This window comes from Noviherbaspirillum denitrificans (assembly GCF_002211445.1).
GTDB classification, from domain to species: Bacteria; Pseudomonadota; Gammaproteobacteria; order Burkholderiales; family Burkholderiaceae_D; genus Noviherbaspirillum; species Noviherbaspirillum denitrificans.
Map to the genome: position 1 here is coordinate 4,319,157 of NZ_LSTO01000001.1, position 45,473 is coordinate 4,364,629.

Consider the following 45,473-nt stretch of genomic DNA (forward strand, 5'->3'; position numbering starts at 1 on the left):
GATCCGGTCCTACGTGCTCGACCAGTCGCGCATCAAGGACCTGCGCACCAACCACGAAGTCGGCAACACCAAGGCCGTGCTTGACGGCGACCTCGACGATTTCATCGCTGCCTCGCTCAAGCAAGGCGTGTAACCGCATTCCAACATCGACCGCAGAATGTCCATGACCAACCAACACGAACAAAACGCGCCGGCGCAAGACGAAAATTCCATCATTGCCGAGCGCCGCGGCAAGCTGGCCGCGCTGCGCGAGCAAGGCTCCGCCTTCCCTAACGATTTCCGCCCGGAGCACAAGGCTGCCGACCTGCATGCGCAATACGGCGAGCTGGAGAACGACACGCTGGAAGCCGAACCCATCAAGGTCTCGGTCGCCGGCCGCATGATGCTCAAGCGCGTGATGGGCAAGGCTTCCTTCGCCACGCTGCAGGATTCCTCCGGCCAGAAGGCGAACGGCCGCATCCAGCTCTACATCACCAACGACAACGCCGGTGAAGAAACGCACGCGCGCTTCAAGCATTACGACCTGGGCGACATCCTCGGCGCCGAAGGCCTGCTGTTCAAGACCAAGACCGGCGAGCTGTCGATCAAGGTGACCGGCCTGCGCCTGCTGACCAAGTCGCTGCGCCCGCTGCCCGACAAGTTCCACGGCCTGCACGACCAGGAAACCAAGTACCGCCAGCGCTACGTCGACCTCATCATGAGCGAAGACACGCGCCGCGTGTTCAAGGAACGCACCGCCGCGATGTCGTCGATGCGCCGCTTCATGGCCGAGCACGGTTTCATGGAAGTCGAGACGCCGATGCTGCATCCGATTCCCGGCGGCGCCGCAGCCAAGCCTTTCATTACCCACCACAATGCGCTGGACATGGAAATGTTCCTGCGCATCGCGCCTGAGCTGTACCTGAAGCGCCTCGTGGTCGGCGGTTTTGATCGCGTGTTCGAAATCAACCGCAACTTCCGCAATGAAGGCGTATCGCCGCGCCACAATCCTGAATTCACGATGATGGAGTTCTACGCGGCCTACGTCGACTACAAGTGGCTGATGGATTTCACCGAGGCAGTCATCCGCCAAGCCGCCGTCGACGCGCATGGCACCGCCTGCCTGACCTACCAGGGCCGCGAGCTGGACCTGTCCAAGCCGTTCGAACGCCTGACCATCGTCGGCGCAATCAACAAGTACGCGCCGGGCTACACCGACGAGCAGCTGCATGACGCTGCCTTCCTGCGCACCGAACTGAAGAAGTTCGGCGTCGAACCGCTGGCGAATGCCGGCATCGGCGCGCTGCAGCTCGCACTGTTCGAGGAAACGGCCGAATCGCAGCTGTGGAATCCGACCTACATCATCGATTACCCGATCGAAGTGTCGCCGCTGGCGCGCGCATCCGACTCGGTGCCCGGCATTACCGAGCGATTCGAGCTGTTCATCACCGGGCGTGAAATCGCCAACGGCTTCTCGGAACTCAACGATCCCGAAGACCAGGCCGCCCGCTTCCACGCACAGGTAGCAGCCAAGGATGCCGGCGACGAGGAAGCCATGTTCTTCGACGCCGACTACATCCGTGCGCTGGAATACGGTCTCCCGCCCACCGGCGGTTGCGGCATCGGCATCGACCGCCTGATGATGCTGATCACCGATTCGCCCAACATCCGCGATGTCATCCTGTTCCCGCACCTGCGCCGGGAAGACTGAAACAGAGCTGTATGCGGGAAAAAACGGGACCTTCCAAGGTCCCGTTCTTCTTTTCTGAAGCGCTCTTCCCTGCCCTGGAAATCCGCTCCCTTGGCATTCCACAAACGCCGTTACAAAGCCTTACAGCTGACACATTAATCGCCTTTTCTTGCGGCACCTTCCCTCCGATAATCGACTCAAACGTCGTACGGACATCGTCCGCCCAAGGAGGTAAAAATGGAAAACACTTCGTCCAACCGAATTCACCCGCTGGTCGCTGGCGCAGCGATCTCTGTCATGCTGGTCAGCCTTACCGGCGTCGCCGCGATCACCGGTCTCATCCCGACCTCGCACAGCTCGTCCACGCCGTCCGCCGCCGCGCCTGTCGCCGCAACTGTCGGCGCCGCCACTGCTGCCACCTCACCTGCGGCATTGGTGGAAAGCAAGCCGGAGCCCAAGGCCGTCGTCGCTGAAGAACAGGAACCGGCCCCCGTGAAGCGTGCCCCGCGCGCTGCGCATGCCAGCCAGCCGCGTTCGCACCGGGTAGTCAGCGAGCCTGCTCCCCAAGTCGCCCAGGCGCCGGCAGTCTGCCATAGCTGCGGCCGCGTCGAATCCGTCCAGGCCATCCAGCAAGCAGCCCAGCCGAGTGGCGTAGGCATGGTGGCGGGTGCGGTGCTCGGCGGCGTGCTGGGCAACCAGGTTGGCGGCGGGAGCGGCCGCAAGATTGCTACCGTAGCTGGCGCCGTGGGCGGCGGTTATGCGGGCAATGAAATCGAAAAGCATACCCGCGCAACGACCTCCTACCAGGTGCGAGTGCGCATGGAAGACGGCGAAGTCCGCAGCTTCCCCTACAACCACCAGCCGTCCTGGAGCGTCGGCGACCGCGTACGTGTGGTGGACGGCCAGCTCACTTCCCGCGGCTAACCTATTCCCCCTCCCTCCCTGGCGGCCTTCGGCCGCCTTTTTTTCTTTACAGACGCATTCCGGCAGAGCCATATGACAGCCACGCGACAATCCTCTTGCGCTCACCGCTAGGTCAACGCATACTTGCCATTTTTGCATCATTGGAGGCAAGTGCTTGTGGCTCACGATGACGACGAATTGATGCTGAGAAAAATAGATTTTGACCCGCTGGTTCAAGTGCCTGTACACCCTCTGGCCGCGGAGCAAGCCATTGCCCATTACGCCGATCTGTACGACAGTGCACCTGTCGGATACTTCCGGCTGGATCGCAACGGCACCATCATCGAGGCCAACCTGACCGGCGCCGGCCTGCTCGGCGTCACGCGCGCCTCGCTTCACCGCAAGCGCCTCGAGGAGTTCATCTCGATCGACATGCACGCGTCGTTCAACGCCTTCCTGAAAGAAGTGTTCCACAGCGACTCAAAGGAAACCTGCGAACTACGCTTCCTCGACTCCGACAGGAAAGCATTCTTTGCCCACCTCGAAGCCAATGCAGACAAGGAAAGGGAGACTTGCCGCCTTGTCCTGTGTGACATCAGCGACCGCAAGCAGGCAGAACTGAGCCTGATCGAAAGCGAAGAGCGATTCCGGTTGATGGCGGACTCGGCGCCGGTCCTGATCTGGATTACCGGTCCGCAGCGCGACTACCTCTGGTTCAACAGGATGTGGCTCGATTTCACCGGACGTCCGCTCGAGGATGAACTAGGAGACGGCTGGACCGACGGCATCCATCCGGACGACATACCGGCCTGCATCAATGCGCATGCAGCCGCCTTCCGTTCTCGTCATCCATTCACGCTGGAATACCGCCTGCGCAATCGGAACGGGCAATATCACACCATGCTGGCGCACGGTGTTCCCCGCCTCTCCCCGCTCGGGCGCTTCCTCGGCTATATCGGCACCTGCACCGACATCACCGAACGCAAGAAAATGGAAGACGCACTCCAGCATTCGCGGGAGATGCTGCGCCATCTTGTGTCACATCAGGAAAGGGTGCGCGAGGATGAACGCAAGCGGATCGCGCGCGAACTGCACGACGACCTCGGCCAGAACCTGCTCGCATTGCGCATCGATGTGGCGATGCTCCATGACCGCACGCGGACGCACTCTCGACTGAACGACCGCGTGCGCCTCGCGTTAAGTCACATCGACGCGACGATGAAGGCGGTCCGTGCAGCGATCAACAACCTGCGCCCGACCGTGCTCGACCTCGGGCTGAACGCGGCGATTGAATGGCAGGTACAGGATTTCCAGCGGAGGAGCGGGATCCAATGCGAACTGCACATGGAAGACGACATCATCCTCGACGACAATCGGGCCACGGCACTGTTTCGCATCCTGCAGGAGTCACTGAACAACGTCATCCGGCATGCTAAAGCAAGCCATGTGGAAATTTCGCTCGCTACGGTCAACGGCAAGCTCTACCTGCAAGTCGCTGATAACGGAATCGGCATTTATCCGGATTGCAGGCGCAAGGCAAATTCCTTCGGTCTGATCGGCATCGAGGAAAGGATCATTGCGCTGGGCGGTGACCTCGATATCGAAAGCGATCCGCGCGACGGCACCACGCTGACCGTATCGATCCCGCTTGACGCGGCTTGAAGGCTTACTTCGCCTCTTCGATCCAGGCCGCCTGGATTGCTTCAAGGACCTTTTCGCCGCCGCGCTTGTGGTCGTCGTCGAAATCTTCCAGCTCGACCACCCAGTTGTGCAGATCCGTGAAGCGGATCGCCGCGGGATCAACATCAGGGTACTTGTCGTGCAGCTCTTCCGCAATCCGGGTAACGTCAGTCCATTTCATGATGCCCCCCCATCAGTGGTTTTCGCTGACCTGGTTGATCGTGTACTTCGGGATTTCGATCACGAGGTCTTCGCTTTCGACAATCGCCTGGCAGGAAAGGCGGGACGTTGCTTCCAGGCCCCAGGCACGATCGAGCAGGTCTTCTTCCTTCTCCTCCGGGTCGCCAAGCGAGTTGTAGCCTTCGCGGACCACCACGTGGCAGGTCGTGCAAGCGCACGATTTTTCGCAAGCGTGTTCGATCTCGATGTCGTTCTCGAGCAGCACATCACAGATTGACTTGCCGGCCGGCGCTTCGATTACGGCGCCTTCCGGACAGAGGGTGGCATGGGGCAGAACGACGATTTGGGGCACTTGAATTACCTCGAAAATGTATTTTTGATGTTGTCCGCGGTGTCAGGCCACCTGGTCGAGCTTCTTGCCGGCGAGTGCCGAACGCACGCTACGATCCATGCGCCGCGCCGCGAATTCCTCGGTCCCTTTTGCCAGCGCCTCGACCGCAGCCTTGATGGCATCATGGTCCGCTCCGCCTGCCGTTTGGCGCAGCCCGTCCATTTGGCCGGCGACAACGGCGCGCTCCTCGTCCGACAGCAGGTCGCCGTCAGCATCGAGCGCAGACTGCGTGGCGAGGAGGATGCGTTCGGCTTCCACCTGTTCTTCGCGCAGTGCGCGCAGCTTCATGTCGATTTCTGCGGACTGGTAGGAGTCCTGCAGCATCTTCGCGATTTCATCGTCGCCGAGGCCATACGAGGGCTTGACCGAAATCGATGCCTCGATGCCGGAACGCTGTTCGCGGGCAGATACGGACAGCAGGCCGTCGGCGTCCACCTGGTACGTCACGCGGATGCGCGCCGCGCCCGCCGCCATCGGCGGAATGCCGCGCAGTTCGAAGCGCGCTAGAGAGCGGCAATCGCTGACAAGCTCGCGCTCGCCCTGCACCACGTGGATGGCCATCGCAGTCTGGCCGTCCTTGAATGTCGTGAACTCCTGCGCACGCGCACAGGGAATGGTCGAGTTGCGGGGAATGACTTTTTCGACGAGTCCACCCATCGTCTCGATGCCGAGCGACAGCGGAATGACGTCCAGCAGCAGCCAGTCGTCGCCTGCTGCACGGTTGCCCGCGAGCAGGTTCGCCTGGATTGCGGCGCCGAGCGCAACGACCTTGTCCGGGTCGATGTTGGCCAGCGGCGTGGTTTCAAAGAAGTCGCCGACTGCCTTGCGGATGTGCGGCATGCGCGTAGCGCCGCCGACGAGCACGACGCCGTCGACGTCGTCCACCGTCAAGCCTGCATCGCGCAACGCCTTCCTGGTCGGCGTGATGGTCTTGTTGACGAGGTGCTGCGTGATCTGCGCAAAGGTTTCCGCCGTGATGCTGAGGTGCACCTCTTCGCCGGAATTGAGGACGGCGTCGATATGCGTTTCCGCCTGCGTCGACAGCAGCTCCTTGGTTTCTCGCGACTTCACCATGAGGATGCGCATGTCCTTTTCGGACAAGGGCGCAAGGTTGGACTGTTCGATCATCCAGCACATCAGGCGATGGTCGAAGTCGTCGCCGCCCAGTGCGGAATCGCCGCCCGTGGCCAGCACTTCGAACACGCCCTTGGTCAGCCTGAGGATGGAAATGTCGAACGTGCCGCCGCCGAGGTCATAGACGGCATAGACGCCTTCCGATCCATGGTCAAGGCCATAGGCGATCGCCGCCGCAGTCGGTTCGTTCAGGAGGCGCAGCACGTTCAGGCCGGCCAGCTTGGCTGCATCCTTGGTTGCCTGGCGCTGCGCGTCGTCGAAATATGCCGGAACGGTGATTACCGCGCCGACCAATTCATCGCCCAGCGCATCCTCCGCGCGCTGGCGCAGCGTCGCCAGGACTTCCGCGGAAACCTCTACCGGGCTCTTGACGCCGGCAACCGTCTTCAGCTGCACCATGCCGGGCGCATCGACGAAGTCGTACGGCAGGTTCTCGGCATAGGCGATGTCCTTGAGGCCGCGCCCCATGAAGCGCTTGACCGAAACAATCGTGTTCTTCGGATCGGTGGTCTGCGCAGCCTGTGCCTTGTAGCCGATATTCGCCGTGCCATTCGGCAGGTAGCGCACGATCGAAGGAAGCAGCGACCGACCCTCCTCGTCTGTCAGGACTTCGGGAATGCTGCTGCGGACCGTCGCAACGAGCGAGTTGGTCGTCCCCAGGTCGATGCCCACGGCCAGCCGGTGCTGGTGCGGCGCGGTAGACATGCCGGGTTCGGAAATTTGGAGTAGCGCCATATGTTGTCTTCAGTCAGTCAGCGCACCAGACGGCAACGGCTGGGCGCGGTACCCTTTTCGGTATTCTTCTGTTCAGCCTTCCAGCTTCTCGAAAACAGCGTGGACTTCTGCGCCGAATTTTTCGAGGAACATCAGCTGCCGCACGCCCTTGGCCGCGGCTTCGTAATCCCCTGCATCCAGCAGCGTTCCGATCTGTTCGAGTTCCGCCTTGCGCACCTTGCGCAGGTCGGCTTCGAGATTTTCCAGTGCAACGATATCCCGTGCGGCCTTCGCGTCTTCCAGCGCCTCGCGCCACTCCATCTGCTGCATCAGAAACTCGCGCGCCATCGTCGTGTTGGACTCGATCTGCAGATCGATGCCGTTCAGCTCGCACAAGTAGGCAGCGCGCTTGAAGGGGTTCTTGAGCGTCTGGTAGGCCTCGTTCGCGCGCGTCGCCCACTGCATCGCGACACGCTTTTCAGTATCGGTCGCGTTGATGAACTTGTCCGGGTGCACGCGGTTCTGCACTTCGCGATACGCACTGTCCAGCGCCTCCGTTTCAACAGCGAAGCGTTGCGGCAAGTGGAACAGGTCGAAGTGGTTTTGCATGGTCATCTAAAACAAAAGCCTGTCCGTACTTCAACAGGCTTGGTTTGTGCTCGTTTTCCTGCGCTGCCAATGATGCGCAAGGCCCGGTCAGATACGGAAACTTTCGCCGCAACCGCAGGCATCCTTCACATTGGGGTTGTTGAACCTGAAGCCTTCGTTCAAGCCTTCCCGTGCGAAATCCAGCTCGGTCCCGTCGATATACGGCAGGCTCTTCGGGTCGACGAATACCTTGACGCCGTGCGACTCGAACACTGCATCGTCAGGCGCACTTTCATCCACATACTCCAGCTTGTAGGCCATGCCCGAGCATCCGGTGGTGCGCACGCCAAAACGCAGGCCGATCCCCTTGCCCCGCCGTTCGATGTACCGGTTGACATGCTTTGCTGCTTTTTCAGTCAGTGTGATTGCCATGACGCTTACGCTTTTTGTTCAATACCGCCCGGCACCGCCGGGCACACAAATCAGGCTGCTTCTTTCGAATCGGCCGAGTGCTTGGCCTTGTAGTCCTGCACGGCAGCCTTGATCGCATCTTCAGCGAGGATCGAGCAGTGGATCTTCACCGGCGGCAGCGCGAGCTCTTCCGCGATCTGCGTGTTCTTGATCGACATCGCCTGGTCGAGCGTCTTGCCCTTGACCCATTCGGTCACCAGCGAGGACGAGGCGATCGCCGAGCCACAGCCGTAGGTCTTGAACTTTGCGTCTTCGATCACGCCGTCGGCGCCGACCTTGATCTGCAGCTTCATCACGTCGCCGCATGCCGGTGCGCCGACCATGCCGGTGCCCACTGATTCGTCACCCTTTTCGAACGAGCCGACGTTGCGCGGGTTTTCGTAGTGGTCGAGAACTTTTTCGGAATAAGACATGTTGATGCTCCTTAAACTTGTGCGGCGCTCAGTGCGCAGCCCACTGGATGGAATTGAGGTCGACGCCGTCCTTGTACATTTCCCACAGCGGCGAAAGTTCGCGCAGCTTGGAAACCTTGGACTTGATCAGATTGATCGTGAAGTCGATGTCTTCCTCGGTGGTGAAACGGCCAATGGTGAAGCGGATCGAACTGTGTGCCAGTTCGTCGCTGCGGCCGAGTGCACGCAATACATAAGATGGTTCCAGGCTGGCCGAAGTACAAGCCGAACCGGACGACACGGCGATGTCCTTGATCGCCATGATCAGCGATTCGCCCTCGACATAGTTGAAACTCACGTTCAGGTTGTGCGGCACGCGGTGTTCCATGTCGCCGTTGACGTAGACTTCCTCGATTTCGGTCAGGCCTTTAGCCAGGCGGTCGCGCAGCGCCTTGATACGTGCGATCTCGCTATCCATTTCTTCCTTGGCGATGCGGAAGGCCTCGCCCATGCCCACGATCTGGTGCGTCGGCAACGTACCCGAACGCAGTCCGCGCTCGTGACCGCCGCCATGCATCTGAGGTTCAATGCGGACGCGCGGCTTGCGGCGGACGTAGAGCGCGCCGATGCCCTTCGGGCCGTAAGTCTTGTGTGCAGTAAAGGTCATCAGGTCGACCTTCCATTTTTCGAGGTCGATATGCACTTTACCCGTCGCCTGCGCGGCATCGCAATGGAAAATGATGCCCTTGGAGCGGCACAGCTCGCCGATTTCCGGAATCGGCTGGATCACGCCGATTTCATTGTTGACCAGCATGACGGACACGAGGATTGTATCCGGGCGGATCGCTTCTTCGATCTGCTGCACAGTGATCAGACCGTTGTCCTGCGGCTGCAGGTAGGTCGCCTCGAAGCCCTGGCGTTCCAGTTCGCGCACGGTGTCGAGCACGGCCTTGTGCTCGGTCTTGACCGTGATGATGTGCTTGCCCTTGGTCTTGTAGAAGTGCGCGGCGCCCTTCAGCGCGAGGTTGTTGCCTTCGGTCGCGCCGGATGTCCACACGATTTCGCGCGGATCGGCATTGACGAGCGCGGCGACGTGCGCGCGCGCTTCCTCGACGGCCTTCTCTGCCGTCCATCCGTACATGTGGCTGCGAGACGCCGGATTGCCGAACTGCTCGCGCAGGTAGGGAATCATTTTGTCGGCGACGCGCGGATCGATCGGCGTGGTTGCCGAGTAATCCATGTAGATCGGGAAATGCGGTGCCTTGATCGTATCTACGAGGCTTTTTTCCAGGGGGGCGTTCATGCTCTCACTTGCTCCAATCATGCTGCTACGTGGGGACGGGGAACCACCACCACATTGTGTTCTGCGTTCTTCTGGCGCTGCTGGTCCACGAGGTCCTTCAGCGACACGGAATCGAGGTACTCGACCATCTTGGCGTTGAGCGTCGACCACAGGTCATGCGTCATGCAACGGGAACCGTGCTCGTGGCCCTGGCTGTGGCAGTTTTCCTTGCCGCCGCACTGGGTGGCGTCGAGCGGCTCATCAACCGCGATGATGATGTCGGCAACCGTCACGTCTTCGGCACGGCGGGCGAGCGTATACCCCCCCCCAGGTCCGCGCACCGATTCCACGATCTCGTGGCGACGCAGCTTGCCAAAAAGCTGCTCAAGGTAGGACAGGGAAATTTCCTGCCGCTGGCTGATCGCGGACAATGTGACGGGCCCCTTGTCCTGGCGCATAGCGAGGTCGATCATCGCTGTCACTGCAAAACGGCCCTTGGTGGTCAGACGCATAGACTTCAACTCCAATAGGAAACTTTATTCAAGTTCACTCGAATATCCCCGATTCCCGAAGATTTTGCTCAAGTATATCAAAGTTGAGTGATTTTGTCAGGTATTGGGAACTGCGGTCATGCCGCAGAAAATCAGAAGGGATCGGCAATGGCGGAAACGGCCGCGTTACTTCTTCAGTAGGCGCAAAGGAACTGCTTGTTGCGGTGCAACTCGTTATTATTTCATATTTCGCACCGCGACGCCTGAGAGGCGCGGAGGCAGGCGGCTACTGCATTTTCAGCCGTATGAACATCATGTAGGCAGTGGGTCCCGATCCATACGATGGTGCCATGCCGCTAGGAACGAAATAGCGCGTGGCGAAGACACCGGCATCCATACCCAGGGCAGGAGCAAGGCGAACGTCGCGGGAGTAACCGACCGTCAGCTTGTTCATCATGAAGAGTTGACGTTGCAGGGATTCGTTTTCCCTTCCGATATCATCGCTGCCGACCTGCTCCACCCTGCCGAAAACAGAATGGACTCCGTCAAACCGGAATGCTGATTCCACGAGATAACCCATGGTGGACTCCCTGAACTTCCTGGAATTGCGTCCCCACGCGACGGTTGCCTCCCAGTCGCCTTCCGCGAAGGCTCGGCGATAAGTCGCCGATATTGCCGTACGGCGGACTTCTTCACCCGCGACGAGATGGTCCAGGCCGCTTACGCTGCCGCGGCTGACGCGGACAATCCAGTTCTCCACCGGCGAAAACGACAGACGTGCGGAACGCGAATCGATCTTCCTTGTTTCCCGCTGCAGGTAGTCGCGTCCGTCATCCTGGCTCGAAAAAATGGTCCCTTCCAAAGTCAGGTCGCGCCAGGCGTGGCCCACCGCGAATGTTCGGGCCAGCCCCGGCTCCCGTGCAAGCCAGCGGTCCGCCGAGAGCATTGCATGCGTGTCGATGCCGGTTTGCCCCTGGATGAAGGAAGCGGACGCCGCCGATGTCTGCAACGGCACAAGTCCGGCGGCTGCGTGGATCTTGCCGGCCGATGGCAACCGGTAAGCGGGCAAGCTGTAGGTTTCGATGCGCCGGCTGGAATCTGGCTGGTCCGCAGTGGCATCGATATTCAACGCGAGGACAGGATCGGCACCCGCTGCCGCCTCTTCCCCTGATGACGTTTGGGCAACCGCCGTGCCTGCCACCAGCCACACGACCGCCGCTATTGTCGACTTCATCGCGTCCATGACACCGTCCGATTTGCGCTATATCCCTCGCCATGCAGATGCAATCGTCATACCATGCGGCGCTCATGCAGCAGGGAAGCAATCCGCCCTTCCCGCCAGCGCACTTTTTCCCAATATGCGCTGGTAATTTTTACATCGCGGCCAAAAGCTCAGGAACGCGAACCTGCCGCCCGGGCCGGGAACGCCCATGTGTTCGAATGAACGTTCAGCTTCGTCCCCACCTGGCGACCAGGTTCGCCGTCCACACTGCCATCGCCCAGGAGCACGCCAAGAAGCCCCTGGCAGGCATCCTCGATCGCATCGAGCACATGATCGAAATCCCGAGCACTCCTGTAATAGGGATCATGGACGATGGTCGCCCGGCGATTTAACGCATACGGCATCAGCAGCCCGGTCTTGTGTTTCAAGTCTTCCGGACACCAGGAATGGAGGACGGCGAGATTGTTGAAATCCATCGCCAGGATGAGGTCGAACCGTTCGAAGTCGCCAGGAACGACCTGCCTGGCGCGCAATCCGGACAGGTCGTAACCACGCCGGAGCGCGGCAGCCTGCGCACGCGGATCCGGGGGCTCCCCGGTGTGATAGTCGTGCGTACCCGCCGAATCAACGATGATCTGTTCGGACAAACCCAACTCTTCCACGTACTTGCGCATCACGCCCTCCGCCGTGGGCGAACGGCAGATATTGCCCATGCAGACGAATAGGATTTGCGTGGATTTCATGGAAGACCCTTTGGAACAACAACCGGCGCGCCCGGCAGACAATATCCGGATGGTTACAGCAACCATCTTGGCAAGCCATGAGCTTGCACAATATTTTGTTAAAAATATGATAACAAAAAGCACTGCCGGATTGCGCGCGCGTTCAAACAAACTTACGCCTGTTACACAATAGAATCAGAAGTAAGCCGCTATAAACGCCTCATGAGCAAATTCATCGGCCCAAAAAGCGACTGCATGGTCGTATTTGCGATGAAAGTCAGGTTGTAGGGATGTTCGGAAACCGCGCGCGGGAAACGGGTCACAACTTCCAATGCCTTCAACTGCTCGGCAATTTTCCCCCACAGGACGAGCGTCGGCATCTCGCCGTCGCGCGCAGCCAGTGCTTCGAGCACCACCTTGAGGAATGGCATCCAGGCTCGTGCATCCTTGACCGGTGCGACGTGCGGGCGATACACGAGGGAGGCGTTGAGCAGCAGGAAACCCTCCTTCGTCAGGTTGGCCTGCAGCTCGGTCAAGGTTTGGATGAACGGCGATCCGATAGCGCGCGCTTTAAGCGATACGTGCGCAAGCGCATCGCCGGACGTGTCTTCCTGCGACAATTTGCCGGACGCGACCAGCAGCATTTTCATGAAATTGCGCAGGGACGTTGCCCGGTTGACCTGCTTGGACAAGCCCTTTTCGGACCACAAGGATTCCACCGCACCGTCCATAAAACATACGCCCGTAGCACTTTGCTCGCGCGGGTACGGCCCCTCGCCCACCAGCACATAGCGCACCTTGTCGAGCGGTTGCATGAAGGCGGCGAACAGGCGGCCCTGCGTCGGGAGAAAGGCGTCCTGCGCCAGCGAGGAAAGGTAAGCGGGATCGGCCGCATGCACGGCCTCGACTCCGAGCATCAAGACTGGCTGCCAGGAGGAATGGGCGAGCGAGAGTGCGTCAAGGATAACTGGCGGAAAGGCGTGGGACATGGCGACTCGGAAGCGGGAAAAGACGGATTGTACCGCCGCATGCCCGCCCCGGACACGGAGATCGCCGGCCTACTTGCCGGTCAGGGACACGACGTTATCCATGCCTGGTGCGCCGAACAGCTGCTGCTTAAGCACGTGCAGCTGATCGCGCACCTGCGCGGCCTTTTCGAATTCCAGGTTCTTGGCGTGCTCCACCATGAGCTTTTCGAGGCGCTTGATTTCCTTGCTGACCTGTTTTTCGCTCATGGATTCGTACTTTGCCTGCTCCTGCGCGACAAGCAATTCTGCCCTCGCCTCCTGCGGACTGTAGACACCGTCGATCAGGTCGCGAATTTCCTTCTTCACCCCCGCCGGCGTGATGTTGTTTGCCTTGTTGAACGCGATCTGCTTTGCACGGCGGCGCTCGGTTTCGTCGATTGCCCGCTTCATGGAATCGGTGACGCGGTCCGCATAGAGGATTGCCGTACCATTCAGGTTGCGCGCGGCGCGGCCTATCGTCTGGATGAGGCTGCGCTCGGACCGGAGGAAACCCTCCTTGTCCGCATCGAGGATCGCCACCAGCGACACTTCGGGGATATCCAGCCCCTCGCGCAACAGGTTGATCCCGACCAGCACATCGAACGTCCCGAGACGCAAGTCGCGGATGATTTCGACACGCTCCACGGTATCGATATCGCTGTGCAGGTAACGCACCTTGACGCCGTTATCGCCGAGGAATTCCGTCAACTGTTCTGCCATGCGCTTGGTAAGAGTCGTCACAAGCACACGCTCATTCTTCTTTACCCGCTCTGTGATCTCCGACATCAGGTCGTCGACCTGGGAGCTGGCCGGCTTGACCTGGATGATCGGATCGACGAGGCCGGTCGGACGCACCACCTGCTCCACCACCTGGCCCGCATGCTTGCCTTCGTACTCCGCAGGCGTGGCCGACACAAACACCGTCTGCCGCATCTTGCTTTCGAATTCCTCGAACTTCAGCGGCCGGTTGTCCAGCGCCGACGGAAGGCGGAAGCCGTAATCGACCAGGTTGACCTTGCGCGCGCGGTCGCCGTTGTACATGCCATTGAGCTGGCCCAGCAGCACATGCGACTCGTCGAGGAACATCACCGCATCCTGCGGCAGGTAATCGACCAGCGTTGGCGGCGGCTCTCCCGGCTTCGCGCCGGAGAGATGGCGCGAATAGTTTTCGATGCCCTTGGTGAAGCCGAGCTCCTGCATCATTTCGAGGTCGAATCGGGTACGCTGCTCGAGGCGCTGTTCTTCGATCAGCTTGTTCTCCTTGCGGAAGAACTCGAGGCGCTCGCGCAACTCCTCCTTGATGGTCTCGATCGCCCTGAGCACCGTCGCGCGCGGCGTGACGTAATGCGAGCCCGGATAGATCGTGAAGCGCGGAATCTTCTGCCGCACGCGTCCAGTCAGCGGATCGAACAGCTGCAGGCTCTCGATTTCGTCATCGAAGGTCTCGATGCGCAGCGCCAGTTCCGCATGTTCCGCCGGGAAGACGTCGATGGTGTCGCCGCGCACGCGGAAGGTACCGCGGCCGAAATCGACCTCGTTGCGCGTGTACTGCATCTGGATGAGACGCGCGATGACGTCGCGCTGACTCACCTTGTCCTTCGCGCGCAGCGTCAGGATCATCTGGTGGTATTCGTTCGGATTACCGATACCGTAAATTGCAGAAACGGTGGCAACGATGACGACGTCGCGACGCTCCATCAGCGACTTGGTGCATGACAGGCGCATCTGCTCGATGTGCTCGTTGATGGACGAGTCCTTTTCGATGAACAGGTCGCGCTGCGGGACGTAGGCTTCCGGCTGGTAGTAGTCGTAGTAGCTGACGAAGTACTCGACAGCGTTTTGCGGGAAGAACTCGCGGAACTCGCTGTACAGCTGTGCGGCCAGGGTCTTGTTCGGCGCGAACACGATCGCCGGACGGCCAAGGCGCGCGATGACGTTCGCCATCGTGTAAGTCTTGCCGGAACCGGTCACCCCGAGCAGGGTCTGAAACGACAACCCGTCATCGATGCCCTCCACCAGTTTGGCGATGGCATCGGGCTGGTCGCCGGCCGGCGGGAACGGCTGGTAAAGCCGGTACGGTGAGTCGGGAAAAGTGACGATTCTCGATTCGTCGATGGTGCTGGATACCTGGGATAAATCTGCCATCTGCATTCGACCTTTGGTAGAATAGAAAGTTGCACATCCGTTCCAGCGTCCTGCCCGGAACTGACTACAACCCGTCTGCAAAAGCCTGCTTTTACAGTCAACTTTTCATGTTATCACGATGAGCCAATCCCATCCCGCCTCCCTGCTGACCGCCATCGAAATGGCGCCGCGCGACCCAATCCTCGGAATTACCGAAGCCTTCAACGCCGACAAGAACCCGAACAAGGTCAACCTCGGCGTGGGCGTTTATTACGATGACAACGGCAAGGTGCCGCTGCTCGAATGCGTGCGCAAGGCTGAATCGCAGCTGATGGAAAAGGCAACCCCGCGCACCTACCTGCCGATCGAAGGTCTGGCAGCGTACGACAAGGCGGTGCAGGAGCTGGTATTCGGCGCAGACAGCGCCGTCGTGCAGGAAAAGCGTGCGATTACCGTTCAGGCACTCGGCGGCACCGGCGCGCTCAAGCTGGGCGCGGACTTCCTGAAGCGCTTCTCCCCGAACGCGCAGGTCTGGATCAGCGATCCGAGCTGGGAAAACCACCGCGCGCTGTTCGAATCAGCAGGTTTCACCGTCAATAACTACCCGTACTACGATGCGTCCACCCGCGACGTGAATTTCGACGGCATGCTGAAGGCGCTGGGCGAGATGCCGGCCGGTTCCGTCGTCGTGCTGCATGCTTGCTGCCACAACCCGACCGGCGCCGACCTGACCGAAGCGCAATGGACCGACGTCATCAAGGTTGTCACCGAGCGCGGCCTGGTGCCCTTCCTTGACATGGCCTACCAAGGCTTTGGCGACGGCATTGCGGAAGATGGCAAGGTCGTCCGCCGCTTCGCCGACGCCGGCGGTGCGCTGTTTGTTTCCAACTCTTTCTCGAAGTCGTTCTCCCTGTACGGTGAACGTGTTGGCGCCCTGAGCATCGTGGCTGCCAGCGCGGAGGAAGCATCCCGCGTGCTGTCGCAACTGAAGCGCGTCGTCCGCACCAACTACTCCAACCCGCCGATCCATGGCGGCCAGGTTGTCGCCACCGTCCTGTCTACGCCTGAACTGCGCAATATGTGGGAAGAAGAGCTGGCTGGCATGCGCGTGCGCATCCGTGAAATGCGCCAGGCATTGGTCCAGAAGCTGAAGGACAAGGCTCCCGGCCAGGACTTCGACTTCGTGATCAAGCAGCGCGGCATGTTCTCTTACTCCGGCCTGACCAAGGCCCAGGTCGAGCGTCTGCGCTCTGAGTTTTCCATCTATGCTGTGGATACCGGCCGCATCTGCGTTGCTGCTCTCAACTCGCGCAATATCGATGCCGTGGTGGAAGCCATCGGCAAGGTGCTGTAAGAAAGTCCGCGGGCGGACCAAATTCGGTCCGCCATATTTCCGTCCGAAAAGTTTTGACACGGACAGAAAAATCTGACTATAATAGCGGCTCTTCTGTTCCCTGATAGCTCAGTCGGTAGAGCGACGGACTGTTAATCCGCAGGTCCCTGGTTCGAGTCCAGGTCGGGGAGCCAAAAAATTCCAAGGGGCTTACGTGAAAACGTAAGCCCCTTTTGTTTTGCCCGCGATAATCCCTTCGGCGAAATATCGACATGCACTTCCGGCAACACGCTTGCGAAAAATCAAGCTTCCTATTTGAAACGCTGCTAGATTGAAATCGGTTGCATGTCAGAAATAAGAGGATTTTGTCCTTAGATGGAGGCTGATGATGTCATCTGCGTTGCTCCATTCCACCATCGCTCCTGCCGCGCCGCAGTCGGCACGGTTGCAACTTGGATGCCTTGCTGCCAGTCCGGCGACAGTACGCGCAGCAGTCGACGCTGGCGCCGATTGGGTAAGAATTGCTTTCAGGTCCCAGCCTCCACTCATGCATGCAGCACGGAACAACCGCCTTTCCGGCGCCGTACGTTATGCGCACAAGCGTGGTCGAAAGCTTGTTCTCGATATGGCCGTACAAACCGACCTCTCCTGGCAGGAACGCAGCCATGCCATCAGCTGGGCCGTCGAACAGGGATTCGACGCCCTTGCCATAGCAGACCTTTCGCTCGCGCTCTACTGCGCAACACACTATCCATCCATCCCTCTGCATATCATCGCGCCTGCCGATATTTGCCCCAGGACTGCTCACCTGCTGAAACTGCAGGTGAACGCTGCACGAATACTTGTTCCACACTACATTTCACTCGCACAGCTGGCCGCGATTTGCGCCAATGTAAATGCCGAAATCGAAGTATCCGCGGCCGGCCCTGTGCCTGGACAGATGAGTCTTACTTGCAATGACCCCTGCTACCTTGCCGAGCAAGGGACGCGTGATGCCCTGCTCCGGCTACCACTGCTGGCCTCGATCGGCGTTCACGCCATCCAGGTCGAACCTCGCAGCGATATGCCTGATGACGTAGCGAATATGGCATACACCTGGAAAACGGCAATCGACCGCTGCCATGCGGCCGGCCCCAATTGGCAAGGCGGATTCAACATGATGTGAATCTTATTTCACGCCCGGCGGCAGGTTGCGTTTTGACAGCGATTGGGTTGCAACGAAGATTTCGCGCAGGAGAAAGACGAAGCTTCCGATAAGGGAAAACATGGCGAGCACGAAGCAAAACGCGATGAATTTTGCCAGCTCGAGGTCGAGGGCATCGCCAATGAAGAGTGCAGCAATGACGATACACACGAGCAAGCCGCAGGATGTGCTCAGCGTAATAGCCCAGTTGATCAGGTGGGAGCGCCGATACAAGGCAAGAAGCTCGCCCTGGGCCTCCGGGAACCCTGCTCCACCGGCAGCGCTCAATCTGTCCTCCAGCACGCGCGACCGGTCGATGATGCGCGCGAGCCGGTTAGTCAGCACTGCAAGCTTTGTCCCCACGCCGGTAAGGAGGAACACCGGGGCGATGGAAAGCTGGATGATATGGCTGATGTCTCCGAGTTGGATATTCATGACTTGTTGTGCTTGTATGGGATGAGGTCCGGCAGGACGCCGTAGTGTAGCAGCAAGAGAAGTGAAACTTGCAACGTGCCTCTCGCTCGCCAGGCGGGTGTGGATACGTGCCTTCCCATAGGGGCGATTGAGCGAGCGCAAACAACCCATTCCGCTCCGGAACCGGTGATCAATCCGCTTACCTTATCGCAATCGACTGGTTGTTATTTCTCAATCCAGCTTCACTTTGGTCTGTTAATTTGAGCTGACTACGGTCTTAGGCTGATATACGAGAGGCGAGCATGGACGCTGCGCCTCCCCGGGATCAGCGTACCGGCACATCATTGTCAATGCCGGCCCGCCAACAGCAGGCGGTACAGCTCGATGCGCAGACGATCGCTCAACAGGCATTGGCAACAGAGAATTGCGATGACCACACAATTGGAATACAGCACGGGCAAACTGCCGAACTTCATTACCTCCCTGTCGCGCTTCCCGGCCGCCAAGGTAGGACCGTCGCTCATGTCGATCATCCATTCGGCCATGGACGGGGTGGTCATTGTCGATTCGATGCGGCACATTGTCCTCGTGAATGAGAAGGTCGAACAAATATTCGGCTACACGGCTGACCGACTCCTAGAAAAGCCGCTCGACGTACTCATTCCCCCACGCGCCGGCACTGAACAGCGCAGGCATCTCGATCGTTTGTCCGCGGCACGTTTCTCGGGGCGGCGCAGCAAGCTCGAACTCAAGGGAGTGCACGCGAACGGGGAGTGCCTTACGTTCAATGCCAGCATCTTGCAGGTTACGGTGCATGGCGAACTCTTCCTGGCCCTGATCCTGCATGAAGCGGGAGGGCTTCGTCGTGAGCACGACACGAAGCAGCGGATCGCGCGGCCATACGACTTGCGCCGCTGGGCGGTCACTTCGCAGCAGGCAACCGAAATCGAGAAGCGCCGGTTCTCGCGGAAGCTCTACGATGACATCGGCCAGCGCCTCAGCGTCCTCAAGCTGGACCTTGACTGGCTCGAGAACAGCCTGCCAGAGACCGACGACGGCCTGCCGGCACGCCTCGCGCAAATGCAGGGCCTGCTGGATAACGTCATCACGATGACAAAGAGCATGGCGTCCGCGTTGCGGCCTCCCCTCCTCGACGATTTCGGATTGCTTCCAGCCGTCGAGTGGATGGCCGAGAATTTCCGCAAGAAGACTGGCATCGCTTGCAGCGTGGACAGCGCGGGCATGTCGGGCAAGCTGGACGATCCGATCGAGTCGGCGGTGTTCAGGGTCGTGCAGGAAGGCCTGTCGAACATCGAGAAGCACGCCCATGCGCGCAATGCGTGGATCATACTGGAACAAACTGAAAACCAACTCGATGTTATGATTCGGGATGACGGTATCGGTATGCCAGCCGGCAGCGAATTCAAACCGGGATGCTATGGATTGATCGCAATGCAGGAACGCATTTTCGTACTGGGAGGTACAATCAGTATCGAAAATGCAGCGCCGCATGGCTTGGCGATCCACGCATCGATACCGATCGATCCGATTTTCAACACAGAACAGAGCTCTCAGCCGCCGACATCACGTCCATGATCCGCATAGTTATTGCCGACGACCACACTATCATGCGCGAAGGCTTGAAGCGCATTCTCGATGGAGCCGATGACATCGAGGTCGTGGGCGAAGCGGTTGACGGCTTCGAAGCCCTCGCCCATGTCCGCAAGGGCGGTTTTGACCTGCTGATGCTGGATCTTTCCATGCCCGGCCGCAGCGGCGTCGAACTGATCCGCCAGATCAAGGATGAAGTTCCCAAGCTGCCCATCCTCATCCTCACCATGCATGAGGAAGAGCAGTATGCAGTGCGCGCCATCCGTGCCGGTGCCCGCGGGTATCTCACCAAGGAAAGCGCCGGAACGCAGCTTGTGAGCGCAATTCGCAAGGTCGCTTCCGGCCGCCCTTACATCAGCCTGGAAGTTGCTGAGCAACTGGCGATGGACGTGATGCCGTCCAATGAAGATTTGCCCCACAAACAGCTTTCCAACCGCGAGTTTGAAGTCTTCACCTTGCTCGTCAGCGGCAAGTCGATCACGGAGATCGCCGACCTGCTGCATCTCAGCGCAAAGACAGTCAGCACGCACAAGACGCGCATCCTGACCAAGATGAACATGAACTCGCTGGCGGAGATGGTGCAGTATGCCGTTCAGCACCGCCTGCTCGGCCCCCTGAAGAACTGAGGCAGTTGCCTCCTCTTCATCTTTTTCCTCCGAACTCTCCCCGCTCGTTCAATCCGTTAGGAAAACTTCCCACACACATGTAGGGAAATTCTTACACGGCGCAATGCACACCTACATTTCAATTCAGCCCACCCCGATAGTAATTGGCTGTTGCGGTTGCGATACTGATCACTCACAGCAAAGCATGACAAGCGGACAACACGCAAGCGTCCGTAATGTTGACTTCCGGACGGATGCGCCCGTGCGGTATGCAGCAGCGAATGCAAGACACATGCATCGCGCCATGCCGCCGGAATGACAAGACCGAATTACCCTGAATGAAGGAGAAGCCCATGTTATCCACGCCAATGACTGAAAACCGCACCGAGAGCCCCATCCCGGCGTTGCACTCATCTTCCGTGGAAGCAGGCTGGCAACGTCAAGGCAAACTCTGGTCGAATCTGAAAGAGCTCTGCGATGTCCTGCGCATTCCCTCGGCGGCGGTGCACACCGATGAAGAACTCCTGTTCCAGCATGTCCAGTTCAAGACCGGCCAGCGCATCCATACCATCGGCCAGCCCTTCGATACACTGTACATCGTCCACTCCGGCTTCCTGAAGACCGTGCTGATCGATGAATTCGGCAACGAGCAGGTGCTCAGCTTTCCGATGAAGGGTGACCTGTTCGGTGTAGACGGCATCCACACCAAGCGCTACGCGTCGGAAGCCGTGGCCCTCTCCAATTGCGACCTGATCCTGCTGCCCTTCAAGAAGCTGACGGCACTCGGACGTGCTCATCCGGAATTCGAACATGCGATGTACAGCGTCATGAGCCGGGAACTGGTGCGCGAACAGGCGATGGTCAGCATGCTGGGTGCACTGAGCGCGGAAGCGCGTGTCGCACGCTTCCTCGTCAACCTGTCGGAACGTTATGCGGACATGGGATACTCGAGCAAGTTGTTCAACCTGCGCATGACCCGCCACGAGATTGGAAGCTATCTCGGACTGACGCTGGAAACGGTGAGCCGCACACTGTCGGCCTTCAATGAAATCGGCCTTATTACCGTGGACCAGCGTTCCATTGGCATCAAGGACCTCGATGCACTGAAGACATTGCGCCGACTGCCACCATCGAGCACGCGCGCCAAGCAATCTGGCGCGAAGAAGGCCAAGGCTGCCGCGTCAAAAGAGCCGGATCAGCCGGACGGTGAATGGGATTCACTGGCCACGGCATAAGCACCATTCCTCTGCACAGCCAGCGTGAAGCCCTGTCCAGTGGACAGGGCTTTTTCATGCGCGGCTACTTCCTCCGGCCGGAACCGGAAGGATGTCCGCCGCGCCGGCTCTCAGCCGCAGTGGCGGCTTCCGCATCCGTGGCTGCACTCGCAGCGCGCGTAGCCTGCGGTGTCATGATGCCTGCCGAATCCGCTGCCGTACTCATCGCATCCTGCGCTGCTCCGGTGGCAGCACTTGCATAGGTTGACGACCGGGCCGCCGCCTGTTCGACTGCCCCGCGTGCGGCAATCATGTTCTTCTTTGCCAGGTCCGCGACTTCCTTGAAAGCGGATTCCCACACGGAGAACATGCTGGTCATGGGATTGAAGGCCGAATCGTTGGCCTGCGTCGGCGCTGCCTGCATGGGACGGGTCGTGCCGGTCGTTGCATTGGCACGCATTTCGTCCATGTACTCCTGCATCGAACGGCTGATCTCGTTCTGCATTTCGGCCATGATCCGGACGATTTCCTGCTGGTAGTTCACAGCCTCGTCCGGATTGCGGGCAAACAGGCTCGATTGCAGCGTCGACCCGACGAGACGCGGATCGCGTGCAGTGGTGATGGCCTGCACGAAATTGAGCTGCTCATTGAACGCACGCTGGGTGGCGCCCCGCATCACGCGATCAATCTTTTCCGAACCTGAAAATACGGCCTCGGCAAAGCGCCGGGACGCTTCGAGTTGGGTGTTGTACATCGTGACCAAGGGGTTATTTGCATTCTGCATGGTGGCTCTCCTGGGATTGGCAACAAGAGGATGGGACTCAGCCGGATGCGGCAGCACAGCGTCGACAACGCAAACAAAGCAACGTTGCGACGACCGCTATTCCTGCCGCTCCAGCGTGGCGGTGACAGGGGTTGGTATATTCTGTTCGCATTCAACCCGGCCTTCCACTCGCCACGGCGTGCGCTTGAGGCATATCAATCGCGCCGCTAGTGCATGTGCTGTCCGCCATTAATGGCGATGTTGGCGCCGGTCACGTATCCCGCCTCGTCGGAACAGAGATAAGCAACGAGCGCGGCGACCTCATCCGGTTCGCCCAGACGCCCGACCGGGATTTCAGGGATGATTTTCGACTCGAGTATCTCCTTCGGCACTTTCATGACCATCTTCGTGCGCAAATAGCCGGGCGAGACCGTATTGACGGTGATGCCCTTGTTCGCCACCTCCAGCGCCAGGGCCATGGTGAAGCCATGCACGCCGGCCTTGGCCGCCGAATAATTCACTTGCCCGAAGGCGCCCTTCTGCCCGTTGACCGACGAAATGTTGACGATCCGCCCCCAGCGCGATTCAAGCATGCCGTGCAGCACCGGCCTGGTCATGTTAAATACGCTGTCGAGGTTTGTGCGCAGCACCGCCTGCCAGTCTTCCGGTTTCATTTTCTTGAGCGTGGCATCTTGCGTAATACCTGCATTGTTGACGAGTATGTCGATGCGTCCGGTGTCGCCGACTATTTTCCTCACGCCGGCGTCACATGACGTGTAATCGGCGACGTCGATCTTGTAGGCCGAGACTTCGAGACCTTCCTTCCTGTGCGCATCGATCCATTCCGTAGCCGAATCGTTACGCGGCGAATACGTTGCCGCCACGCGATATCCCGCTCGGCACAGCCGTGCGCAGATCGCTTCCCCGAGCCCTCCCATGCCGCCTGTCACCACCGCCACCTTCCTGTCGTCCATGATGCACCCTTTGCCGTTATGTTGAAGATGCCTGCCGGTACTGCGCGTCCGCAACAGACGAATGGACGCCTGGCGCATGCACCAGACCTATTCGATGTCGCCGTCAAGGATTAGTTCGTCTTCGCCACTTCGAACCCGCACAGACAGAGGCTGTCTATACGGTTCACACGCGTTCGTGCTCAGCTTGCACGAGCACGCATGCGCGTATTCAGACCAGGCGATGAGCGAATGCAGTCACGGATTTACATCTCGTACTCGCCCGACAAGGCGGGATCGGTGTTTGCCCTGTTCTACTTCGAATCGGGCGAGGATGTGATTGGATGGCACATCGAGACGCGGGAGGGTTATTTCTCTGCAGCGTTCTTCATGATCGAGGATTTCTACGCGGACCATGACATGCGCCTGTACCGCAGCGTCGAAGACGATGTGTACGGCGCATGGACGATCGACCATCCGCCGACACGCAATCTCATCCGCTGCCCGCTCTCCGAGACGCAGTTGCATGAGCTCGAACGAATGCAATCGATGTTCGTCGAGGACTGGCTGTTCTTCGGTGACGATGCGCACATCGAATCGGAACTTGCTGCGTACCGTGTGCAAGGACTGCCGGTGCACTGGGCAAACATTCGCTGGCGGCGGCTGCACCGTCTGCACAAGGACGGCGCGCTGTGGGTGCATGCGTCCCCCGGCACCGATCAGAATGTGGCGCAGTTCCTGCGCAAGTATTGGCGGCTCAACGAGAAGGTGACGGCGAGCTGATGGCAGCCAGGGCTGCTCCCCAGGTTCGGACATGCCATCCGCAACCAATACGTCCGGTGACATTCCCCTCGTCGTCCAGTCCCTCGATGGGGCCGTGGAATACCGCAAACATAACAGCGCCTTCCGGACTGACCGGACGGTGTACGGCTCCATCCCGTTCGAGAACATACATGCCGGCCGTATAGCGGACATCGGGCGCGTCGTCGTAATGGAATCCGCCTTCGAGCACCAGGCCTTCGACCGCGCCGATATGTCGGTGGCTCGGCGCATTGCAGTTTTTCTCGAGGCGGATCATGAGCGAGAAACGGCCGCTTTCCGGGTCGGCGCTCAGCAGCTTGAACTGGGTGCCGGGCATGGCCCAGGGCACCCAGGGAAGGGATGCGGGATCCAGCGAGAGAAGCGTGTCGCGCGACGAGGCAGTTGCGGTTTGGGAGGTCATGTCTGGTAAAGCCGGATAAGTTGGCGGCCATCCTAACCGAGTCCGGCCCTGTGCGCCAGAAGATCAGGCGGTTACGTGCCGCACGGGCAAGCAGACGCGGAAGGTCGATCCCTTGCCAACTTCACTGCGCACTTCGATGCGGCCGTGGTGCTTCTGCACGATGCCGTACGAAAGCGACAATCCCAGCCCCGTCCCCTTGCCCACCGGCTTGGTGGTGAAGAAGGGATCGAAGATGCGCGACATGATGTCCTTCGTCATGCCGCAACCGTTGTCTTCCACCTCGATCCACACATTCTGCGCTTCGGTACCGGTACGAACCACGATCCGTCCCCGCTCCGTGCCGATGGACTGGGCGGCGTTGACCACCATGTTCATGACCACCTGGTTGATCTGCGACGGCAGGCATTCGATCTCGGGGAGCGTGCCGTACTCCTTGACGACATCGGCCTTGTACTTGATTTCGTTGTTGACGATGTTCAGGGTTGAGTCGATGCCCTGGTGCAGATCGGCCCACTGCCACTGAAGGTGCGAATCGACACGCGAAAAATCCTTCAGGTCCTGCACGATCTTGCGCACGCGGACCAGGCCCTCGCGCGATTCTTCCATGAGATAGGGAAGATCGCCCTTCAGGTAGTCGAAATCCACGCGTTCGCGCAGTGATTTCAAGCGCTCGACGGCCGTCCGGTCGGCAATGTGCGTCTCCACCTCTTCGTAGGCGGCAAGCATCTCCAGCAGGCCGGAAATGTACTGCTCGAGTGCGGCGAAGTTCGAAAAGATGTAGCCGATCGGGTTGTTGATTTCGTGCGCGACGCCGGCTGCCAGCTGGCCGATGGAGGCCAGCTTTTCCGACTGGATCAGCTGCTCCTGCGCCATCGACAGTTTCTCGTTCAGCTCGGTCAGTTCGGCGTTGCGACGCAGGAGTTCGGCCTCCGCGGCTTCCCGCTTGCGCACGTCCTCTTCGAGCCGGCTGTTAGCCTGCGCGAGCTGGGCCGTGCGCTTGGCCACCAAGTGTTCAAGGTCGACCTGCACCTTGTGCAGGTTTCGCTCCGCGAGCTTGCGCTTGGTGATGTCCTGTAGCGTTTCGATGGCGCCGACGACCCGGCCAGCCGTATCGCGCAGCGGAGCGGCGGAGAAGGACAGCCAGCGTCCGCTCTCCCCCATGTGGGGAAAAAAATCCTCTGCCTCGAACGCGCCTGGAATGATCGGTGAACGCCTGAACTTGCCGTGGTAGAACGACTCCACCATTTCTTCGGCAGCTCCGGAGAGAACAAGGTCGGCGAGCACTGGACGTTCCTTGGGATAAAACGGCGCCCACTGGTTGCGCGTCCCGATCATGCGTGAAGCGGCAACGCCGATGGTCCGTTCGCAGGCATGGTTCCAGTGGGTCACGACATGGTTGGCGTCGATGGCAAAGGCCGGCACGGGGCTGCCGTCGAAGAAGGCGGACAGCGCAGGCACCATCGGGCCGCTGCCCGGCTCGCGCCGACGAACAGGCAAGGCCGGCAGGTCGTTCACCGAACGGATGAACTTTTCCGCAATGCTTTTCCCTGTGCTGCCGCTATCCATTGCATCGTCGGAGCGGTCGGCGGGCGCTCGGCTTGCCTGTGCGAGAAGCTCCGTCCGTTTCGCGGCGAGCCGCTCGACCATCACCTGCGCGTCGTGCAGGGACTCCTCGGCCAGGCGCGCTTCGGTGATGTCCTGCATGGTCTGCACAGCCCCGACGACGCGACCTTGCGCATTGCGTAGCGGCGCGGCGGAAAACGCGATCCAGCGCCCGCTCTCGCCCAGGTGCGGAAAAAAGTCTTCGACTTCATAAGCGCCTGCAACCAGGGGCACCGCGCGGAACCGGTTTCCGGCGAACGCCTCGGCGGTGTCCGCGAGCCGGTCGGCGATGATGTAGTCAGCCAGGACCTTTTGCGGCTGCACGTAATATGGCTGCCAGTGGTTGCCGGTACCGGTCATCTTTTCGGAAGCCATGCCGGTCATGCTCTCGCACGCCTTGTTCCAAGCGATGATCGCGTGCGACAGGTCGATGGCAAAGGCAGCGACAGGACTGCTGTCGAAAGCCGGAGGCAGGATGCCCGCCTCGCCGGAAGGCACTTGCTCGAAATCGTGCTTCATGGCGCTCCCTGGCCGCCCCGGACTACCGCCCGGCATGGGTTCATTATCGTACGTAAACCCGCCGGGTCAACCGGGCCGGTCCGACATCAGCTCGGCCGCGATGGCATGGGTGTCCTTGATGGTCTGCAGGACGATGTTCGAGCGGATGTCGAGCACGCCGTCGGTCTTGTACAGCTTTTCGAGAATGAAGGCGGAGAAATGCTTGAGGCTGCGCGCGCGTATGCGCAACAGGTAGTTTGCTTCGCCGGTAATGATGTAGGAACCGACCACTTCCGGCCACGAGCGCAGGGCGGTCGAGAAGTTTTCGTGCCAGCGCTCCACATCGCGCCGCATGGTCACCTGCACGAAGGCATCCACTTCGAGCCCGAGCGCGGTCGTGTCGAGCACCGCGCTGTAGCGCGCGATGATGCCATTTTCCTCCAGCAGGCGCACCCGCCGCAGGCAGGACGATGGCGACAGGAAAACGCGCTCGGCGAGCTCCTGGTTGCTCATCCTGCCGTCTTCCTGGAGCAGGGTCAGTATCTTGAGATCGGTATGGTCGAGATGCATTCGAATTTTCCGTCAAAAATAAGAAGCCGGTTCGCAATTTGTTCTAATTATCAAGAATTTTACGTTTCATTTTGCAACAAATCGCCATCAAGTTCGCCTTAAACTGATTGCAACAGTAACTATCTGAAACAACGACGCGATGACAAAAGACCTGCAGATCTGGGACATCACCCCTCCTGTCTCGGCAGCAACGCCGGTGTGGCCCGGAGACACGTCCTACAGTGCGGCCGCGACCTGGGAAATCGGCGACGGCTGCCCGGTAAGGGTTAGCCGCCTCACCATGTCCACGCATACCGGCGCGCACTGCGACGCGCCTTCGCACTACGACCCGGCGGGCATGGCAATCGACGCGGTTCCACTGGACGCCTACCTTGGCCGCTGCCGCATCATTGACTGCGTCGGTGTGCGACGCGTGGAGCCCGAGCAAGTGGAGAAGGCGCTGGACGGCGTTCCGCAACGGGTCCTGCTGCGGACCTATGCCACTGCCCCGGTGGACCGCTGGGACAGTGCCTTCGCGAGCGTAGCCGCGAGCACGGTCGCGCTGCTCGCCGAACGTGGCGTACGGCTGATCGGCATCGACACGCCGTCGCTCGACCCGCAGGAATCGAAGACCATGGACGCGCACCACGCGGTCCGCAAACACGGCATGGCGATCCTAGAAGGCATTGTGCTTGACGGCGTTCCCGACGGCGACTACGAGCTGATCGCCCTGCCCCTGAAACTGGCCGGCATGGATGCCAGCCCTGTGCGGGCCATCCTCCGCGCACTGCCCGATGGAGAAGCATGATGTTGACGAAAAACGACTGCACCGCACTCGACGCACAGGATCAACTGGCCGCCCTGCGCGAACAGTTCGCATTGCCCGACGGGGTGATCTACCTCGACGGAAATTCGCTCGGCGCGCGGCCGAAGAAATCACTCGAACGCGTACGCGAGGTGCTCGCCCAGGAATGGGGTGACGATCTGATCCGCAGCTGGAACAAGGCCGGCTGGTTCGACCTGCCGCTGCGCCTGGGCGACAAGCTGGCGCCCCTGGTTGGCGCCGGACCGGGCGAGATCGCGGTGACGGATACCACCTCGCTCAACCTGTTCAAGGTCCTCGCCGGCGCGCTGCACATCCAGGCCGGAAAGCCTGAAACGGCAGGACGCCGAACCATCGTTACCGAGCGCTCGAACTTCCCGACCGACGTCTACATGGCACAAGGCCTGACCGAATGGCTCGACCGCGGCTACCGCCTGAAGCTGATCGATTCGCCGGAAGAACTGCAGGCTGCCGTGGATAGCGAAACAGCCGTCGTCATGCTCACCCACGTCAACTACCGCACAGGCTACATGCATGACATGCGGGCGGTAACCGCGCACACGCATGCGCAGGGCGCGCTGGCACTGTGGGATCTGGCGCACTCTGCCGGCGCGGTGCCAGTAGACCTCAACCGTGACGGCGCGGATTTTGCAGTCGGCTGCACCTACAAGTATTTGAACGGCGGCCCTGGATCCCCAGCCTTCGCCTGGATCGCACCACGCCACCAGCAAGCATTCAGGCAGCCCCTGTCGGGCTGGTGGAGCCATGCCGCGCCGTTCAAGATGCAGCCGGAGTTCGCGCCGGCGAACGGCATCCGCCGCGCGTTGTGCGGGACGCAGCCCGTCCTCTCGCTGGCGCTGGTCGAATGCGGGCTCGACGTGTTTGCGCAAACGAACATGGCGGCAATCCGGAAGAAATCGCTGGCATTGACCGACCTGTTCATCCGACTCGTCGAGCAGCGCTGCGCCGACCATCCTCTCTCGCTCGCCACCCCGCGCGAACACACGGTGCGCGGCAGCCAGGTCAGCTTCGCGCACCCGGAGGGTTATGCGGTGATGCAGGCACTGATCGCGCGCGGCGTCATCGGTGACTACCGCGAGCCGGAAATCATGCGCTTCGGCTTCACGCCGCTCTATACGCGCTTCGTCGACGTATGGGACGCGGTCGACATCCTGGCCGATATCCTGGATGGAAAAAAATACGACGTTAGCGCCGCGCGCGACGCAGTGACCTGAGCGAGGAAGACATGGATTCGACAAAGACCACCGAATGGCATGGCGCGCAGATGGACTTCAGCAAGGCCATGAGCTACGGCGATTACCTGGCGCTGGACCAGGTGCTGTCAGCCCAGCATCCGCGCTCGCCGGCGCATGATGAAATGCTGTTCATCGTCCAGCACCAGACCAGCGAACTCTGGATGAAGCTGATGCTGCACGAACTGCACGCCGCGCTGCGGCAGATGCAAAAGGACGAGCTGCAGCCCGCCTTCAAGATGCTTGCCCGCGTGGCGCGCATCATGGAGCAGCTGGTGCTCGCCTGGGATGTGCTGGCAACGATGACGCCGCCGGAATACACCGCGATCCGCCCTTGGCTGGGGCAATCGTCAGGCTTCCAATCCTACCAGTACCGTGAACTGGAATTCATCCTCGGGAACAAGAACGCGGCGCTGTTGCAAGTCCATGCTTCGTCGCCCGAGGCCCATGCGCATCTCGACCAGGCCTTGCACGCGCCATCGATCTATGACGAAGCCATCATGGTGATGGCGCGCCGGGGTTTCAGCATCGACAAGGAACGGCTGGAGGCGGACCGCACGCTGCCGACCGTGGCGAACGAGTCGGTGAAGGCCGCATGGCTCGAGGTGTACAAATCCCCGGAAAAGCACTGGGAGCTCTATGAACTGGCGGAAAAGCTGGTCGATCTGGAAACGGCATTCCGCTTCTGGCGCTTCCGCCATGTGACGACCGTGGAGCGCATAATCGGCTTCAAGACAGGGACCGGCGGCACGGCCGGGGCCAGCTACCTCAAGAAAATGCTGGAGGTGGTCCTGTTCCCCGAGCTGTTTGCGTTGCGGACCGCGCTCTGACGCCATTTTTTCGGCTACATGGCTTGATTTGGGCGAAGAATCAGGAGGATAGCGCCACGGCAACGGGTATAATACGCGTGAAGCACAGAGCGAGCGGTGAGCAATTGTTCAATACGCTGTAACGATGTCAATGGTTCCCCCTCATGTTCGGGCCGCTTTCGATGCGGCCCGTTTCATTTGGCAAGCGGAACATGGCCTTTTGCTCACAGAGCGGTCGCATTCACCCATAGCGTTTTATGTCCAAACCGATAGAAATCAAGATTTCGACAGTCGTCGCGGTTTCCGCCATCCTCCACACGTCCGACCTGTCCGTGCTCGACGCCGCGATGAAGCAGATGACCGGCGGCATGCCCGACTACTTCGACCATGAATTCGCGATCCTCGACGTTTCGTCTTGCGAAGGTCTGCCGACGGCAATCGAGTGGCCGGCGCTGATTTCGCTGTTCAAGTCCTACAGCCTTAACCCGGTCGCCGTGCGCGGAGCGCCGGCCGAAATGGAAGAAGCGATCCTCGCCAGCGGCCTGTCCATCGACACGCTCGTGCAGCCCCGCCGCCCGGCCGAGGAAGAAGCACCGGTAGCCGTGGTGCGCGAGCCCGCGCCGGCACCGGCTCCCGCGCCTGCCGCTCCCGCGGCGCCAGTTACCGCCCCTGCTGCGATGATCATCGACACCCCGGTCCGTGCCGGCCAGCGCGTCTACGCGCGCGGCGCCGACCTCGTGGTGAACGCGATCGTCAACCCGGGCGCCGAGCTGATCGCCGACGGCAGCATCCACGTCTACGCACCGCTGCGCGGCCGCGCCCTTGCCGGCGCGAGCGGCAACAGCGAAGCACGCATTTTCACGCTGAGCATGGAAGCCGAGCTGGTCTCCATCGCTGGCACCTACCGCACTTTCGAGGGCGGCCTACCCCAGGATCTGGCGAAAAAACCGGCGCAGGTCCGTCTTGCAGGCGACCGGATAGATGTCCTGTCCATTCGCGTCTAGTTTTTAAAATCTGATAAGGAGTTTGTTTGTGGCCAAAATCATTGTTGTAACGTCCGGCAAAGGGGGCGTCGGCAAAACCACCTCCAGTGCCAGCTTCGCCTCCGGCCTGGCGCTGCGGGGGCACAAGACCGTGGTGATCGACTTCGACGTCGGCCTGCGCAACCTCGACCTGATCATGGGCTGCGAGCGCCGCGTGGTGTACGACCTCATCAACGTCATCAACAATGAAGCGACCCTGAACCAGGCGCTCATCAAGGACAAGCACTGCGACAACCTGTTCGTGCTGCCTGCCTCCCAGACCCGCGACAAGGATGCACTGACCGAAGCCGGCGTCGAGCGCGTGCTCAACGACCTGGCCAAGATGGATTTCGAGTACATCGTGTGCGACTCGCCGGCAGGTATCGAGCACGGCGCCGTGATGGCCCTGACCTTCGCCGACGAAGCCATCGTCGTCACCAACCCGGAAGTGTCCTCGGTGCGCGACTCCGACCGCATCCTCGGCATCATCCAGGCCAAGTCGCGCCGCGCGCTGAACGGCCAGGAACCGGTCAAGGAGCACTTGCTGATCACCCGCTACGTGCCCAAGCGCGTCGAAGCGGGCGAGATGCTGTCCTATACCGACGTGCAGGAAATCCTGCGCATTCCGCTGATCGGCATCATTCCGGAATCGGAATCCGTGCTGCACGCCTCCAATCAGGGCAACCCGGCGATCCACCTGACCGGTTCCGATGTGTCGGAAGCCTACCAGGACGTCGTCGCACGCTTCCTCGGCCACGAAGTCCCCCTGCGCTTTACCGCCTACGAAAAGCCGGGCCTGTTCCAGCGTCTTTTTAAAGGAAAGTAAAACATGGCGTTGCTCTCCTTCCTGTTCAATACAAAACCGAAAAGCGCAAGCGCAGCCAAGGAGCGTCTCCAGGTCATCATCGCGCGCGAGCGCAATGGCCGGGACGGCCCGGACTTCCTGCCGGCACTGCACAAGGAACTGATCGCGGTGATTTCGAAGTATGCCAAGGTGAATGCCGACGACATCAAGATTTCCCTCGACCGCCAGGGCAACCTGGAAGTGCTGGATGTGAACGTGGTACTGCCGGACGTCATGCCCGGCAAGTGAGGTTTGCAGTAGTCCGGACATTGTAGGGTGCGCCCCGCGCACCCTACGTTCCGCAAGTTGCTTAGTGAAGCTGGTGTTTCAAGTCTGACAGTTCGCGGTGTGCCTGCATGATGGCGTTCTTCAGTTCGTCATCGATATTGCCCTGCGAATGTTCGCACGCATCCTTCGCGCGATCGCCCAGCTGTTCCAGGTCATCGACGCATTGGCGCATCTGCTGCTCGTCCTGCGCCGACTGCATCATGTTGCGCGCCTGCCCGATCCGCTGGTCCAGCTCCTGCATGCAGTTCTTGATGTCCATCGGGACGGCCTGCGCCGATTGGCAGCGCTGTGCTGCCTCATGGACGGTGCTCTCCACGTGGTCCAGGCGTTGCTGCAGTTCGTTTGCTTGCATCATGTCATGCCTCCATTGGATTTCCCTTCAATCAAAGGGAAACGTTTGATAACCATCAGACAACCTAGTTCCGGACGTTCCGGCGCAACTTCAGGCGCAGCGCAGAGTCCAATTTTGTTGCGCTTTCATTGCTGTTTCGGCAAGCCTTGCATGTAAGACAGATCCTGTACAATCCGCCCACCATGAGCACCCCGAAGAACCTCTTTTCCTACCCGCGCTACCGGCCCGATTACACGACGCCGGCGCCCTACCTCCCGATGTCGCGCGCGGAGATGGATGCGCTTGGCTGGGACACCTGCGACGTCATCCTGGTGACCGGGGATGCCTATATCGACCATCCGAGTTTCGGCATGGCGCTGGTGGGCCGGCTACTGGAGAAGCAGGGATTCCGCGTCGGCATCATCAGCCAGCCGGACTGGCAGTCGGCGGAGCCGTTCCGCGCACTCGGCAAGCCGAACCTGTATTACGGCATCACCGCCGGCAACATGGATTCGATGATCAACCGGTACACATCGGAACGGAAGATCCGCTCGGAAGACGCGTACACACCCAACGGCGAACCGGACAAACGCCCCGACCGTGCAGTCACCGTCTACGCGCAGCGCGCACGCGAAGCCTACCCGGATGCCAACATCATCATCGGCAGTATCGAAGCCAGTCTGCGCCGTATAGCGCACTACGACTACTGGTCCGACAAGGTGCGCCGTTCCGTGCTGCCGGATTCCAAGGCAGACATTCTCCTGTTCGGCAATGCGGAACGCGCGCTGGTCGCGCTGACGCATCGCCTCGCTGCCGGCGAACCGATTGAATCGATCCGCGACCTGCGCGGCACCGCGTTCATGGTCAAGCGCGGCTGGAAGCCGGCCGAGGACTGGAGCGAGGCAGACTCCACGCGCTACGACACGCCCGGCCGTATCGAACCGCATGCCGATCCCTACGCGATGAAGGACAAGGAGGCCGCCAGCTGCGCCACCGACGAAAAGCCGAAGGAACAGCCGGTCCTCATCCTGTCGCGTGAAGAACGCCTCGCGGCAATGAAGGAACAGCGCAACAAGACCGTCGTCCGCATTCCCGCCTATGAAGACGTGAAGGACGACCCGGTGCTGTATGCGCATACCTCACGCATCCTGCACCTCGAATCCAATCCCGGCAACGCGCGCGCGCTTGTGCAGGCGCACGGTGAACGCGACGTCTGGCTGAACCCGCCGCCGCTGCCGTTGGCAATGGACGAGATGGACGGCGTGTACGACCTGCCCTATGCGCGCGGCCCGCATCCTCGCTACGGCAGGGCGCGCATCCCCGCATGGGAGATGATCCGCTTCTCGGTCAACATCATGCGCGGCTGCTTCGGCGGCTGCACCTTCTGCTCGATCACAGAGCACGAAGGCCGCATCATCCAGAGCCGCTCAGAACCGTCCATCCTGCGCGAGATCGAACACATCCGCGACAAAACCAAGGGCTTCACCGGCACCATCTCCGACCTCGGTGGACCGACGGCGAACATGTACCGCCTGGCTTGCAAGGACAAGAAGATCGAGGAAACCTGCCGTCGCCTGTCCTGCGTGTATCCGAGCATCTGCGTCAACCTGAACACTGACCACAGCAAGCTGGTCCAGCTCTATCGCAAGGCGCGCGCCATCCCTGGCGTGAAAAAGATCATGATCGGCTCCGGCCTGCGCTACGACCTCGCCGTACGCTCGCCTGAGTATGTAAAAGAACTGGTCACGCACCACGTCGGCGGCTTGCTGAAGATCGCGCCCGAACATTCCGAGGAAGGCCCGCTGTCGAAGATGATGAAGCCGGGCATGGGCGCGTACTACAAGTTCAAGGAAATGTTCGAGCGCTTCTCGCGCGAGGCGGGCAAGGAACAGTACCTCATCCCCTACTTCATCGCCGCGCATCCGGGCACGACAGATGAGGACATGCTCAACCTCGCGATGTGGCTCAAGCAGAACAACTTCCAGCTTGACCAGGTACAAAACTTCATGCCCACGCCAATGGCGATGGCCACCGCTATGTATCACGGGCGCCGCAATCCGTTGCACAAGGTATCCGCCGATTCCGAAGTCGTCGAAACACCGCGCACCGGCAAGGTCCGCCGCCTTCACAAGGCGTTCCTGCGCTACCACGACCCCGAGAACTGGCCCATCCTGCGTGAAGCGTTGCAGCGCATGGGCCGCTCCGACCTGATCGGCAACAGCGACCGCCACCTAGTGCCGCGCTTCCAGCCTGCCGGCGCCGCTCCCGCCGCACCCGCCAAACGTACGCCGGTAAAGCCGACACCCGTCAACCGGGGAAAAGCACCGAGGAAAAGTCCTTCAGGTTTCCAAAAGGGCGGACGGAAATAACGCTGCTATTGAAGATATAAATTTTCAACATAACTGTTATTGCAACAATAAAGCAGACGGAAAGGAGATGGCCGACTATAGTGATCCTGTCTCCTCCAACTCTTCTTGAATTGGATTTGGCCCGCAAACCGAAAGGACTGCGGGCCTTCTTTTTTGTGCCTTCAGTTTGTTGTGCCTTGATTTTCATCAGCACCGGAAAATCATTAAGAATCAAGGCATTACCCCTCTTCCGATCTACTTTTCCACAGAATTTACCACAGGAAATGTGGGCAACCCGCTCTGCTCATCGCACAAAATTCGCGGAAGTTGCCGGATAGACTATTGATTCCAGTCATCTCTTCGATAGAATGAATCTCAGCAATTTCGGAATTGCGCAAATTCACTACGAGGCAGACATGAGAAACGCACACCAACGCGCCGCAGTTCGTACCGCAAAAGCCGAATTCAACGTCAACAAGCTGCAGGCAGCCGCGTGCATCCTGACATCGTCCGCCATCAGCGTCGCCATCATCTACTGGGCGATCAAGAGCCTGTTCTAAGCCTCCCCCTTCGCCCGCCTTCCGGGCGCATCTCCGCGCCCGGCCTGATCGCTTTCTTCACTGATTCCATACCGCCGGCCTTCTGCGCCGGTTAAGCGCGCCCTGTATAATCGCGCCGCTGCGCCCACTGATCGCGCGAAGGCTTGGAACCAAGATGGAAGAGCTTCTGAAAACATACTTTTCGGCGCAGGACCTCGACGAAAATGCAGCGTCACTGCAGCAGGCGTTGCAGCTCATCCGCGAGTGGCTCTTCGTTGACAAGCGCCACGCCTATCCCCCCGACGACTTCGAAAGCCTCAAAAAGGCATTCAACACGCCCGCAATGCCGCAGGATGGAAGCGCATTTCCGGCCGTGCTCGACGCACTCCAGCAGCAGGTCTTCGCCCATTCCGTCCCGGTCAATCACCCGAAATACATCGGCCACATGACCCAGGCCTTGCCTTGGGTATCGGTGTTGGTGGAATCCTTTATCGCCACGCTCAACCAGAACCAGGTCAAGATCGAGACAGCATACAGTTCCACCCTGATTGAAAAACAGGTGCTCGGCTGGATGCACAGGCAGATCTACCGCTTCGACGATGCGTTCTACCGCGACAGCTTCGAATCGAACGAATCGACACTTGGCAACATGGTCAACGGCGGCACCATGGGCAATCTCACCGCCTTGTCCGTGGCCCTCGAAAGCCAGATGCCCGGCCTGCGCAAAAAGGGCTTCCTCACACTCCTGCGAGAAAAGGATTACACCGGCTTCGCCGTGATCGCCTCGGCGCGCGTGCACTACTCCGTCAAGAAGTCGCTGGCCACGCTCGGCCTGGGCGAAGATGCGCTGTGCGTCATCCCAACTGACGAAAACAACCGCATCCGTCTCGACGTGCTGGAAGAGAGGATCGCCGAGCTGAAACAGCGAAAGGTGAAGATCCTCGCGCTGATCGGCGTTGCCGGCACGACCGAGACCGGCAGCATCGATCCGCTGGAAGAACTCGGTCGTATCGCGCAACGCGAAGACATCTGGTTCCACGTCGACGCCGCATGGGGCGGCGCGCTGCTGCTGGCGGAAAAATACCGCGACATGTTCCACGGCGTCGAGATGGCGGACTCGGTCGTCATCGACGGCCACAAGCTGTTCTGGGTGACGATGGCGCAGGGAATGGTGCTGTTCAAGAGCGACAAGAGCCTGAACCACCTGCTGCATACGGCGAACTACATCATCCGCAAGAGCTCGGGCGACCTCGGCCGCACATCTCTAGAAGGTTCGCGCCGTTTCGATGCGCTCAAGCTCTGGTTCTCGTTCAAGCTGTTCGGCCTGAAGGGCTATGAAGCGCTGCTTGACCGCTGCCAGGCGCTGGCAGCGAACATGCGCGAATTGGTGATGGACGACCCCGACTTCGAGTTGATCACCTGCTCGGACACGTTCATCCTGACCTATCGCTATGCACCGCGTGAACTTCAGGCGCGGCTCAAGGACAGTGTTCGCACAGGGGACAGGGAAAATGCCGTACGCTGCAATGAAACACTGAACAGGTTGAACACCGCCCTCCAGGACGAACAGAAACGCCGCGGCCTGAGCTTCGTTTCCAGGACCCTGCTTGAGTCCACCCCTTATCCCGGCCAGACAACGGTCCTGCGCGTTGTCCTGACCAATATGCTGACCACGCAAGAGGACTTGAAGGAAATACTCGCAGAACAGAAGGAAATCGGTGCCGGCCTCTGAAATGGCGGCTTGCAATGGTAAATGGCAGGCTCGTGTCCGGCGTCATGGCCACCCGCCAATCGAGAATACCTTTCACACCCGTGTGAAGAAGCCAGATTACTGGCAGCACTGGCGGCAGCACCGCGCGCTGCTGATGGCAGATTCACTGGTGCACAGAATCCGTGGATGAAGCCGCTTGTGGAGTTCGCCCTTGAGACTGCCATGCGGCGCAGTGAACTACTTGGACTTATATGAACTGATATCAACCTGGACAGGCGCACCGCCCGATTGGCAATGACCAAGAACGGGAAGTCCCGAAACGTTCCACTTTCATCACGTGGAAGACATGCTGGACATCGCTGAAAAGGCTGAAAATGCGAAGTCGATGACTCAGCTCCTGCCATACAAGCTACAGATTGCAAACAATGTTCAGGCTTGCTGCAACTCAGCCGGGTTGATGATAACTGGCGCACCCTCATGGATGTCCCGCAGTGCACGCAGCATCCAGCCAGCCACGAAGTCATCCCCTTCCTTCTGCCGCAGGAGGTCCATGCAGGACATCATCATGAGGCACAGGGCCTCAGACTCGTCATCCAGTCCAGCCGATGCCACCCCGGCCTCACTGATGAACTCCCGCACCATGTCCGTGATATTGCGCAGGTGCTTGTTGGTCTGGGCCATCGGGTCAAGGTTGCCATGGCCTTGCAATGCCGCCAGAAAGGTGTAGGGGAGGTCACAATTCTTCGGTGCATTGGCGAACAAGGGGGCGATCTGTTCAGGCAGGAATGCCCCATCCTCACAACCAAGCGGGGTGAGGCGGAAGACGGTGGCAGGGCGTGCAGCTGCAAAGCGCAGGAAAGTGACGATGGACTCAGTAACGTCTGCCATGGGCCGTGGGCGGTTCTTTTCGTCATACATCGGGATGGCATAGGCTTGGCCCGTCAACCCCTCCCCGCAGCCGAACATGGCCCCATACTTTGACATCGCGTGCTGCGATGATCCCTTGATGTGGTGGCCGTTGATCGTGGTGGCGAATACCAGTATCTGTTTCATCAATCTTTCCTCTGCTTCCCCAGCATTAAACCTGTTTTTCTTCTGCTTCCCCAGCATTAAACCTGTTTCAATTCCGTCTTCCAGCGCTTTGTCCAGTGCATCCAGGTGGTGCTCACGGTATTCAGCCTCCCATTCCTGCTTGCTCAAGGCCATCTCGCGCATCGCTGCAATAGCCTCCCGCAGCGTCTCCTTGCTGATCTCCGCGCGCCCATCCCACCTCGGGTCTTCCACAGCAGCCTGAAGCCGTTTGATGAGGCTGGAGTTGTCTTTCATAGTTATTAACGGTGACAAGTGGTAACAAGATATGGATTCTATCAACAAGGGAGATCACCATGAAGCGTATTGCACTCATCGCTGTTGTCCTCACTGGTTGCGCCATGTCTCATGGGGTGCAAAAGATAGGGCCGGATACATAGATGACCAGCGCATCTGCCTCTCCCGTGCGCGGAGGAACTGCCGGGGCGGAAGCACGGGCCGTGGCTGAGGCCGACAAGCTCTGCGCAGAGCAGGTCAAGGAGATCATGGTGACGAATACCCAGTCCTCACTGGCGAATGCAGCTGGGGCAGGCAGTGCATCTGTAACCTTGCGCTGTCTGGCACAGGGCGATAGAGAACTGCAGCGCCCAGATTATCGATCTGCCCCGAACGTCATTATTCAGGATGCCCGCAAGTAAAGCGTGTAAAGGCGCCCCGCCCCCTTGTGGACCAAGCCGCCTTCAGCCCCGCGGCTTTGAGCCACTCGCATCACGGCATCCACGCACATCTGAAGGTGACTACAAAAGGGGCATGGCATTCAAAATGATCACCATGCACAGGCACTGGAGGCCTCGGAGCAGGCCAAGATACAACTAGCCAGGATAGCCAATGAATACAAGGAAACAGCGTACCGGATGATCAATGGTGAGTCGCACTGCAGGGGAGATTCTGCCGCAGCGCCTGCGAGGCAGGAAGTTACAGTTTAGGTACAATAAAAAAGCCTGCTCAAGGCAGGCTATCTTGACCCAACTGTGACCCGATCGAATGAGTCTGAACAGCTGATAATGGTGAGTATTCTGGTGGACAGTACTGGGATTGAACCAGTGACCCCCGCCGTGTGAAGGCGGTGCTCTACCCCTGAGCTAACTGTCCGGGAAGCTGCGCATTATAGTACAAACTGCGCGCAGAATCAATTCGTTGCTGTTTGCGGCTCCACGCGCCAGAGACATTTTCCCTTTACTTCCTTGTCCAGCCGGTCGAGCAAGGCCTCGTGTTCGGTGAGTTCTTCGCTGGTGGCCTGCAGGATGACCATGTCGGCCAGCGACACCACCTCGACCACCTGCTCCTGCGTGACGTTCTCTTCCGGTGCGGCGAGATCAATGGTGAGGCTGTTCTGGCCGCGCGTCATCGCGAGGTAGACTTCGGCCAGGAGTTCGGCGTCCAGCAGCGCGCCGTGCAATGCACGGTGGGCGTTGGAGATGCCGTAACGGTCGCACAGCGAGTCCAATGAATTGCGTTTGCCGGGGTGCATTTCCTTCGCCTGCACCAGCGTGTCGGTAATGAAGGCGACATGCTCGGCGAAACGCGGGAAACCCAGGCGCTCGAATTCGGCGTCGAGGAACGCAAGGTCGAAAGGCGCGTTGTGGATGATGATCTCGGCGTCGCGCACATAGTCCCGCAACTCGTTCGCGATTTCCGCGAACTTGGGCTTGTCACTCAGGAATTCGGTGGTCAGGCCGTGGACCGCGAGCGCGCCCTCTTCCGAATCGCGCTCCGGGTTGATGTAGCTGTGAAAATTGTTGCCGGTCAGCCGGCGGTTCACGATCTCCACACAACCGACTTCAATAATGCGGTCGCCGGAACGCGGGTTCAGGCCGGTGGTTTCGGTATCGAGGACGATCTGTCTCATGCTTGGTGTACGGTTGCAGGTGTATGGCCGGTGGGCATGGCGTGCGGCGCATGCTCCTTCTTGCGGGCGAGGAAGGTATAGAAAGTCGGGACGACGAACAAGGTCAGGATTGTACCAAGCGTCATGCCGCCGACGATGACCCAGCCGATCTGCATGCGCGATTCGGCCCCTGCCCCCTTGGCCAGCGCGAGCGGCACCGCGCCAAGGACCATGGCTCCGGTGGTCATCAGGATCGGTCGCAGGCGCAGGATGGCGGCTTCGACGACCGCCTCGCGTATAGCCTTGCCCTCCTCGCGCAACTGGTTGGTGAACTCGACGATCAAGATGCCGTGCTTCGTGATCAGGCCGACCAGCGTGATCAAGCCAATCTGGCTGTACACGTTGAGCGTGCCGCCGCTCCATTTCAGCGCCGCCAGCGCACCCGCCATCGACAGGGGCACGGTCAGCATGATGATGAAGGGATCGATAAAGCTTTCAAACTGCGCGGCCAGCACGAGGTAGATGAAGGCGAGCGCGAGGATGAACGTCAGCGCCAGGCTGCCGCTCGATGCCCGGTACTCGCGCGAGGAGCCCGACAGGTCGGTGGCGTACCCCGGCTTGAGGATGCCCTTGGCCGTTTCTTCCATGAACTCGATTGCCTCGCCCTGCGTGTAGCCGTTGGCGAGATTGGCGGTGATGACGGCTGCACGGCGCTGGCCGAAGTGGTTCAGCTCGCGCGGTGCCACGGTTTCGCGGACCTTGAGCAGGCTGGACAGGGGCAGCATCTGGTCGGCTGCGCCATTCTTGCCGACGGCGCGGACGAAGATGCTGTTGATGTCGTCAGGCGCATCGCGCTCGCCGTTGCGGATCTGCACAACCACGTCGTACTGGTCGCCGCCCTTCTTGAAGCGCGTGACATTGCGGCCGCCGAGCATGGTTTCCAGTGTCCGTCCGACGGTCTCGATCTGCACGCCGGCATCGGCTGCCTTGTCGCGGTCGACCTCGACGTTGACTTGCGGCTTGTTCAGGCGCAAGTCGGTGTCGATATTGGCCAGGCCCGGATTCTTGCTGGCTTCGGCAACGATCTGCTGCACGACGTTTTGCAGTTCCTGGTACGGGGCGTTAGTCAGAACGACCAGGTTGACCGGGCGTTCACGAATCGACTGGCCGAGTGAAGGCGGCGCATTCGGAAAGGCAAGAACGCCTGGCACGGCGGCCATCTTGGGCTGCATTTCCTTGATGATGTCGAGCGTGCTGCGGCTACGCTCGCTCCAGTCGACCGTGCGGAAGAATGCGACGCCGCGTTCAACCGTCGGATTGCCGGACACGATGAAGACACGGTCGATTTCCTTGGCATCGGCGGCAATCTGCTCCAAGCGGCGGGCGTATTTCTCCGTGTACTGGAGCGATGCGCCATCGGGGCCGGTCAGCGAGGTAAAGATCGTGCCGCGATCTTCCACCGGCGCCAGTTCTTTCTTCATTCCAGTTGCTAGCCACACCAACGCGCCGATGACGACCACATAGACAACAATCACCAGCCAGCGCGCGGACAGTGTCGCCGTGAGCAGGCGGCGATAACCGCTTGTAATGGCATTGAGTGCGTTCTCGATCACGCGGTACACGACGCCGTGCTTCTCCTGGTGCTTGAGCATGATGGAGCACATCATCGGCGACAGGGTGAGCGCGACGAAGCCGGATACGATCACGGCGCCGGCCAGCGTGAGCGCGAATTCCACGAACAGCCGCCCGGTCCGTCCCGGCGTGAAGGCGACGGGCGCATACACTGCAGCCAATGTCAGCGTCATCGCAATGACGGCGAAGCCGATTTCCTTGGCACCCTTCAGTGCTGCCTCGAAGGGTTTCATGCCGTCCTCGATATGGCGGTAGATGTTTTCCAGCACCACGATCGCATCGTCCACCACGAGGCCGATGGCAAGCACCAGTGCCAGCAGCGTCAGCGTGTTGATGGTGAAGCCGGCGATCGACATCAGCGCGAAGGAACCGATTAGCGACACTGGAATGGTGACCAATGGAATGATCGACGCGCGCAGCGAACGCAGGAACACGAAGATCACCAGCGCCACCAGCACGATGGCTTCGCCGATGGTCGAGTAGACGGATTTGATCGAGCGCTCGATAAACAAGGTGTTGTCCACTGATATCGAAATCTTCACGCCCTGCGCTGCCAGTTCCTCGTTCAGCTTCGGCACCTCGGCTTTCACGTAGGTTGCCAGTTCCAGCGGATTGGCCGTCGCTTGGCGGATGACGCCGAGCGAGACTGCATTCTGGCCATTGAAGCGTACGGAGGTGCGCTCGGCCGCAGGACCGATTTCTACGGAAGCAACGTCCTTGATGCGCACCGCGTAGCCGTTGACGGTACGCACGACGATATCCTCGAACTCCGCCGGCGTCGTCAGGTCGGTCTGCGACACAACGGAAAATTCGCGCTGGCGGGATTCGATGCGGCCGGCAGGGACTTCGACGTTCTGGCGCCGCAACGCGTCTTCGACATCTGCCGGGGTCAGGCGATAAGCTGCCAGCTTGTCGCGGTTAAGCCAGATACGCATGGCGTACTTGCGCTCGCCGCTGATGCGCACGTCGGCCGCGCCGGGCAGCAGTTGCAGGCGAGGCTTGACGATGCGATTGGCGATATCAGTGAGATCGAGCGCCGACATGTTGTCGCTCGAGAACGAAAGCCAGATGATCGGACTGGCATCGGCCTCGACCTTGGCAATTACCGGTTCTTCGATGGTTTGCGGCAGCTTGGAACGCACGCGCGAAACGCGGTCGCGCACGTCGTTGGCGCCGGAGTCGGGGTCCTTTTCGAGACGGAAGCGGACCGTGATCTGGCTCTGCTCCGCGCGCGAGATCGAGGTCAGCACATCGATACCGTCAATGCCGGCGATCGAGTCTTCCATTGGTTTGGTGACCTGCGATTCGACGATTTCCGAACTTGCGCCGGGATAGCGCGTTTCCACCGTCACCACTGGCTCATCGATCTTCGGATACTCGCGCACCGCCAGCCGCTTGTAGCACACAAGGCCGACCAGCAGGATGATGAGCGACATCACCGTCGCGAACACGGGACGGCGGATACAGACGTCAGACAAGACCATGATGTGCTCCGCTTAACTCTTCGGGGCAGGCGCCGTCGAGACGGTAACGGGCTTGCCGTCCGGCCCCGACATCTGCGCGATGCGCACGGGTGTACCGTCCTTGGACAGGCGGATCTGGCCTGCAGTGACGACGATATCGCCGGGTTGCAACCCTTGCACGATCTCGACTTTGGCAGCGCGGCGCAAGCCGGTCTTGACCTCGGTACGCTGTGCCTTGCCGTCGACGACCTTCCAGACGGTGACCTTGCTGCCCTGCGGGACAATGGACTCCTCGGGGACGATCATCGCGTTTTCGCGCTCGGCCAGGATCAGGCGGACGCGCGCGAACATGCCGGGCTTGAGCTTGCCCTCGGGATTGCTGATGCGGCCGCGCAGCAAGGCGGACCGGCCCGAGCTGTCGACCTGCGGATCGATGGCATCGACGCGGGCGTGGAAAGGTTTGCCTGGCAGCGCATCCACCAATACCTCGATGCCCTGCCCCTTATGGACCAGGTCCATGAAACGCTCGGGCACACGGAAGTCGACCTTCACGCTCGAAATGTCTTCCAGGTTGACGAGGTCGGTGCCGTCCTTCACATAATCGCCGACGCTGACGTTGCGGATGCCGACGATGCCGGAGAACGGCGCACGGATTTCCAGCTTGGACAGGCGCGCTTCGGCAAGCGCGAGCTTTGCTTCCAGCACTTGCACATTGGCCTGCGACTCGTCGCGCGCGCGCTCCGAAATGAACTTCTGCTTGGCAAGGTCCACGGTACGGTCGTAGTTTGCGCGGGCAATGCCCAGTTCCGCCTTGGCCTGCTGCACTTCAGCCTGGTTGACCGTGGCGTCGAAGCCGATCAGCAACTGGCCCTTCTTGACCTGCTGGCCGTCGTTGAAATTGAGCTTGGCAATGCGGCCCGATACTTCCGGACGGATGACCACCGACTCGTTGGAGCGAATCGATCCTACTGCATTGATGTCATCGATGAGGTTGGTCGTCGCCACCTGCGTGACGTCGACGGATACCGGCCCCGAGCTCGTCCCACCCGACTTCGCGCCCCCCTGTTGCTGCGCCAATGTCTGTTCGGTCGGTCCCTGCGACTGGCGCTGAGCATAATATGCATAGGCGCCAAGTGCAGAAATGCCGACGGCGGCGATGGCGGGATAGAGAAATCTCCGGGAGTTCATGGGTTTGTTCGAAGGATTTGATGTTCAATGGCAACAAGTGTTACCAACAAACGAATGTAGCATATCGTTGCCGTCAAGACACAGAGCCTACGCCGAGATTGGCAAGCGCGTCGGCACGCTCGTTGCCGTCGTGCCCTGCATGCCCCTTCACCCATCGCCATTCGATCTTGTGACGCGCCTGCGCGGCATCGAGCGCCTGCCACAGGTCGGCGTTCTTTACCGGCTCCTTCGCCGCTGTTTTCCAGCCGCGCGCCTTCCACCCGTGGATCCATTCGCTGATGCCCTTTTGCACATACTGGCTATCAGTATGGACAATGACTTCGCACGGCCGTTTCAGTGCGGTGAGCGCTTCGATCACGGCGCGCAATTCCATACGGTTGTTGGTGGTGTTTGGTTCGCCGCCGTACAACTCTTTCTTGTGCGTGCCGGCAATGAGCAATGCTCCCCATCCGCCGCGGCCAGGATTTCCCTTGCATGCCCCGTCGGTAAATATTTCTACTTTTTCCATGCTTATTGGTGCTCGTGTTTCTGTATGCGGTTGGTGGCGGGAACGCCTTGTGGAGCGGCAGCCGTTTTCTTCGCCCATACCGGGCCGATCAGGCGCATGCCGCGCACGCGCTTGATCGCGTGGACGATGTAGATGGCACCGAGGTAGGGCCACCAGCGGTTGCCGGCGCCTTCCATGAAGGCGAAGCGGGTGAGCCACTTTTCGGTGACGCAAGGCGGTGCGTAGCAGCCGAAGTGGCCGCGGCTGACTTCCATGTTGAGCAGCTTGAGCCAGTCCTTCAGGCGGGGAACGCCGATGAACTCCCCTTCCGGCGGCAGGAAATGCGCGCCTGTCAGGCGACCGGCAAGCTGGCGCAACCCCCACAGGCTGGCAGGATTGAATCCGACAATGATGAGTTGCCCCTCGGGGCGCAGCACGCGCTCGGCTTCGCGCAATACCTGGTGCGGTTCTGCCGCAAATTCGAGCACGTGCGGCAGGACAACGAGGTCGAGGCTCTGCGAAGCGAACGGCAGTTCGGCAAAATCGTGCACGACGACAATCGGCGTCCGCCCGCCCTCTCCATTGTCGAGAGGCACGTACGTGTCCGTCAGCCATTTGTTCGGCATGCGGTTGGCCTGCAGCGCATTCACTTGCGGCAAGCCGATTTGCATGGCATTGAAGCCGAAGATATCCGCCGTAAGCATGTCCAGCCGCGCCTGCTGCCAGGCACGTACATAGCTTCCGGCCGGCGTATCGAGCCAAGGGCCGAGGGCTATAATGGACTTTTCTGCGGAAGGACGTTCCATCGTATGTTGAAAGTGTTGGCGGTTCCGGCGTTCCAGGACAATTACTTGTGGCTGATACACGATGGCGCGCATGCAGCGGGTGTCGACCCCGGCGATGC

45 protein-coding genes, 2 tRNA genes and 2 pseudogenes are annotated in these 45,473 nt (G+C 60.1%); 22 read left to right on the plus strand and 27 right to left on the minus strand.

The annotated features are described in order from the left end of the window. The first annotated feature begins 163 nt into the window (after positions 1 to 163). The 3 genes from lysS to AYR66_RS20960 all read left to right on the plus strand — a co-directional run bounded on the left by lysS (position 164) and on the right by AYR66_RS20960 (position 4,234). Entirely contained in the window at positions 164 to 1,690 is a 1,527-nt protein-coding gene (lysS, locus tag AYR66_RS20950) for a lysine--tRNA ligase (protein WP_088709114.1), read from the plus strand. A gap of 216 nt (positions 1,691 to 1,906) precedes the next feature. After that, the gene (locus tag AYR66_RS20955; RefSeq protein WP_088709115.1) at positions 1,907 to 2,593 is read left to right on the plus strand and encodes an outer membrane lipoprotein; all 687 of its coding nucleotides are present in this window, start codon (positions 1,907 to 1,909) and stop codon (positions 2,591 to 2,593) included. 216 nt (positions 2,594 to 2,809) lie between these two features. After that, positions 2,810 to 4,234: a PAS domain-containing sensor histidine kinase gene (locus tag AYR66_RS20960; RefSeq protein WP_170942226.1), complete on the plus strand. Its 1,425-nt coding sequence runs from the start codon at positions 2,810 to 2,812 to the stop codon at positions 4,232 to 4,234. A 4-nt stretch (positions 4,235 to 4,238) separates the two neighbouring features. Here the strand turns inward: AYR66_RS20960 and iscX are convergent, their stop codons facing one another. The 10 genes and pseudogenes from iscX to AYR66_RS21010 form a co-directional block, all read right to left on the minus strand. Then, positions 4,239 to 4,433 carry a Fe-S cluster assembly protein IscX gene (iscX, locus tag AYR66_RS20965; protein WP_088709117.1) on the minus strand — a complete coding sequence of 65 codons (195 nt, stop codon included), beginning with the start codon at positions 4,431 to 4,433 and terminating at the stop codon, positions 4,239 to 4,241. A 12-nt stretch (positions 4,434 to 4,445) separates the two neighbouring features. Next, a complete protein-coding gene (gene fdx, locus AYR66_RS20970) occupies positions 4,446 to 4,784 on the minus strand; it encodes an ISC system 2Fe-2S type ferredoxin (protein ID WP_088709118.1) in 339 nt (112 codons plus the stop codon). A gap of 42 nt (positions 4,785 to 4,826) precedes the next feature. Further along, positions 4,827 to 6,692 (minus strand): Fe-S protein assembly chaperone HscA, encoded by a 1,866-nt coding sequence (gene hscA / locus AYR66_RS20975; RefSeq protein ID WP_088709119.1) that lies wholly within the window; start codon positions 6,690 to 6,692, stop codon positions 4,827 to 4,829. A 72-nt stretch (positions 6,693 to 6,764) separates the two neighbouring features. After that, positions 6,765 to 7,280, minus strand: coding sequence for a Fe-S protein assembly co-chaperone HscB (gene hscB, locus AYR66_RS20980; protein WP_088709971.1), 516 nt, complete (start codon positions 7,278 to 7,280; stop codon positions 6,765 to 6,767). Between the two features lie 87 nt (positions 7,281 to 7,367). After that, positions 7,368 to 7,691: an iron-sulfur cluster assembly protein IscA gene (iscA, locus tag AYR66_RS20985; protein WP_088709120.1), complete on the minus strand. Its 324-nt coding sequence runs from the start codon at positions 7,689 to 7,691 to the stop codon at positions 7,368 to 7,370. 50 nt (positions 7,692 to 7,741) lie between these two features. Beyond that, entirely contained in the window at positions 7,742 to 8,143 is a 402-nt protein-coding gene (iscU, locus tag AYR66_RS20990) for a Fe-S cluster assembly scaffold IscU (protein WP_088709121.1), read from the minus strand. A 28-nt stretch (positions 8,144 to 8,171) separates the two neighbouring features. Continuing rightward, a complete protein-coding gene (locus tag AYR66_RS20995) occupies positions 8,172 to 9,425 on the minus strand; it encodes an IscS subfamily cysteine desulfurase (RefSeq protein ID WP_088709122.1) in 1,254 nt (417 codons plus the stop codon). Positions 9,426 to 9,442: 17 nt separating this feature from the next. Then, positions 9,443 to 9,916: a Fe-S cluster assembly transcriptional regulator IscR gene (gene iscR, locus AYR66_RS21000; protein ID WP_088709123.1), complete on the minus strand. Its 474-nt coding sequence runs from the start codon at positions 9,914 to 9,916 to the stop codon at positions 9,443 to 9,445. Positions 9,917 to 10,181: 265 nt separating this feature from the next. Next, positions 10,182 to 11,138 carry a hypothetical protein gene (locus tag AYR66_RS21005; protein WP_088709124.1) on the minus strand — a complete coding sequence of 319 codons (957 nt, stop codon included), beginning with the start codon at positions 11,136 to 11,138 and terminating at the stop codon, positions 10,182 to 10,184. A gap of 269 nt (positions 11,139 to 11,407) precedes the next feature. Continuing rightward, positions 11,408 to 11,860: pseudogene (locus AYR66_RS21010) on the minus strand (low molecular weight protein-tyrosine-phosphatase); the annotation flags it as partial. On the opposite strand from AYR66_RS21010, the gene AYR66_RS29015 reads away from it, so the two are divergent. After that, positions 11,859 to 12,032 carry a hypothetical protein gene (locus AYR66_RS29015; protein ID WP_170942227.1) on the plus strand — a complete coding sequence of 58 codons (174 nt, stop codon included), beginning with the start codon at positions 11,859 to 11,861 and terminating at the stop codon, positions 12,030 to 12,032. The pseudogene AYR66_RS21010 and the gene AYR66_RS29015 sit on opposite strands and share 2 nt — an antisense overlap. 16 nt (positions 12,033 to 12,048) lie before the next feature. Here the strand turns inward: AYR66_RS29015 and AYR66_RS21015 are convergent, their stop codons facing one another. Further along, positions 12,049 to 12,828 carry a uracil-DNA glycosylase family protein gene (locus AYR66_RS21015; protein ID WP_088709126.1) on the minus strand — a complete coding sequence of 260 codons (780 nt, stop codon included), beginning with the start codon at positions 12,826 to 12,828 and terminating at the stop codon, positions 12,049 to 12,051. 69 nt (positions 12,829 to 12,897) lie between these two features. Beyond that, complete coding sequence (gene uvrB / locus AYR66_RS21020) at positions 12,898 to 14,991, minus strand: excinuclease ABC subunit UvrB (protein WP_088709972.1); 2,094 nt, start codon at positions 14,989 to 14,991, stop codon at positions 12,898 to 12,900. A gap of 118 nt (positions 14,992 to 15,109) precedes the next feature. On the opposite strand from uvrB, the gene AYR66_RS21025 reads away from it, so the two are divergent. The 3 genes from AYR66_RS21025 to AYR66_RS21035 all read left to right on the plus strand — a co-directional run bounded on the left by AYR66_RS21025 (position 15,110) and on the right by AYR66_RS21035 (position 17,468). Beyond that, positions 15,110 to 16,324, plus strand: a complete 1,215-nt coding sequence (locus AYR66_RS21025; protein ID WP_088709127.1) for an amino acid aminotransferase — start codon at positions 15,110 to 15,112, stop codon at positions 16,322 to 16,324. Positions 16,325 to 16,421: 97 nt separating this feature from the next. Further along, positions 16,422 to 16,497: transfer RNA gene (locus AYR66_RS21030), tRNA-Asn, on the plus strand. 191 nt (positions 16,498 to 16,688) lie between these two features. Then, positions 16,689 to 17,468: a peptidase U32 family protein gene (locus AYR66_RS21035; protein WP_088709128.1), complete on the plus strand. Its 780-nt coding sequence runs from the start codon at positions 16,689 to 16,691 to the stop codon at positions 17,466 to 17,468. A 3-nt stretch (positions 17,469 to 17,471) separates the two neighbouring features. On the opposite strand, the gene AYR66_RS21040 is transcribed toward AYR66_RS21035, so the two are convergent. Then, the gene (locus AYR66_RS21040) at positions 17,472 to 17,921 is read right to left on the minus strand and encodes a DUF2721 domain-containing protein (RefSeq protein ID WP_088709129.1); all 450 of its coding nucleotides are present in this window, start codon (positions 17,919 to 17,921) and stop codon (positions 17,472 to 17,474) included. Between the two features lie 326 nt (positions 17,922 to 18,247). Then, on the minus strand, positions 18,248 to 18,424 hold the full coding sequence (locus AYR66_RS29020; protein WP_170942228.1) for a hypothetical protein: 177 nt from the start codon (positions 18,422 to 18,424) through the stop codon (positions 18,248 to 18,250). On the opposite strand from AYR66_RS29020, the gene AYR66_RS21045 reads away from it, so the two are divergent. The 3 genes from AYR66_RS21045 (at position 18,423) to AYR66_RS21055 (ending at position 21,351) form a co-directional block, all read left to right on the plus strand. Beyond that, positions 18,423 to 19,496, plus strand: coding sequence for a sensor histidine kinase (locus AYR66_RS21045; RefSeq protein WP_170942229.1), 1,074 nt, complete (start codon positions 18,423 to 18,425; stop codon positions 19,494 to 19,496). The genes AYR66_RS29020 and AYR66_RS21045 overlap by 2 nt on opposite strands. Beyond that, a complete protein-coding gene (locus tag AYR66_RS21050; protein ID WP_088709131.1) occupies positions 19,493 to 20,137 on the plus strand; it encodes a response regulator in 645 nt (214 codons plus the stop codon). Before AYR66_RS21045 ends, AYR66_RS21050 begins: the two co-directional genes overlap by 4 nt. 398 nt (positions 20,138 to 20,535) lie before the next feature. Beyond that, a complete protein-coding gene (locus tag AYR66_RS21055; RefSeq protein ID WP_420093135.1) occupies positions 20,536 to 21,351 on the plus strand; it encodes a Crp/Fnr family transcriptional regulator in 816 nt (271 codons plus the stop codon). A 64-nt stretch (positions 21,352 to 21,415) separates the two neighbouring features. On the opposite strand, the gene AYR66_RS21060 is transcribed toward AYR66_RS21055, so the two are convergent. Continuing rightward, positions 21,416 to 22,114 (minus strand): phasin family protein, encoded by a 699-nt coding sequence (locus AYR66_RS21060; RefSeq protein ID WP_088709133.1) that lies wholly within the window; start codon positions 22,112 to 22,114, stop codon positions 21,416 to 21,418. Between the two features lie 206 nt (positions 22,115 to 22,320). Beyond that, on the minus strand, positions 22,321 to 23,067 hold the full coding sequence (gene phbB, locus AYR66_RS21065) for an acetoacetyl-CoA reductase (protein WP_088709134.1): 747 nt from the start codon (positions 23,065 to 23,067) through the stop codon (positions 22,321 to 22,323). A gap of 228 nt (positions 23,068 to 23,295) precedes the next feature. Between phbB and AYR66_RS21070 the strand changes: the two genes are divergently transcribed. Next, positions 23,296 to 23,826 carry a hypothetical protein gene (locus tag AYR66_RS21070; protein WP_088709135.1) on the plus strand — a complete coding sequence of 177 codons (531 nt, stop codon included), beginning with the start codon at positions 23,296 to 23,298 and terminating at the stop codon, positions 23,824 to 23,826. Here the strand turns inward: AYR66_RS21070 and AYR66_RS21075 are convergent. From AYR66_RS21075 to AYR66_RS21085, 3 genes are all read right to left on the minus strand, one after another. Continuing rightward, complete coding sequence (locus tag AYR66_RS21075) at positions 23,801 to 24,265, minus strand: 2,4'-dihydroxyacetophenone dioxygenase family protein (RefSeq protein ID WP_088709136.1); 465 nt, start codon at positions 24,263 to 24,265, stop codon at positions 23,801 to 23,803. The genes AYR66_RS21070 and AYR66_RS21075 overlap by 26 nt on opposite strands. Positions 24,266 to 24,328: 63 nt before the next feature. Continuing rightward, entirely contained in the window at positions 24,329 to 26,386 is a 2,058-nt protein-coding gene (locus AYR66_RS21080; RefSeq protein ID WP_170942230.1) for an ATP-binding protein, read from the minus strand. Positions 26,387 to 26,452: 66 nt separating this feature from the next. Beyond that, the gene (locus tag AYR66_RS21085; RefSeq protein ID WP_088709137.1) at positions 26,453 to 26,935 is read right to left on the minus strand and encodes an Lrp/AsnC family transcriptional regulator; all 483 of its coding nucleotides are present in this window, start codon (positions 26,933 to 26,935) and stop codon (positions 26,453 to 26,455) included. 139 nt (positions 26,936 to 27,074) lie between these two features. On the opposite strand from AYR66_RS21085, the gene kynB reads away from it, so the two are divergent. The 6 genes from kynB (at position 27,075) to minE (ending at position 31,914) form a co-directional block, all read left to right on the plus strand. Then, entirely contained in the window at positions 27,075 to 27,722 is a 648-nt protein-coding gene (gene kynB / locus AYR66_RS21090) for an arylformamidase (RefSeq protein ID WP_088709138.1), read from the plus strand. Beyond that, a complete protein-coding gene (gene kynU, locus AYR66_RS21095; protein ID WP_088709139.1) occupies positions 27,722 to 28,972 on the plus strand; it encodes a kynureninase in 1,251 nt (416 codons plus the stop codon). The genes kynB and kynU overlap by 1 nt, the downstream gene beginning before the upstream one ends. A gap of 11 nt (positions 28,973 to 28,983) precedes the next feature. Then, positions 28,984 to 29,820, plus strand: coding sequence for a tryptophan 2,3-dioxygenase (gene kynA, locus AYR66_RS21100; protein ID WP_088709140.1), 837 nt, complete (start codon positions 28,984 to 28,986; stop codon positions 29,818 to 29,820). Positions 29,821 to 30,056: 236 nt separating this feature from the next. Beyond that, positions 30,057 to 30,803, plus strand: coding sequence for a septum site-determining protein MinC (gene minC, locus AYR66_RS21105; RefSeq protein WP_088709141.1), 747 nt, complete (start codon positions 30,057 to 30,059; stop codon positions 30,801 to 30,803). A gap of 28 nt (positions 30,804 to 30,831) precedes the next feature. Further along, the gene (minD, locus tag AYR66_RS21110) at positions 30,832 to 31,647 is read left to right on the plus strand and encodes a septum site-determining protein MinD (RefSeq protein ID WP_088709142.1); all 816 of its coding nucleotides are present in this window, start codon (positions 30,832 to 30,834) and stop codon (positions 31,645 to 31,647) included. Between the two features lie 3 nt (positions 31,648 to 31,650). Continuing rightward, the gene (minE, locus tag AYR66_RS21115; protein WP_088709143.1) at positions 31,651 to 31,914 is read left to right on the plus strand and encodes a cell division topological specificity factor MinE; all 264 of its coding nucleotides are present in this window, start codon (positions 31,651 to 31,653) and stop codon (positions 31,912 to 31,914) included. A gap of 61 nt (positions 31,915 to 31,975) precedes the next feature. On the opposite strand, the gene AYR66_RS21120 is transcribed toward minE, so the two are convergent. Continuing rightward, complete coding sequence (locus AYR66_RS21120) at positions 31,976 to 32,308, minus strand: hypothetical protein (protein ID WP_088709144.1); 333 nt, start codon at positions 32,306 to 32,308, stop codon at positions 31,976 to 31,978. 179 nt (positions 32,309 to 32,487) lie between these two features. Between AYR66_RS21120 and AYR66_RS21125 the strand changes: the two genes are divergently transcribed. The 3 genes from AYR66_RS21125 (at position 32,488) to AYR66_RS21135 (ending at position 36,903) form a co-directional block, all read left to right on the plus strand. Then, complete coding sequence (locus AYR66_RS21125) at positions 32,488 to 34,653, plus strand: YgiQ family radical SAM protein (protein ID WP_088709974.1); 2,166 nt, start codon at positions 32,488 to 32,490, stop codon at positions 34,651 to 34,653. Positions 34,654 to 35,048: 395 nt separating this feature from the next. Further along, positions 35,049 to 35,192 (plus strand): hypothetical protein, encoded by a 144-nt coding sequence (locus tag AYR66_RS29025; protein WP_170942231.1) that lies wholly within the window; start codon positions 35,049 to 35,051, stop codon positions 35,190 to 35,192. 154 nt (positions 35,193 to 35,346) lie between these two features. Beyond that, a complete protein-coding gene (locus AYR66_RS21135) occupies positions 35,347 to 36,903 on the plus strand; it encodes an aminotransferase class V-fold PLP-dependent enzyme (RefSeq protein WP_088709146.1) in 1,557 nt (518 codons plus the stop codon). Positions 36,904 to 37,311: 408 nt separating this feature from the next. On the opposite strand, the gene AYR66_RS21140 is transcribed toward AYR66_RS21135, so the two are convergent. Then, positions 37,312 to 38,208: an A1S_2505 family phage non-structural protein gene (locus tag AYR66_RS21140; RefSeq protein ID WP_088709147.1), complete on the minus strand. Its 897-nt coding sequence runs from the start codon at positions 38,206 to 38,208 to the stop codon at positions 37,312 to 37,314. Between the two features lie 143 nt (positions 38,209 to 38,351). Here AYR66_RS21140 and AYR66_RS21145 point away from each other — a divergent pair, with 143 nt between their 5' ends. After that, the gene (locus AYR66_RS21145) at positions 38,352 to 38,609 is read left to right on the plus strand and encodes a hypothetical protein (RefSeq protein ID WP_088709148.1); all 258 of its coding nucleotides are present in this window, start codon (positions 38,352 to 38,354) and stop codon (positions 38,607 to 38,609) included. 379 nt (positions 38,610 to 38,988) lie between these two features. Here the strand turns inward: AYR66_RS21145 and AYR66_RS21150 are convergent. The 6 genes from AYR66_RS21150 to AYR66_RS21175 form a co-directional block, all read right to left on the minus strand. Next, positions 38,989 to 39,063: transfer RNA gene (locus AYR66_RS21150), tRNA-Val, on the minus strand. 37 nt (positions 39,064 to 39,100) lie between these two features. Then, positions 39,101 to 39,820: a DNA polymerase III subunit epsilon gene (dnaQ, locus tag AYR66_RS21155; RefSeq protein WP_088709149.1), complete on the minus strand. Its 720-nt coding sequence runs from the start codon at positions 39,818 to 39,820 to the stop codon at positions 39,101 to 39,103. Beyond that, a complete protein-coding gene (locus AYR66_RS21160) occupies positions 39,817 to 42,915 on the minus strand; it encodes an efflux RND transporter permease subunit (RefSeq protein WP_088709150.1) in 3,099 nt (1,032 codons plus the stop codon). The genes dnaQ and AYR66_RS21160 overlap by 4 nt, the downstream gene beginning before the upstream one ends. Positions 42,916 to 42,927: 12 nt before the next feature. Next, positions 42,928 to 44,082, minus strand: coding sequence for an efflux RND transporter periplasmic adaptor subunit (locus AYR66_RS21165; protein WP_088709151.1), 1,155 nt, complete (start codon positions 44,080 to 44,082; stop codon positions 42,928 to 42,930). A 73-nt stretch (positions 44,083 to 44,155) separates the two neighbouring features. Beyond that, positions 44,156 to 44,590: a ribonuclease HI gene (gene rnhA, locus AYR66_RS21170; protein WP_088709152.1), complete on the minus strand. Its 435-nt coding sequence runs from the start codon at positions 44,588 to 44,590 to the stop codon at positions 44,156 to 44,158. A gap of 2 nt (positions 44,591 to 44,592) precedes the next feature. Next, positions 44,593 to 45,375 carry a class I SAM-dependent methyltransferase gene (locus tag AYR66_RS21175; RefSeq protein ID WP_088709153.1) on the minus strand — a complete coding sequence of 261 codons (783 nt, stop codon included), beginning with the start codon at positions 45,373 to 45,375 and terminating at the stop codon, positions 44,593 to 44,595. Positions 45,376 to 45,378: 3 nt separating this feature from the next. On the opposite strand from AYR66_RS21175, the pseudogene AYR66_RS30610 reads away from it, so the two are divergent. Then, a pseudogene (locus tag AYR66_RS30610) lies at positions 45,379 to 45,473 on the plus strand (hydroxyacylglutathione hydrolase); the annotation flags it as partial.

Excerpts from the sequence above, each read along its gene's own strand:
- kynB (WP_088709138.1), top strand. The coding sequence starts at position 27,075 with ATGACAAAAGACCTGCAGATCTGGGACATCACCCCTCCTGTCTCGGCA.
- AYR66_RS21080 (WP_170942230.1), bottom strand. The coding sequence starts at position 26,386 with ATGAAGCACGATTTCGAGCAAGTGCCTTCCGGCGAGGCGGGCATCCTG.
- AYR66_RS21035 (WP_088709128.1), top strand. The coding sequence starts at position 16,689 with ATGATGTCATCTGCGTTGCTCCATTCCACCATCGCTCCTGCCGCGCCG.
- kynU (WP_088709139.1), top strand. The coding sequence starts at position 27,722 with ATGTTGACGAAAAACGACTGCACCGCACTCGACGCACAGGATCAACTG.
- AYR66_RS29015 (WP_170942227.1), top strand. The coding sequence starts at position 11,859 with ATGGAAGACCCTTTGGAACAACAACCGGCGCGCCCGGCAGACAATATC.
- AYR66_RS21175 (WP_088709153.1), bottom strand. The coding sequence starts at position 45,375 with ATGGAACGTCCTTCCGCAGAAAAGTCCATTATAGCCCTCGGCCCTTGG.
- AYR66_RS21140 (WP_088709147.1), bottom strand. The coding sequence starts at position 38,208 with ATGAAAGACAACTCCAGCCTCATCAAACGGCTTCAGGCTGCTGTGGAA.
- AYR66_RS21125 (WP_088709974.1), top strand. The coding sequence starts at position 32,488 with ATGAGCACCCCGAAGAACCTCTTTTCCTACCCGCGCTACCGGCCCGAT.
- AYR66_RS21045 (WP_170942229.1), top strand. The coding sequence starts at position 18,423 with ATGTCGATCATCCATTCGGCCATGGACGGGGTGGTCATTGTCGATTCG.
- AYR66_RS21135 (WP_088709146.1), top strand. The coding sequence starts at position 35,347 with ATGGAAGAGCTTCTGAAAACATACTTTTCGGCGCAGGACCTCGACGAA.
- minE (WP_088709143.1), top strand. The coding sequence starts at position 31,651 with ATGGCGTTGCTCTCCTTCCTGTTCAATACAAAACCGAAAAGCGCAAGC.
- AYR66_RS21145 (WP_088709148.1), top strand. The coding sequence starts at position 38,352 with ATGACCAGCGCATCTGCCTCTCCCGTGCGCGGAGGAACTGCCGGGGCG.
- iscX (WP_088709117.1), bottom strand. The coding sequence starts at position 4,433 with ATGAAATGGACTGACGTTACCCGGATTGCGGAAGAGCTGCACGACAAG.
- phbB (WP_088709134.1), bottom strand. The coding sequence starts at position 23,067 with ATGGACGACAGGAAGGTGGCGGTGGTGACAGGCGGCATGGGAGGGCTC.
- hscB (WP_088709971.1), bottom strand. The coding sequence starts at position 7,280 with ATGCAAAACCACTTCGACCTGTTCCACTTGCCGCAACGCTTCGCTGTT.
- AYR66_RS21075 (WP_088709136.1), bottom strand. The coding sequence starts at position 24,265 with ATGACCTCCCAAACCGCAACTGCCTCGTCGCGCGACACGCTTCTCTCG.
- AYR66_RS21025 (WP_088709127.1), top strand. The coding sequence starts at position 15,110 with ATGAGCCAATCCCATCCCGCCTCCCTGCTGACCGCCATCGAAATGGCG.
- AYR66_RS21005 (WP_088709124.1), bottom strand. The coding sequence starts at position 11,138 with ATGGACGCGATGAAGTCGACAATAGCGGCGGTCGTGTGGCTGGTGGCA.
- AYR66_RS21160 (WP_088709150.1), bottom strand. The coding sequence starts at position 42,915 with ATGGTCTTGTCTGACGTCTGTATCCGCCGTCCCGTGTTCGCGACGGTG.
- AYR66_RS21050 (WP_088709131.1), top strand. The coding sequence starts at position 19,493 with ATGATCCGCATAGTTATTGCCGACGACCACACTATCATGCGCGAAGGC.
- iscA (WP_088709120.1), bottom strand. The coding sequence starts at position 7,691 with ATGGCAATCACACTGACTGAAAAAGCAGCAAAGCATGTCAACCGGTAC.
- iscU (WP_088709121.1), bottom strand. The coding sequence starts at position 8,143 with ATGTCTTATTCCGAAAAAGTTCTCGACCACTACGAAAACCCGCGCAAC.
- iscR (WP_088709123.1), bottom strand. The coding sequence starts at position 9,916 with ATGCGTCTGACCACCAAGGGCCGTTTTGCAGTGACAGCGATGATCGAC.
- AYR66_RS29025 (WP_170942231.1), top strand. The coding sequence starts at position 35,049 with ATGAGAAACGCACACCAACGCGCCGCAGTTCGTACCGCAAAAGCCGAA.
- AYR66_RS21085 (WP_088709137.1), bottom strand. The coding sequence starts at position 26,935 with ATGCATCTCGACCATACCGATCTCAAGATACTGACCCTGCTCCAGGAA.
- dnaQ (WP_088709149.1), bottom strand. The coding sequence starts at position 39,820 with ATGAGACAGATCGTCCTCGATACCGAAACCACCGGCCTGAACCCGCGT.
- AYR66_RS21120 (WP_088709144.1), bottom strand. The coding sequence starts at position 32,308 with ATGATGCAAGCAAACGAACTGCAGCAACGCCTGGACCACGTGGAGAGC.
- kynA (WP_088709140.1), top strand. The coding sequence starts at position 28,984 with ATGGATTCGACAAAGACCACCGAATGGCATGGCGCGCAGATGGACTTC.
- AYR66_RS20955 (WP_088709115.1), top strand. The coding sequence starts at position 1,907 with ATGGAAAACACTTCGTCCAACCGAATTCACCCGCTGGTCGCTGGCGCA.
- minC (WP_088709141.1), top strand. The coding sequence starts at position 30,057 with ATGTCCAAACCGATAGAAATCAAGATTTCGACAGTCGTCGCGGTTTCC.
- AYR66_RS21060 (WP_088709133.1), bottom strand. The coding sequence starts at position 22,114 with ATGCAGAATGCAAATAACCCCTTGGTCACGATGTACAACACCCAACTC.
- AYR66_RS21165 (WP_088709151.1), bottom strand. The coding sequence starts at position 44,082 with ATGAACTCCCGGAGATTTCTCTATCCCGCCATCGCCGCCGTCGGCATT.
- AYR66_RS21040 (WP_088709129.1), bottom strand. The coding sequence starts at position 17,921 with ATGAATATCCAACTCGGAGACATCAGCCATATCATCCAGCTTTCCATC.
- AYR66_RS21070 (WP_088709135.1), top strand. The coding sequence starts at position 23,296 with ATGCAGTCACGGATTTACATCTCGTACTCGCCCGACAAGGCGGGATCG.
- AYR66_RS21015 (WP_088709126.1), bottom strand. The coding sequence starts at position 12,828 with ATGTCCCACGCCTTTCCGCCAGTTATCCTTGACGCACTCTCGCTCGCC.
- AYR66_RS20995 (WP_088709122.1), bottom strand. The coding sequence starts at position 9,425 with ATGAACGCCCCCCTGGAAAAAAGCCTCGTAGATACGATCAAGGCACCG.
- uvrB (WP_088709972.1), bottom strand. The coding sequence starts at position 14,991 with ATGGCAGATTTATCCCAGGTATCCAGCACCATCGACGAATCGAGAATC.
- lysS (WP_088709114.1), top strand. The coding sequence starts at position 164 with ATGACCAACCAACACGAACAAAACGCGCCGGCGCAAGACGAAAATTCC.
- AYR66_RS29020 (WP_170942228.1), bottom strand. The coding sequence starts at position 18,424 with ATGAGCGACGGTCCTACCTTGGCGGCCGGGAAGCGCGACAGGGAGGTA.
- hscA (WP_088709119.1), bottom strand. The coding sequence starts at position 6,692 with ATGGCGCTACTCCAAATTTCCGAACCCGGCATGTCTACCGCGCCGCAC.
- rnhA (WP_088709152.1), bottom strand. The coding sequence starts at position 44,590 with ATGGAAAAAGTAGAAATATTTACCGACGGGGCATGCAAGGGAAATCCT.